Genomic DNA, 54,658 nt, shown 5'->3' with positions numbered 1-54,658 from the left:
GTCGACGCGCTCGCGCAGGCGTTGCCGCGCGCGGTGCCGGGCAATCCGCTGCTGCTCGGCAGCGACGCGCGCGCCGAGCATTTCGGCACGGCGCTAAAAATTCTCGCGGATCAACGCTCGACGGGCACGGCGTTCGTCGTGCATGCGTCGACGCACAGCGCGCCCGTCGAGGAAGTTGCGCAGGCGCTGATCGCGAATCAGCGCTACGCGTATCGCGGGCTGCTCGCGTGCTTTTTCGGCGGCGTGAAGCGCGAGACACGCGATGCGCTGCACGAGCACGGCATACCCGTACACACCACGCCTCAACGGCTCGCGCGCGCGTTCGAGCGTCTGGTCGAGTATCGGCTGGTGCGCGAACTGTTGATGCAGACACCTGAAGGTCAGCCCTTGCGCGTGCCGGAAGCAATCGACGCCGCGCAGGCGCAGGCGTGCGCGGCGCTGTCCTCGGGCGTGACGCAGCTCGACAGCGACGATGCGGCGCGCCTGCTCGCTCACTTCGGCCTGCGCACGGTGCCTGAGGACGCGCGCGAGGACGCCGTGGTCGATATCGGGGTCGAGCTGCGCGACGACGACAACTTCGGCCCGGTGTTCCGCTTCACTGCGCCGCCCGAACACGACGAAGCCCGGCCGATGTGCGTGTTCGGCCTGCCGCCGCTGAACCCGGTGCTGTCGCGCGACATTCTGTCGAACTCGGCGTATTCGCGCGAGGTCGCGCCCGAGCCGGTCATGAATACGTTGACGGCGATTTCGCAGGCGGTGTCGGAGATACGCGAGATCGTGTCGCTGAAGCTCGCGTTGCGCGTGATGCGAAACGGTGCGGCGATCGTCGCGCCGCGTTTGCGGCTGTCGGCGAACCGCACGCGATTCGCGATCATGCCGTATCCGCGCCGTTACGAAGAGACGCTCGACTGGCGCGGCCAGCGCATCACGGTGCGGCCCATCCGGCCGGAAGACGAAGCGGCGCACCGCGACTTCGTCGAATCGATGACGCCCGACGATCTGCGTTTGCGCTTTTTCGGCGCGATCGGCAGCTTCGACCATTCGCAGCTCGCGCGCATGACGCAGATCGACTACGACCGCGAGATGGCGCTGATCGCGACCATACCGAACCCCGACGGATCGACGCACACACTCGGCGTGGTGCGCGCCGTTGCGGACCCGGACAACGAAACGGCCGAGTTCGCGATGGCCGTGCGTTCTGATCAGAAGGGCAGGGGGCTGGGGCGTTTGCTGATGGAGCGCATCATCGCGTATGCGCGTGCGCGGGGCACGCACTGGATCGTCGGCGAGGCGCTGCGCGAGAACGCCGCGATGATCGGCCTTGCGACGGCCGTCGGCTTCACGACGACGCGCACTGAAGATCCCGGTGTCGTCGGTTTCAGAATGGCGCTCGATCAACCGGACGACGGCAAAGAAAAAGGCGGCGCGCCGGGGTTCGGTGCGTCGCCTGCGTGTTCCGCGAATCCGCGCTGAATGATCAGCGTGTGTGGCTTTGCCAGCTTGTTTAAGCTGCGAGCTTTGCGGCTGCCGCTTCCACCTGATCGCGCGAGACAGCGAGTTCTTCGAGCCATTCGGGCGCATACGTTGCGCCCGTTTCGCGTTCGAGACGCGCGATGGTTGCTGCGCAGCGCATGGCGTCCTTCGGCGTCGCGATAAACGACTTCACCGATTGACCTGCGGAGAATGCTTCGAAGAGCGGGACGCGGACTTCATCGGGGAGCGCGCGAGTCCATTGATACGGCTTCCCGTTGAAGGTGACCGTCGGCGGCAGCACGCGTTCTTTTTTCGCGGCGGGGATCAGGCCGAAGTTACGGGCTGCATCGCCGATCTGATCGGCCGAGAAGAGTTCATCGGGCGTGATGTCGAACTGCGCGATGAAGGTCTCGATCTGCTTCATCGCAGTGGCGCGGTCGTCGCGCTTTTGCTGCGCGCGGGAGACGATCTGGCGGAGCTCGTCGGCTTCTTCTTCGGTGATGGTGAAGCTTGCCTGCTTCTGCTGGAGTTCGGAAAAACGCTGGAATTCGAGGTCGGACAGAAGTTTGGCCATAAGGGTTTGGGTTTGCGCGTGGGCGCAACTAGCTTTGTTCGGGATTTGGGAGGGGCAGTAGTTTAGCGCATTCGCGGTTTTGGTTTGGTTTGGTTTTGGTTTGGTTTTGGTTTTGTCTTGCGACGCTGGGGTGGTTTGCTTGTGTTCGCCGCTGGCATCCGCGCTATGCCTTCGTGATTCATGCGTTGCCCCTGTGCGGGGCGGCACTTACTTTCTTTGCCGCGGCAAAGAAAGTAAGCAAAGAAAGCCGCTCACACCGCCAATCCTTGACGTTTTACCCACGGGCCCCCAACGGCCCCGTCCCATTCGCGGCATCGTTCTTCCCGATGCCCGCTGCCAACGCTTCGAATGCACGCCTCACCCGCTTCATGCTCCCGCGTCACCACACGCGCGATCAAACTGCCCACGTCCTATAGCGGCAAACTGTGTGTAGGCCATCGCGGCGTACACGCATCACTCCGGACTGAAAAGCACGATCGGTGTCGTAAGAGCGCGGACGTGTGAAGCACTACGACCTACACACAGTTTGCCACCTGGGCGGCCGTAGCCATTCGCTGCCGCTGGCAGTTGTACGGGTGATTGAAGTGGGTGAGGCGCGTAGCCGAAGCGCTGGCAACGTGCGGTGACTGAGAAGTTGCCGTGTGAAGCGTAAGAACTGTTGGGGGCCCTCAGGCGGAGGTCAAGAACGGGCGGTGTTAGCCCGCTTTCTTTGCTTACTTTCTTTGCGGCGGCAAAGAAAGTAAGTGCCGCCCCGCACAGGGGCGACGCATGAAACACGAAAGCGAATCGCGGATGCCAGCGCAGAGCCATAAAAACCAGACCAGCGTCGCGAGACAGCCCAACGCCGATGCCAGCGCAGGAGCCCCAAAAACCCAAAAAACCTCAACCACGCGCTGCGCGCATAAAAGAACCTTTAAGGCTCACCAAACATGGAAAGCCCCTGCACAGTCTCCCGCAACATCACAGTAACCTGATCAAGCGAAGGCGCAACATACTCATCAATCCGCTTGAGATAAGGACAAGTCATAGCAGCAATCGCCGACCCGCCAGCGGTCAGCAAAGGAAACGTCAAATCAGTGACACCAAAAATCTGCTGACTGTCTTTCTGCGAAAACCCCGCCTCGCGAATCGACTCGCAAACAGCCTCGAGCGCGCCATGATCGATCGTGACCTCGCCCTTCACCTTGGTATGCTCGGCCAGCATATGCGCCCGCTGCTCGGTCGTCTGAAACGCCAGCAAAGTGCGCCCTGAACTCGTATCGATCAACCCGACCCGCGAGCCCAGCCGCACCGAAATCCCCCAAGTCCCAGGTCCGTCGACCTGCGCGACCACCAGCAGATTGCCGCGATCATAAACAGCCAGATGACACGACTGCTCGGCATCTGCGGCAAACCGCTGCATCAACGGCAAGGCCTCGGAGATGAGCCGGTTCATCGGCGGATGCCGGTGCGCCAGCGCATACAGCTTCAGGCTCAGTGAATATCGGTCGCCGCCCGCCGATCGCACCACGTACTGACGCGCCACCAGCCGCTCCAGCATCCGGTACATCTCGCTCGCATTGCGCCCCAGCAGCTTCGTGATCTCCGCGCGCGTCAGCCCGCCCTTCTGCTCGGCAAGCAGCTCCAGTATGTCCAGCCCCTTATCCAGCGCAGGCGCGCGATATCGGTCGGCGTCGTCCTTGTCGTCTACATCCATCGTCGGCAATCGGTTCGTTTTTGACATTCGCATCGATTATCGGCTGTCAAAGGACAGTCACACAGGGCACCACGCTCCAGGGAAAACACCCACGCCCATCGCATTGACTTGTAAAAGTTCGTATATGAATAATACGTTCATTGGTGAATGAACACACCAATACCCATAAAAAGAAAGTGCAGGTCGATGTACCCGGTCCGCCGGTTCCTCTTCCCACAACGCAGACGGGCGTCAACGCCAAGCGCCAACTCCCGTCGACATGGAGACAAGCATGGGTTTCGCCAAAGAGCCGCGCACGGCTCGCCGCTTCATCGAACGTTCGTTGACGGCCGCCGTGGCCGCGGCGTGTGTCACGGGCATCGCGTTCAGCACGGCCGCACAGGCCGCCGACACAGCCAAGGTCGGCCTCGGCCTGCCGCTTCTCACGTCGCCGTTCTGGCAGTCGTACAACAACTATCTACCGAAGTACGCGAAGGAAATGGGCATCGACATCCTCGCGCCCGTCAACTCGAACAACGACCCCGCGCAGCAGATCACCGACATGAACAACATGGTGAATCTGGGCGCAAAAGGGATTGTGGTCGGCCCGATCGATTCGGCGGCAATCAGCCGCGCGCTCGATTCGGCCTCGGCGAAAAACGTCGCGGTCGTCGCCGTCGACGTCGCGCCGACGCAAGGCAAGGTCGCGATGGTCGTGCGCGCCGACAACCGCGCGTACGGCACCAACGCGTGCAAGTACATCGGCGAGCACGTGAAGTCGGGCAAGGTCGTGCAGATCATGGGTGATCTCGCTTCCGTCAATGGACGCGACCGCTCGGAAGCGTTCCGCGCGTGCATGAAGAATTACCCGGCGCTGTCGGTGCTCGAAATTCCCGCCGGCTGGAAGGGCGATGTCGCGGCAAGCTCGCTCGACAGCCTGCTGACCGCGAACCCGGATGTGAAGGGCATCTACATGCAGGCCGGCGGCGTCTATCTGTCGCCCACGTTGCAAACGCTGCGCCGCAAGCAGTTGCTGGTGCCGGCCGGGGACCCGAAGCACATCGTGATCGTCAGCAACGACGGCATTCCGCAAGAGTTCGACGCGATCCGCAAGGGCGAAATCGACGCGACCATTTCGCAGCCCGCCGATCTGTACGCGAAGTACGGCCTGTATTACATGAAGGCCGCGCTCGCAGGGCAAACCTTCAAGCCGGGTCCGACCGATCACGGCAGCAACATCGTTCAGTTGCAGCCGGGCGTGCTCGAAGACCAGTTGCCCGCGCCGCTCGTGACGAAGGCGAATGTCGACGACAAGAACCTCTGGGGCAACACGCTCAAATGAACGCTGAGACGACACACGACGCGAACGCGTCCACGCAGCCGGTCGTCGAGGCGTTTGCCGTCAGCAAGCGCTTCGGCAGTCACGCGGCGCTGAAGGAAGTCTGCATGCGCGTGATGCCCGGCGAGTCGCATGCGCTCGTCGGACGCAACGGCGCGGGGAAATCGACGCTGGTGTCGATTCTCACCGGCCTTCGCAAGCAGGACACGGGCGAGGTTCGCTTCAACGGCGAACTCGCGCCGCCTGTCGCGGACCGTGATGCGTGGCGCGAACGTGTCGCGTGCGTCTATCAGCATTCGACGATCATCCGTGAGCTGTCCGTCGCGGAGAATCTGTTTATCAACCGGCAGCAGACGCGCAACGGCGTGATCGACTGGCGCACGATGCGCCGCGATGCGCGCGCGCTGCTGGATCACTGGAAGATCGACGTGCGCGAAGACGCGCGTGCGGGCGATCTCACGGTCGAAGCGCGGCAGCTCGTCGAGATTGCGCGGGCGCTGTCGTATGGCGCGCGTTTCATCATTCTCGATGAGCCGACTGCGCAACTCGACGGCGATGAAATCAAGCGGCTTTTCAGGCGCATCGAAGAGCTTCAGCGCGAAGGCGTGACGTTCCTGTTCATCTCGCATCACTTGCAAGAGGTGTACGAGATTTGCCAGGCCGTGACCGTGCTGCGCGATGCGCGCCGTATCGTCAGCGCGCCGGTGTCGGCGTTGCCGCGCGAGCAGTTGATCGAAGCGATGACGGGCGAACGCGGCGGTCTCAACGTCACCGATGCCGCGACCCGCTCGCCATTGCCTGCCGATACGGCCGTCGCGTTGCAAGTCGAAGCGCTCACGGGCGCGGACTATGAAGACGTCTCGTTTGCCGTGAAGCGCGGCGAAGTCATCGGGCTCACGGGCGCGACGAGCAGCGGACGCACGAGTGTCGCCGAAGCGATCGCGGGCTTGCGCAAGCCGCGGCGCGGCGGCATTCGCGTCGATGGCGAAGCGTTGCCGCCCGGCGATGTGCCCGCTGCGTTGAAGCGCGGTATCGGCTGCGTGCCGAAGGATCGTCATCACGAAGGGCTCGTGCTCACGCAATCGGTCGCGGAAAACGCATCGATGACGATCGCGCGCATGCTCGGCAAGTTCGGCATCGCGCCGCCCGCAAAGAAGAACGCCTTTGGCAAGAAGATGATCGACGCGCTCGGCATCGCTGCGCGCGGGCCGGAGCAAGCCGTGTCGGGTCTGTCGGGCGGCAATCAGCAGAAGGTCGTAATGGCGCGTGCTTTGGCCACCGACCCGGACGTGCTCGTGCTGATCGATCCGACGGCAGGCGTCGATGTGAAATCGAAAGAAGCGCTGTTGTCCGTTGTCGATCGCGTGCGCGAAGAAGGCAAATCGGTGATCGTCGCGTCGGGCGAGCTGGACGATCTGCGCGTCTGCGACCGCGTACTGGTGATGTTCCGTGGCCGCATCGCGGCCGAGTTTCCGGCAGGTTGGGAAGACAACGACCTGATCGCATCCGTTGAAGGAGTCAGTCTCCATGAAGAATAGTGTGCCCGCGTTTGCATCGGCTCAATCGGCCCAGGGAATGGGCGCAGGCGCCGCGCGTCCGCGTATCGAATTCGCGCGTCTGCGCGATCTCGCTCTGGTGCCCGCGCTCGCGTTGCTGATCGTGATTGGCGCGTTCGTCAGCCCGAGTTTTCTGACGAAGGCGAATCTGATCAGCGTGCTGGGTGCGTCGGCGGCATTGGCGCTCGTCGTGCTCGCCGAATCGCTGATCGTGTTGACGGGCAAGTTCGATCTGTCGCTCGAATCGACGGTCGGTATTGCGCCTGCTGTCGGCGCGATGCTCGTGATGCCTGCGGCTTCGGCGGGTTTCGGTTTCGAATGGCCTGCGGCTGCGGGTTTGCTCGCGATCGTCGTGGTCGGTGCGGTGATCGGTTTTATCAACGGCTTTCTGGTGGTGCGCCTCAGGCTCAACGCGTTCATCGTCACACTCGCGATGCTGATCGTGCTGCGCGGGATGCTTGTCGGCGCGACCAAGGGCGGCACGCTGTTCGATATGCCGCCGTCGTTCTTCGCGCTCGCGACGACCATCGTGCTCGGCTTGCCGTTGTCCGTGTGGCTCGCGGCTGTGGCGTTCGGCATCGCCGCGTTCATGCTGCGTTATCACCGGCTGGGCCGCGCGCTGTACGCGATTGGCGGCAATCCGGAAGCGGCGCGCGCGGCAGGCATTCGCGTCGAGCGCATCACGTGGGGCGTGTTCGTGCTCGGCAGCGTGCTGGCTTCGATTGGCGGCATTGTCGTGACGGGTTATGTCGGCGCGATCAACGCGAATCAGGGCAACGGCATGATTTTCACCGTGTTCGCCGCGGCGGTGATCGGCGGCATTTCGCTCGATGGCGGCAAGGGCACGATGCTCGGCGCGCTCTCCGGCGTGCTGCTGCTCGGCGTCGTGCAGAACCTGCTGACGCTCGCCCAGGTGCCGTCGTTCTGGATTCAGGCGATCTACGGCGCGATCATTCTCGGCTCGCTGATGGTGGCGCGACTTGCTAGCGGCGAAGGACAAAACTGACATGACAGACCAACGCCTGATTCTGCTGAGTCCCGAAGACAATTGCCTGATCGCCGGCGCACGTCTCGAAGCGGGCACGCAGGTCGATATCGAAGGCGAGCGCGTGACGCTCGTGAAGACGATCGAACTCGGTCACAAGGTCGCGCGCCGTGCACTGCACGCCGATGAAAAAGTGCTGCGCTACGGCGCGGTGATCGGCCACGTGACGACGGACGTCGCGCGTGGCGAGCATCTGCACACGCACAACCTCGAAAGCGATTACCTGCCGACGTACACGCACGACGCAGGCCACGCATTCGTCCATCATTGACGCGGGCTCAACAGAACATGACCGACATTTCCGAAGCGAATACCGCGCAATCAGCACTTCAGGGCTATCTGCGCAGCGATGGACGCAAGGGCATCCGCAACGTGGTCGCGGTGGCGTATCTGGTGGAATGCGCGCATCACGTCGCGCGTGAGATCGTCGCGCAGTTTCGTCCTTCGTTCGATGCGTTCGACGATCCATCCGCAGAGCACGAAGCGCCTGTTCATCTGATCGGCTTTCCGGGCTGCTATCCGAACAGCTACGCCGAAAAGATGATGGAGCAACTGACCACGCATCCGAACGTCGGCGCTGTGCTGTTCGTGTCGCTCGGTTGCGAGAGCATGAACAAGCATTATCTCGTCGACGTGGTGCGCGCGAGCGGCCGCCCCGTGCATGTGCTGACGATTCAGGAAAAGGGCGGCACGCGCAGCACGATTCAATACGGCGTCGACTGGGTGCGCGAAGCGCGTGTTGAACTCGCAAAACAGAAGAAAGTGCCGATGGCGTTGTCCGAACTCGTGATCGGCACGATCTGCGGCGGCTCCGACGGCACGAGCGGCATCACGGCGAATCCCGCAGTGGGGCGTGCGTTCGATCACTTCATCGAGCACGACGCGACCTGCATCTTCGAAGAAACGGGCGAACTGGTCGGCTGCGAATTCCATATGAAAAGCCGTGCGGCGCGCGACGATCTCGGCGATGAAATCGTCGCATGCGTGGCCAAGGCCGCACGCTATTACTCGATACTCGGCCACGGCAGCTTCGCCGTCGGCAACGCGGACGGCGGGCTGACGACGCAGGAAGAGAAGTCACTGGGCGCGTATGCGAAGAGCGGTGCGTCGCCGATCGTCGGCATCGTGAAGCCCGGCGATGTGCCGCCCACGGGCGGTCTCTATCTGCTCGACGTGGTGCCCGATGGCGAGCCGCGTTTCGGTTTTCCCAACATCAGCGACAACGCGGAGATCGCGGAACTGATCGCGTGCGGCGCGCATGTCATTCTGTTCACGACGGGCCGCGGGTCCGTGGTCGGCTCGGCGATTTCGCCCGTCATCAAGGTGTGCGCGAACCCGAATACTTACCGCAACCTGTCGGGCGACATGGATGTCGATGCAGGGCGTATCCTTGAGGGCCGCGCGACGCTCGACGAAGTGGGCCGCGAGGTGTTCGATGTGACGCTTGCCGTCGCGCGCGGTGCAGCGTCGAAATCCGAGTCGCTCGGGCACCAGGAGTTTATCCTTACGTACAAGACGTTCGAGCCGGTCGGGCCCGCGTGCCTGCCATCGAGTGCGGCGTTGCCGCATCGGGTGGTCAGCGTGGCCGCGCAGTGAACACAACCAACAACATGGAGAGCGAGACGATGACGGACGCGGCAGGTTCCAACGTGCGCAAGCGGCGCAGCATCGGCAAGCGCGCGCTCGAAGTGACGGGCCTCGGTCTCGGCACGGCGCCGCTCGGCGGACTGTATCGCGATCTATCGGACGAAGAAGCGTTCGGCGCAGTGCAGGCCGCGTGGGACGCAGGCGTGCGTTTCTTCGATACCGCGCCACACTATGGACACACGAAAGCCGAACATCGTCTCGGCGATGCGCTGCGGCGCTATCCGCGCAGCGAGTTCGTGCTGTCGACCAAGGTCGGCCGTCATTTCGTGCCGCGCAAGAACCCGTACGACGGCAGCGAAGGCTGGCAAAACCCGCTGCCTTTCGAGGCGATTTACGACTACACGCGCGACGGCATTCTGCGTTCGTTCGAAGATAGTCAGCAGCGCATGGGTATCGTCGATATCGACATTCTGCTGGTGCACGATATCGGCGTCGTCACGCATGGCGAGCGCAACGCGCACTACTGGCAGCAGCTGACGCAAGGTGGCGGCTTTCGCGCGCTGGAGGAGCTGCGCTCGCAAGGCGTCGTGAAGGCCGTCGGTCTGGGCGTGAACGAAGGTGCGGTGATACTTGCTGCCATGCGCGAGTTCGATATGGATTGCGCGTTGCTGGCGGGCCGCTACACGCTGCTCGAACAGGCGACGCTCGATGACCTGCTGCCCGAATGCGAGAAGCGCAATGTCAGCATTCTGTTGGGCGGCGCGTTCAATTCGGGGATTCTCGCGCGCGGCGTTCAGGGCGATCTCAAGTTCAATTATGGCGAGGCGCCGAAGGAAGTGATCGAGCGCGTCGCGCGTCTGGAAGCAGTGTGCAAGTCACATGACGTCCCGCTCGCTGCTGCCGCGTTGCAGTTTCCGTATGCGCATCCCGCGGTCGCGACGGTGCTGACGGGCGCGCGCAACGCGGACGAACTGCGCGAGAATGTGGCTTCGTTCGACAAGCCGATTCCCGCTGAACTCTGGCAGGCGTTGCGCGACGAAGGCTTGCTCGACTCGCGCGCACCCGTGCCGAAGGACTAGTCTGTTCGTGACACACATCATGCAGATCGACGCACATCAGCATTACTGGAACCCCGAGCGCGGCGACTATGGCTGGCTCACGCCGGATCTGCTGCCGCTGTATCGCACGTTCGGCCCGCAAGATCTCGCGCCGTTGTGTGAACGCGCGGGCGTGTCGCGCACGGTCGTCGTGCAGGCTGCGCCGACTGTCGAAGAGACGCGCTATCTGCTCGGACTCGCGCGTGACGAAGATTCGATCGCGGGCGTAGTCGGCTGGGTGCCGATGCTCGATGCCGACACGCCCACGTTGATTGCCGAACTCGCACGCGAGCCGAAGTTCAAAGGCGTGCGGCCGATGCTGCAAGACCTGCCCGACGACGAGTGGATCGCCAATTCAGCACTGAAGCCCGTCGTCGATGCATTGATCGCGCACGACCTCGCATTCGATGCGCTGATCTTCACGCGTCACGTCGATGCGCTGGAAACATTCATCAGGCGCTTTCCGCAACTGCGCATTGTGATCGATCACGGCGCGAAGCCGCCGATCCGCGATGGCAGGGCAGGCTGGCACGCGTGGGCCGAAGGCATTACGCGGCTCGCGCAACTGCCGCATGTGCACTGCAAGCTGTCCGGTCTCGCAACGGAAGCCGCGCAAGGCTGGACGGAAACGACGCTGCGTCCTTACGTCGATCATCTGCTCGCAGCGTTCGGACCGAAGCGCCTGATGTGGGGCAGCGACTGGCCTGTGCTGAACCTGAATGGCGACTATCTGCTATGGCATTCGATTGCGACGCAGTTGCTCGCGTCGCTCTCCGATGCGGAGCGCGATGGCGTTTTCGGCGGCAACGCGGCGGCGTTCTATCGCTTGTAATACACACTGACATTTCCACGATCGCGCCGGTGAGCAGCCGTTGCAATACCCGGTATGACTGAAACGCCAATCCAATGGGAGCCTTAAATGGTACAAAGACTGGCCGGGAAGACGGCCTTGATCACGGCAGCCGGACAGGGCATCGGCCTCGCTACGGCCGAGCTTTTCGCGCGTGAAGGCGCACGCGTTATCGCGACCGACATCCGCATCGACGCGCTCAAGGACAAACCCGTCGAAGCACGCCAGCTCGATGTGCTCGACGGTGCAGCGATCAAGGCGCTTGCGCAGGAAATCGGCCCGATCGACGTGCTCTTCAATTGCGCCGGCTACGTGCACGCAGGCTCGATTCTCGAAGCCAGCGAGGAAGACTGGGACTTCGCCTTCGATCTGAACGCGAAGGCAATGTACCGGATGATCCGCGCGTTCCTGCCCGCGATGCTGGAGAAGGGCGGCGGGTCGATCATCAATATGTCGTCGGCGGCGTCGAGCGTGAAGGGCGTGCCGAACCGCTTCGTGTATGGCGCATCGAAAGCGGCCGTGATCGGTCTGACGAAGGCCATCGCCGCCGATTTCGTCACGCGCGGCGTGCGTTGCAACGCGATTTGTCCGGGGACGGTACACTCGCCTTCGCTCGAACAGCGTATTGCAGAACAGGCGAAGGCGCAGGGCGCAACGGTCGACGCGGTGCATGCCGCGTTCGTCGCGCGCCAGCCGATGGGCCGGGTCGGCAAGCCGGAGGAGATTGCGGCGCTGGCGTTGTATCTGGCGTCGGACGAATCGGGGTTCACGACGGGCCAGGCGCATGTGATCGACGGCGGCTGGTCGAACTGAGCCTGAGTCTGGGCAATGCGGTATCGACATTCATGAATCACGGAATCACTGAACAGAGGAAACTGCAGCGATGAAACTGCTTCGTTATGGACCGAAAGGCCAGGAAAAGCCGGGCTTGCTGGATGCGCAAGGCAAGATTCGCGATCTGTCGAAGGTGGTGGGCGACATCGACGGCAGCACGTTGACGGATGCGGCGCTCGCGAAGCTGCGTGCGGTCGATGTTGCGTCGTTGCCGGTGGTCGAAGGTAATCCGCGCATCGGGCCGTGTGTCGGCAAGATCGGCAAGTTCGTGTGTATCGGTCTGAACTATGCGGACCATGCCGCCGAATCGAATCTGCCGGTGCCGAGCGAGCCTGTTGTCTTCAACAAGTGGACGAGCGCGATTGTCGGTCCGAACGACGGCATTGAAATTCCGCGCGGTTCGAAGAAGACCGACTGGGAAGTGGAACTGGGCGTGGTGATCGGCAAGGAAGCGAAGTATGTCGACGAGGCGAATGCACTCGACTATGTTGCGGGTTATTGCGTGATCAACGATGTGTCCGAGCGTGAATGGCAGATCGAGCGCGCGGGTCAGTGGGACAAGGGCAAGGGCTTCGATACGTTTGGGCCGATCGGGCCGTGGGTTGTGACGCGTGATGAAGTGGCTGACCCGCAGAATCTGAAGCTGTGGCTCGAGGTGGATGGGCATCGGTATCAGAATGGCAGCACGAAGACGATGGTGTTTGGCGTTGCCAAGCTGGTTTCTTATCTGTCGCAGTGCATGAGCTTGCAGCCTGGAGATGTGATTTCTACCGGCACGCCGCCCGGGGTTGGGATGGGGGTTAAGCCTGAGGCTGTTTATCTGAAACCTGGGCAGGTTGTGAGGCTTGGGATTGAAGGGCTCGGGGAGCAGGAGCAGAAGACGTACGCGGCGGAATAAGGTTTGGTTTTGGTTTTGTCTTTGTCTTGCGACGCTGGGGTGGTTTGCTAGTGTTTTCGCTGGCATCCGCGTTTTGTCTTGCCTGCTTCAAGCGTTGCCCCTGTGCGGGGCGGCACCTACTTTTCTTTGCCGCGGCAAAGAAAAGTAGGCAAAAGAAAGCCGCTGAACACCGCTAGTTCTTTTCTCCGCCTGAGGGCCCCCAACGGGTCCTCTCCTTCACGCGGCGTCGCTCTTCTCGACGCCCGCTGCCAACGCCTTGAATCGGCGCCTCACCCGCTTCACACTCCCGCGTCTTCACACGCGCGACCGCATCTCCCACGTTCTATAGCGGAAAACTGTGTGTCGGCTATCGCGGCTTATGCGCTTCACTCCGGACTGAAAAACACGATCGGTGTCGTAAGAGCGCTGAGGTGTGAGGCACTACGACCTACACACAGTTTGCCACCTGGGCGGCCGTAGTCATTCGCTGCCGCTGGCTGCGCTACGGGTGATTGAAGCGGGTGAGGCGATTATTCAAGGCGTTGGCAACGCGCATTCAAACGGAGCCGGTTGCCGTGTGAAGCGGAAGACCCTTTGGGGGCCCTCAGGCGGAGGTCAAGGACGGGCGGTGTTAGCCCGCTTTCTTTGCTTACTTTCTTTGCGGCGGCAAAGAAAGTAAGTGCCGCCCCGCACAGGGGCAACGCTTGAGGCACCAATGGCAAAACGCGGATGCCAGCGAAACCACAAGCAAACCAAACCCCCGTCGCACGACAGAAAAAAATGTCATTCACGCATATGCCTCTCACCCTCATGCAACGGCGAAGCCCCCAAATCACCTCCATCTCCGATCCGGTTAATCGTCCCCTGCGCGACAGCGACAAGCCTCTCCTTATCCCCATCGGTGACAAACACATTGCACTGACAGGTAGCCTGCTGCCGCCCCACATAAACAACTTCGGCGCGAGCCATCAAAACCCCGCTAACAGCAGGCCGCAAATAATTGATCTTGTACTCACCGGTAACAACCCGGGGCCCAAGCGCCAGCGCGCCAGCAAACGTCAAAGCGTTATCAGCCAGATAACTGATCACGCCCCCATGCACGAAGCCATGCTGCTGCCGCAACTCATCGCGAATCGGCAGACACAGCGTCAGTTCATTCGCACCGACATACATCAGCTCGGTGCCGAGCAGCACGCTGAACGGCTGGGCATGCAGCGCGCCGCGCGCCCGGTCGAGTAGATCTGTCATCGTCGTTCCTTCGGGTGTCACCCGCCTGGTGATGTCCCAACTCTAGGAAGCATAAATGCGTCGCGTCAAGGGAATTCGGAGGATCGTGCGGCAATTATTGTGAAAATCGACGCAAACACGCCGCGTAAGCACCTGAAATGCTCAAACGCGAGGAATTTGCCGGCAAACGCTCAAGGCATCACCTGACATTGCCGTAAACCCGGATGCATTCCCCGTCCTTCTCAGCAATTCAGGTGTTTAGATGTTCAGCAAGATCAAGGTTGCATCCGGCTTGTTATGCGTTCTGGCCGCGTTCTGTATTTTCCAGCTGGTGACGGAGGGGCTCGGTTTCTGGTCCATGACGCGCACACACGATGACGTCAGCGACCTTGCAAACGTCGCATTGCATCAGGTGAACGCCGTCAACGAGACGACCCAGCATCTGATGGACGCCCGTATCAACCTGTCGCGCGCCGGCACGCGCATGGTTCGCGGCGGCGCGGAACCGACCGATATCGTCCAGCACGCGCGCGAGCAGCTCGCCGCCGCCGATCACTCGTTCACGGTTTTCATGAACGCCCCGAAGCTCAACGACGAAAACAACGCGCGCGCGGCCGCGCTCAACGAGAAGTATCAAAAGATTCACACCGCGCTCGGCGAACTGGCGCAATACCTCGACGCCGGCAACATCCAGGCATTCCTCGATCAACCGACGCAAGGCATGCAGGACGCGTATTTGACCGAACTGCACAACTTCACGCAATTCGGCGACGCGTTTGGCCGTGCATCGATGGATTCGATCGACGAGCGGCAGACGGTATTCCGTTCCGTCGGTCTCGTGATTCTCGCGCTGCTGCTGGCGGGTACGGCAGGCGTGTACGTGGCGTTGCGACGCGGCGTCGTGGGTCCGCTGGAAGAAGCGGGCCGCCATTTCGAGCGTATTGCGCAAGGCCGCCTGAACCAGCCGATCGAAGCACGCGGCACGAATGAGATTGGTCGCCTGTTCTCGGGGCTGTCGGTGATGCAGGCGAGCGTCGCGCGCACCGTGAAGACCGTGCGCGAAGCCGCCGATTCGATCTATATCGGCGCGGACGAAATCGCGACGGGCAACGCCGATCTGTCGGCGCGCACGGAGAATCAGGCGGCATCGCTTGAGGAGACGGCGTCGAGCATGGAAGAGTTGACGGCGACGGTGCGTCAGAACGCCGACCACGCACGCGAAGCGAACGCGTTGGCGGAGACCGCACTCGATGCGACTTCACACGGCAGCAACGTCGTCAATCAGGTTGTCGCGAAGATGCAGGGCATTGCACAGAGTTCGGACCGCATCGCGGAGATCATTACGGTGATCGACGGGATCGCGTTCCAGACCAACATTCTCGCGTTGAACGCGGCCGTCGAGGCAGCGCGCGCGGGCGAGCAGGGCCGCGGTTTTGCCGTTGTCGCGGGCGAGGTGCGTGGTCTTGCGCAACGCAGCGCGCAGTCGGCGAAGGAAATCAAGGAACTGATCAGCGAGTCGGTTGCGGAGATTCAGGGTGGCTCGGTGCTCGTCGAGCGTGCAGGTGAAGCGATGCGCAACGTGTCGGATTCGATCTCACGTGTCACGCAGATGATGGCTGAGATTAGCGCTTCGTCGCTGGAGCAGAGCACGGGGATCGAGCAGGTGAATCAGGCCGTCGTGCAGATGGATGAGATGACGCAGCAGAATGCTGCACTGGTTGAAGAGGCAGCGGCGGCTGCGTCGTCGTTGCATCAGCAGACTCGGCAGTTGAAGGATGCTGTTTCCTCGTTTGAGATTTCTGATTCAGTGTTGGGGTCGCGGCGTGGGCGCGAATTGGTTTCTCCTGGGTTTGGGGAAAGTGCTTTTGTTGTTTAAGCGCGGTGCTTGGGTGGTTTGGTTTTGTTGTCGCTTTTGCTGGCATCCGCGTTTTGTCTTCGTGCTTTGGTTTTCGCTGGCATCCGCGATATGACTTGCCCGCTTCACGCGTCGCCCCCGTGCGGGGCGGCACCTACTTTTCTTTGCCGCGGCAAAGAAAAGTAGGCAAAAGAAAGCCGCTGAACACCGCAAGCTCTTGTTCCTGCCTGAGGGCCCCCAACGGGTCCTCTCCTTCATGCGGCAACCTCTCAGTCACCGCCCGTTGCCTGCGCCTTGAATCGGCGCCTCACCCGCTCCACACTCCAGCGTCGCCACATACGCGATCAAATCTCCCACGTTCTATAGCGGCAAACTGTGTGTAGGCTTTCGCGCCGTACACGCATTCACTCCGGACTGAAAAACACGATCGGTGTCGTAAGGGCGCTGAGGTGTGGAGTACTACGACCTACACACAGTTTGCCACCTGGGCGGCCGTAGTCATTCGCTGCCGCTGGCTGCGCTACGGATGATTGAAGCGGGTGAGGCGATTATTCAAGGCGTTGGCAACGCGCATTCAAACGGAGCGGTTGCCGTGTGAAGGATAAGACCCGTTGGGGGCCCTCAGGCGGAGGTCAAGAACGGGCGGTGTTAGCCCGCTTTCTTTGCTTACTTTCTTTGCGGCGGCAAAGAAAGTAAGTGCCGCCCCGCACAGGGGCAACGCCTGAAGCACCGATAACAAACCGCGGATGCCAGCGAACGCCCATAAAAACCAAACAAAGCGTCGCAAGACAGCCAAAAAACCTCACACCGAAGGCAAAGCCCCATAAGCCGTAGCCAAATGATAAGGCGTAGTAGAAGGCATATCCGCCCGCGAAACCTCGCCTTCCAGCGTCATACACTCAACCCAGCCTTGAGCATTCAGGAACCTCGGCTGAAACCTGGCAATCTGCTGCGGCAGAACGGCACGAACATCAGCATCCTGATGCACAGCAAGCGCCCGCAGATATTCAGTCTGAGCCCAGATCCGCTGCGTCGAATCCTTGACGCCACCGGCCTCATCGAGCGCAGCATGCACACCACCCGTTGCGGAATCGACCCCGCGCCGATGCGCAAACACAAACGCACGTCCAAGCGCTTCGCGCAAACCTGAACCATCAAGCACATCACCAGCTTGCTGCACGAGCCAATACCACTCGAACTGATGCCCAGGCTCGAGCCGGTTATCCGCACTGCCGACAGGCAACTCAGCAATACATCCCGTCGGCTGATGCACGAAAGCGCGTGCAATCGCCGCACCGAGCTTCGCAAGCGCACTATCAAACGCGGCATCCTTCGTCGCCGAACGCGCCGCGAGCCACGCTTCCGTCAAATGCATCAACGGGTTCTGCAACGGCATGTCGCCGCTCGCCGAGAAGTCCGCGCGCAGCGCCGCATGCAGCAAACCGTCATCCGCAGCAAAACGGTCTTCGATCAGCGATGAAGCCCGATGCACGATGTCCAGTGCATCGCGATTGCCCGAACGCGCGCCATATTCGGCGCAGGCGAACACGACGAACGCGTGCGTATACAGATCCTTTGTCGTATCGAGCGGCGCGCCCTCTGCGTCCACGCTATAGAACCATCCGCCATGCCTGCTGTCCTGAAAGATATGGATCAGCGATTCAAACAGGCGCTGCGCATGCTCCATCTCCCCCGCGAGCGCAAAAACGAACAGCTGACGCGCGCACGCCATCGCGCGGTAGCGGGTGACGGGCAACGGTGTGCGGCCATCGGCGGCAACGGCCTCGTATGGCAGACCAAGCGTCGTGTTGAAACCCGGACCCCGCCAGATCGGCAGGATGACACGCGCGAAATGGTCGCGCAGCGCGGCTGCGAGCTCAGGCGTGGATGCGGTTGCGTTCATGGTGCGAAAAGTCGAAAGAGGGATTACAGGCGAGCGCGCTGACCTTCCAGCATAAGGCATACGGCGTGCGTCGGGCATCGGGACGCGGACGCTGTAAGGCAACGGCAACCCGCGACATCACAAGGAGAACAATATGCTCAACAACTTCGAACTCATTTCCCGGCTCGTACTCGCGGCGGCGCTCGGCAGCGTGATCGGCTTCGAACGCGAGCGGCTTTCGTGGGCAGCGGGGCTGCGCACGCATATGCTCGTGTGCGTCGGTTCGACGCTCATCATGATCGTGTCGGCGTTCGGCTTCGCCGACGTGCTGGGCAACGAACATGTCGTGCTCGATCCGTCGCGGATCGCCGCCCAGGTCGTGTCCGGCATCGGCTTTCTCGGCGCCGGCTCGATCCTGCTGCGCGGCGAGATCATCCGCGGCCTGACGACGGCGGCGAGCCTGTGGTCCGTCGCCGCGATCGGGCTGGCCGTCGGCGGCGGATTGTACACCGCGTCGATTGCCGCGACGATCATCATTCTGATCATCCTGGCCGGGATCAAACCGATCGAAAAACGCTTCATCACCGTCAAGCAGCGACGCCAGCTGTCGATGCTGGTCGAACGCGGCTCGATGACGTTCCACACGCTGCACGAGGCGCTCGGTCCGGCAAGCCCGCGCGTCAAGCAGTTCATCATGCAGCAGAGCGACGACGACCCGCAGATGGACGAAGTGACGATCACGCTGCATCGCGTGTCGTCGACGGAGTACACGGCCATTTGTGGGCAATTGCGCGCGATTCAGGGCGTTAAAGAGTTTCGGGACAATGGCGAGCCGGCGTGAATGCATTCGAGCCCGACGTCTTCCGGCAATGTGCGCTGTTCGCGGTCGCGAGTCTGGCATCCTCGGGCGAAGCGCCGTCGCAAAAAGCCCGCGATCCGTTTCTGTGTCCCTCTTTGCATGAGACAATGCCGGCTCTAGAAAAACACCGACGGCAGCGGTGACGGCGCCTTGAAGGGCGACGAACGCTGCGTTCCCGCTTCTCCTACATGGCAGATTCCGCAGAATCCACGATGTCCCGCCCGGTGCGCGCCCGATCGCAGAAGCGGCGCGCGTCGGCTGTGTCTCCCGAAACCGAAAACAAGCTCGCGCGCGCCGCGCGATCTGCGCAGCGTCTCGCGCAACTGAGCGATGCCGCACGCGACGGCGGCACGCTCGACCTGTTCCCCGACGACACGGCACGCGCCGAGCAGCAGGCGATGAATATCGACGTGCGTCAAGGCACGCTGCAAGGCTTCGAATTGCCGAATGTCGTGCTGGCGGCTGTCGGCGCGCCGGATGGCGTGGGCTTTGCGGCGGCGGCTGGCGTTGACGGAAAGGCCGGCGTGCGAGGGACGCGTAGCGCGGCGGCGTCGAAAGAGATGACTGTCGCGAAGGACCCGCATCACGGGCAGATGGTGATCGATACGGGCGCGGAGGAGTCGCGCCCGGCAGTGCAGGCGAGTCTTGCAGAAGCGTCGGCGCACGCTGCATGCGTCGACGGTGAGGCTGACGTCAAACCGGCGTCGGATGGGCCGATGCAACAAATGTCGCTGGCGGCGGCGAGCGTCGTGCGCAGCGTGGCTTCGCTGCGGCAGGTGCCACCGCCGACGGATACCGGCATTTCCGCTGATAAAGCCGAAGCCCAAAGCGCTTCGTCAGCTGACAGCACGAAGCCGGTTCTGGCGACGGCTTCAGCCCAACCTGCAACCCCGGTTCCGTCCGATTCGCTCACGGACTGCGCGCCCGCTTCGATTGCCCAGCCCGCGCAGCCAGCCGCGTACTTCCCGCCGCCGCCGCAGATATCGCGCGCCACGCCGGAACTGGACCACGCGCGCGCCACCGCGTTCGCCGACACCGTCGATGCGCTTTACGGCGTGATCTCCGACCAGCGCCGCGCTGCCGACGACCACACGCGGCGCATGAAATGGATGCTGACGATAGTCGTCTGCGCGCTGCTGATGACGATCGCGATCGGTATCGCGCAAACGCTGCTGCTGTTTCGCCTGTCGCATCAGTCGACGGCACACGAGCAGCGTATCGAACAGATGATGCTGAACCAGCAGGCCACGCTGGCCACACTTCTCGACACCGATTCGTCGACGACGAGCCTGCCCGTCGGAATGCAGACCGTGGCTGCGCCCGCGACACCCGCGATCGCGCCCGCCGTGCCGGCGGCCGCAAAACCTGCCGAAACGCACGCGGCGCACGCCCAGCACACCCACAAGCGCAAGTCAGCGCACACTCACTAAGCTCTTCCATGCGCCGCGCCTCCACGAGGGGCGGCTGTCTCTTTTGCGCTCGTCGCTGTGCATATTGCGCAACTAACCGTCTGCCAGAACCGGCTCCGCGATGCTGCGCGCGAGCCGTTGTATTCGCGCACTTGCTAGACAAAAAAAGGGGCGGAGCTGGAGCCCACGTCTGATGGTCATGCTGCATCGCAATGGCGACCGAAACCCCATGCGGCGAATCACCACATCGAAAAATTGCTGCATTGCACTAGCTTTTAACTAGGGAAAACCCTATACTTCTTCTTAAGGGAAAACCCTGAATCACCAACCAACCCGGGAGTCGCCATGAACTATCTTTTCGCGCTGTTCCAAAAGGTTAGCGACCTCTTCGCGTCGCCTCACTTGCCTCTGGATTCGGATTACTCGTACGAAGCACGTCACCGCGAAGCGGAGCGTGTTCGCAAGTCGCAATCAACCTTGTTTGGCATCCGTCTGACCGACTAATCGGCAAGACGTCGAACAAAAAGACGTTGTACTGCGCATCTCGCCGCCATCCAGAAGCGGCGAAACTGAAAAGCCCGGCTTGCCGGGCTTTTGTTTTTCTGCGCCTGAATTCGTGGGGTAATCGTAAGAAAAGGCGCGTTTTGTCGTTGCGCGCAGCGTCGGAATCCCTTCTCGATTATTTCGACGGCGAAATGAATGTAACAACGGCTTTACCAGCGAATACTCACCGCGCATAGCCGGAGCGCGTCCATCCCTGTGAAATCGCTGCGAATCCCTGTACGGACGGCTGTTGGATCCCTTCGTCTTATGAAATGTGCGCTTACAAGTCGTCACTTCTGCGAAAAGTCTGCGAGGCTAAAGTGGGTCTCAAGCGAACGGCGCAAATCTTAAGACCGTCCTGGTCGATCCAGCCGGCGCTCGCAACGAAACTCGAAAGGGAGAATAGCCATGAATGCCATCAAGAAGACTTCGCGTACGATTGTCGCCGCGCTGATCGCTGGCGGCGCACTGCTCGGCGCAAGCAGCGCCTTCGCGCAATATGCGCCCGTCTACGGGCAACCGCACATGATGCCGGTGGGCGTGCAGGTCAACATCGGCTGGCACGGCGACCGTTACTACGACGGCCACCGCTACTGGGCCCATGACGACTGGATGCGCCATCATCCGCACGATCGCGATCCGTACCACGACCGTGACCACCGTCCGCCGCCCCCGCGTTACTAAGACGGTCTGACGGCACACTTCGCGGCGCCTCGTGCGCGCGAAGATTGAACAGGGCCGGCCCGCTCGCAAGAGCGCGCTGGCCTTGTCGCATCTGGCGTCGCAAAAATACGCGCTGCGCTATGCTTGTGGGCTTCGATGGACAACACAAGCAGGAACAGGGGAAATGGTTTTGAGCAAGCCAGTCGTAGGCGTGGTGGGAACGGGATTGATGGGCGTCGGCATTGCGACGCAGAGCGCGCTGCACGGACACCGGACGATCGTCAACGACGTGGATCCGGCCCGTCTCGACAGCGTTGCGCCGAAGGCGCAAGCGGTGCTCGACGAGCTGATCGACGCCGGTCGCATCGACCAGCACGCGAAAGCGGCGGCGCTGGCGCGCATCGAAACCAGCGCGACGCTCGATTCAATGGCGGACGCGCATATCGTGATCGAAGCGATTCCCGAAGTGCTCGATCTGAAGCACAAGCTCTACGTCAAATTGAACGACGTGCTGCGCGACGACGCCATCCTCGCGAGCAACACGAGCGGCTTCCCGCCCGACCAGTTGACGCCGCGGCTGCGCGCGCCGGAACGCTTTCTGATCGCGCACTTCTGGAACCCGCCGCACATGATTCCGCTTGTCGAAGTCGTGCCGGGGCGCGACACGGCGCAACATGCAATCGATACCACCGTCGAACTGATGCACGCGATCGGCATGGAGCCGGTCGTGCTGTCGAAGGCGATTCCCGGCTTCGTCGGCAACCGGCTGCAGTTTGCGGTGTTGCGCGAGGCGCTGAACATCGTGCGCTCGGGCGCGGCCACGCCGGATGTCGTCGATCGCGTGATGAAGGCGTCGCTCGGCAAGCGCTGGGGCATCGTCGGGCCGTTCGAGGGCGCGGATATGGGCGGCCTCGATACCTTCGTCGATATCAGCACGCACCTGATGCCGTCGCTCGCCAAGGATGAAGACGTGCTCGACCTGTTGCGCGAGCATGTGCAGGCAGGGCGCGTCGGCGTGCGCAGCGGCGCGGGCTTCTACGATTGGGACGACGCGCAGACCGCGAAGGTCAAGGCGGGACGCAAGCGTGTGATCGAGTCGAACGGAAAGAACCGGGCGTAACACCATGTCGGACGTCTATTTTTACGATCCCGCCGCGGGCCACGGCCTGCCTCACGACCCGTTCAAGGCGATCGTCGCGCCGCGTCTGATCGGCTGGGTATCGACGCGCTCGGCGAGCGGGCAGCTCAATCTCGCGCCGTACAGCTTCTTCGGCGCGTTCGCGAGCTTTCCGTCGATCATCGGTTTCTGCAGCGAAGGCCGCAAGGACAGCATCCGCAATATCGAAGAGACGCGCGAGTTCGTGTGGAATCTGTCGACGCGGCCGCTTGCCGAGCAGATGAACCGCACGTCGGCGCCCGTCGGGCCCGATGTCGATGAATTTCAGCTGTCAGGGCTCACGCCTGTGGCTGGCCGCAACGTGTCGGTGCCGCATGTCGGCGAGTCGCCGGCTGCGCTCGAATGCAAGCTGCTGCAGATCGTGCGGATGCACGACCTGAACGGCCAGCCGATGGACAACTGGCTCGCGCTCGGACAGGTGGTCGGCGTGCACATCCAGAAGGCGTATCTGAAGGACGGCCTGTTCGACACGCATGCCGCGCAGCCGATCATGCGCGCGGGTTATCGCGCCGACTACGCGCAGATCGGCGAGATCTTCCAGATGTTTCGTCCGACGTCCTGAACTGCGGCGAGGGCCGCGCGGTTCATTCGGTCGCGGCTTCGTCGGATGACAGATCGACGTCGACGGCTTCCGTGGCGGCCGGTGTCGTGCCCGCCGGCGACGCCGCGGTCGATGCTGCCGCTGGCGCGAGTGTCAGCGACGACTGCGCGCCACGTGTGCTCACGGGCACTGCACGCGGCTCGTTGTCGTGAATCACGGCGCGGATGCGCGGATAAATCTGCCGCTCCCAGCGCTGCCCGTTGAACACGCCGTAATGCCCGACACCCGTCTGCACGTGATGCGTCTTCAGATACGGACGCAGCTTGTCGCACAGATCCTGCGCGGCGAGCGTCTGCCCGACGGCGCAAATGTCGTCGCGCTCGCCTTCCACGGTGAAGAGCGCAGTGCGTTTGATCTTCGACGGCTCGACGCGCCGTCCTTTCACTTCCAGTTCGTGCAGCGGCAGCGCATGCCGTTGAAACACGGTATCGACGGTTTCGAGGTAGAAGTCCGCCGTCAGGTCCATCGTCGCGAAGTATTCCTCGTAGAAAACGCGGATTGCTTCGGCCTTCTGCGGATCGCCTTTCGAGCGCTCGCGATACATCGTTTCGAACGATTCCAGATGCCGTTCGAGATTCATCGACATGAACGCGTTCAGCTGCACGAAGCCCGGATAGACGCGCCGGAACGCACCCTGAAAACCGAACGGCACGGCGCTGATCAGATTCTGCTCGAACCACTCGATCGGCTTGCTCTTCGCCAGTTCGTTGACGCGCGTCGGGTTCACGCGCGTATCGATCGGTCCTGCCATCAGCGTCATGCTGGCGGGCTGCGCGGGATGATCGTCGGCGGCCATCAGCGCGACGGCGGCGAGCGCGGCGACTGTCGGCTGGCAGACGGCGAGCAGATGCGTGCCCTGGCCGATCGTTTCGGTGAAATCGATCACGTGCTGCACGAACTCGTCGAAGCCGAAGCGGCCTGCCATCAGCGGCACGTCGCGCGGGTTGTGCCAGTCGGTGATGTAGACGTCGTGTTCGGCGAGCATCGTGCGCACGGTGCCGCGCAACAGCGTGGCGAAGTGGCCCGACATCGGCGCGATGACGAGCACGCGCGGCTGCGGCACATCGAACGACGCGTGCTTGCGGAAGTGCAGCAGCGAGCAGAAGGGCGTCGACTGCGCGACTTCTTCGAACACGTCGACGGGCTGTCCTTCGACTTCGACGCTATCGATGCCGAAAGGCGGGCGCACATGCGTGAGGCCCGACAGCGTCAACAATTCGGCCGATGCGCGCAAGGTGCGGCCGGACGGCGTGTCGGCATATTCCGGCCACGTGTCGAGCGCGACATTGACGAGCGACGCGCCGTGGCGCAGCGGCATCATGAAGTTGGCGAACGCCTGGTACGCCGGATAAGCGAGCGGATTCATGGCTTTCGCGTGAGATGGGAAACCTGATGCATTGAGAGGCAAGTCATATGCCAATTGCGCGTGACGCAGCGTCCGCTGAATGACTCCCGGTGTAGCCGCGTTGGCATAGCCTTTGCGCGTTACATCGCAAGGTGCCTGTTATGCAGCTAATTGGTGCGTGTATGCACGACATCGTGCATCGAGAGCGGTCCAGCGCGCCGCAATGAATCCTCAGAGGAGCGAGACATGCCTAACCCGACAACCAGCACGCTGACCATCAGTAGCCGGAACTACTCGTCGTGGTCGCTGCGCGGCTGGCTGCTGGCGAAGTTCAGCGGCTTGCCGTTTGAAGAGATCGTGATGCCTGTCGATGATCCTGCTGCGCGGGCTGAATTGTTGTTGCTGTCGCCGTCGATTCTCGTGCCTTGTCTTGTGCATGACGGGATCAAGGTGTGGGACACGTTGGCCATCGCCGAATATCTGAATGAGGTGCGTCCCGACGCGGGGTTGCTGCCGGACGATCGCAAGGCTCGGGCGCATTGCCGCGCTATCTGCGGGGAGATGCATTCGGGGTTTGCTTCTTTGCGTTCTGCTTTGCCGATGAATCTCAAGGCGCACTTTCCTGGGTTCAAGGTTTGGGCGCGGGCGCAGTCGGATATTGATCGGATTGTGACTATCTGGCGGGAGTGTCTAGACGAGTATGGCGGGCCTTTTTTGTTTGGCGAGCGCAGCGCAGCTGATGCCATGTATGCGCCTGTTGTGACGCGCTTTGTCACTTATGATGTGCAACTTGATGCTGATATCGTTGCTTATGGGCAGAGGATTCTTGCTTTGCCTGAGATGCAGGAGTGGATTGCTGGTGCGCAGTTGGAGGTTGATGAGATTGATGAGCTTGATGTTGAGTTTTGAGGTTTCTGTTTTGCGCGTAGCGCGTGGTTGGGTTTTTGGTTTTTGGTTTTTTGGGCTTTTGCGCTGGCATCCGCGTTTTGTCTTGCCTGCTTCACGCGTCGCCCCTGTGCGGGGCGGCACTTACTTTCTTTGCCGCCGCAAAGAAAGTAAGCAAAGAAAGCGGGCTAACACCGCCAGCCCTTGTTCTTGCCTGAGGGCCCCCAACGGTTCCTCTCCTTCACATGGCAACTTCTCAGTCACCGCCCGTTGCCAACGCTCTAATCGAGCGCCTCACCCACTTCAATCACCCGTAGCGCAGCAACCGGCAGCGACTGGTTACGGCCGCCCAGGTGGCAAACTCTGTGTAGGTCGTAGTGCTTCACACCTCAGCGCCCCTACGACACCGATCGTGTTTTTCAGTCCGGAGTGAAGCGCGTACGGCGCGAAAGCCGACACACAGTTTGCCGCTATAGAACGGGAGCGATTTGATCGAGTATGTGCTGACGCGGGAGTGTGAAGCGGGTGAGGCGGGTGAGGCGCTCAATAAGAGCGTTGGCAACGGGCAGTGAAGGGCAGGTTGTCGTTTGAAGCGGAGGACCCGTTGGGGGCCCTCAGGCGGGCACAAGAACTGGCGGTGTTCAGCGGCTTTCTTTTGCCTACTTTTCTTTGCCGCGGCAAAGAAAAGTAGGTGCCGCCCCGCACAGGGGCAACGCGTGAACAAGGCAAAACATCACGCGGATGCCAGCGAAAACAAAAGCAACAAGCCAAAACGCGGATGCCAGCGCAAAAGCCCAAAACCACCCAAGCGTCGCAGACAACCCCCCCCCCTCTAACTCCGTCCTCCAAGCTTAAACACCGCAACAACCTCAGCCAGCTTATCAGCCTGAGCGCTCAGATCCGCGGTAGCCTGCTCGGCATCACTGACGAGCGCCGCATTCTGTTGAGTCACTTCCCCAATCTGCGTCACGGCAGTGTTAACCTGCTCGATCCCACTCGACTGCTCCTTCGACGCCACGCTGATCTCGCCAATAATCGTCTGCACCTGTCCCACCCGGTCGACAATCGATTGCATCGTCGTACTGGCCTCCTCCGCAATGCGGAACCCGCTAGACACCGTCGCCGTCGACTCGGCAATCACCGCTTCAATCTCCTTCGCCGCCGCCGCGCTGCGCTGTGCAAGCGCCCGCACTTCCGATGCGACCACCGCAAAGCCCTTGCCATGCTCGCCCGCGCGCGCCGCCTCGACGGCCGCGTTCAGCGCGAGGATGTTGGTCTGGAATGCAATGCCTTCGATCACGGTCGTGATGTCGGCAATCTTCTTCGACGACTGGCTGATCTCGCCCATCGTCGACACGACGCGCTCGACCGCGCGGCCGCCGTCGAGCGCCGCTTCCGATGCGCTCGACACCAGCGTGTTCGCCTGCGCCGCGTGGCCCGCGTTCTGCTGCACCGTCGACGTGATCTCCTGCATGCTCGCCGCCGTTTCTTCGAGGCTCGCGGCCTGCGTGCCGATCCGCGATGCGATCTCGCCGCTGCTCGCCGCGATCTGCGCCGTGCCCTCGGTCATGTCCGCCGACGCGCTGCGCACCTGCGTGACGATGCGCGCGAGACCTTCGCCGATGCCGTCGATGGCCTGCATCAGACGGCCGATTTCATCGGCGCGCCGTTCGTGATTCGCCGATACGCGCACGCTCAGATCGCCCGCTGCAAAGCGCTCCGACGCCTTCGCCGCTTCGTCGAGCGGACGCGACACGAGGCGGCGCACCGCGATCAGGAACACCACGGCGAACACGCCGACCAGCACGAAGCCGATCAGGATGAAGCGGTTGCGCGTCGAGATGACGTCGGCCATCACTTCGTCGCGCTTCGCGACGCCGCCGACCAGCCAGCTCCACTCCGGCACCGTGACGAACGATACGAACTTGTCCTGCGCGCCCGTTTCACCAAGCGCCGTTTCCGCGCTCGAATATTCGATCTGGCCGTCCTTCTGGTCGAGCATGGCCTTGTACGGCGCAGCGTTCTCTTCGCCCATCTGGCCGGCCGCGGCCGGGTGCACCAGCAGCTTGCCGCGCTCCGCGCCGTTCGACGCGTTCAGCACGAAGTAATAGCCCGTATCGCCGATCTTCAGCTGACGGATGCCGTCTTCAACCGACTTGATCTGCGCATCCACGTCGACACCGACGAAGAGCGCGCCGATCACCTTGCCGCTCGCATCGGTGATCGGCCGGTATTGGGTGATGTAGCGCTTGCCGAACAGCGTCGCGAGCCCGGTGAAGGTCTTGTTGGCGGCGACGGGGCCGTAGGCCGGGCCCTTGCGATCGAGCATCGTGCCGATCGCGCGCGCGCCGTCCTGCTTTTTCAGCGAAGTCGTGACGCGCACGAAGTCGTCGCCGGTACGCGCGAAGATCGTCGCGATCGCGCCGCTTTGCGCGAGGAACTGGTCGGGGATCGAGAAATCGTTGTTCAGCACCTTGTCGCCGGCCTTGATGACGGGCGTCGGTGTGCCGTTGACGTCGATCTTCTGCGTCTCGTCGAGCGCATAGCCGGCGGGCAGGAAGCTCGCGAAGAGCGTCATCGAGCGGCCGACTTCGGCCGTGAGCGCCTTGTCGAACAGCGAGATCATCGCGGCAATCGAACGGTCTTTCTCGGTGATGCGCGCCAGCACCTGATCGCTGATCTGCGCGCCGGCCGTGCGGGTCACCGCGAACGTGAACGCGGCAAAAATGGCGGCCACCAGCGCGCACGAAAGCATGGCGAGCCTGGCGCCGACGCTGGCGCGGCGCAATGAAAGGATATCCATGGTGTTTTGCAGGTAACGGAGGTGAAGCTGCAACGATGCGTCACGCGCCAGGACGGCGCGCGACGCGGAGAGGCAGCTATGAAACCCGTTAACGGCACACCAAACGTTTTCCTTTAATTTTGAAAGGTAGAAGGGTGATTCAGATCAATGCGAAGAACGCCAGGTTCGTAGTAGGAGCGCGTTCGTCACGACGCTCACACTCGAGAACGCCATCGCCGCGCCAGCGATCATCGGATTCAGCAGCCCGAACGCGGCGAGCGGAATTCCGATCAGGTTGTAGACGAACGCCCAGAACAGGTTCTGCTGGATCTTGCGCCACGTGCGGCGCGAGATATCGATCGCATCGGCGACCAGCGCCGGGTCGCCGCGCATCAGCGTGATGCCGGCCGCGTGCATCGCGACATCGGTGCCCGTCGCCATCGCGATGCCGATGTCGGCGGCGGCGAGCGCGGGCGCGTCGTTGATGCCGTCGCCTGCCATCGCGACCACGCTCGACGTGCGAATCTTCAGCTCGTGCACGACGCGCGCCTTGTCGGACGGCAGAACCTGCGCGTACACCTCGTCAATGCCGAGCGCGGCGGCGACGCTCTTTGCGCTGCCTTCGTTGTCGCCCGTTACGAGCGCGCTTTTCACGCCCATCCGCGACAACCGCTCGACCGCCGCGCGCGCGCCGGGCTTCAGCGTGTCGCCGAACGCGATCAGCGCGAGCGTTTGCGGTTGAGCTTGCGCGCCTGTCTTGCCGCGCGAGATCAGCCACGACACGGTGTTGCCTTGCGCTTCGAGTTCCTGCGCGAGACGGGCGAGGGCGGACGTCGGCGCAGCGCCCAGTTCGCCCAGCCAGCGGCTGCTGCCGATCGCAAACGTCTTGCCGTCGATATCTGCTTCGACGCCGCGCCCCGCAACCGCCCGCGCGTCGCCGCTGGCGGGCAGCGGCGTGCCGCCGCCGTCCGCGTCGAATGCCTTGACGACGGCCTTCGCGAGCGGATGCTCGCTATGCCGCTGCACAGCCGCCGCGAGCGCCAGCGCGTGCTCGCGGCCAACGCCTTCCGCCGTCTCGAACGCCGTCACCGAAGGCTGGCCGACCGTCAGCGTGCCCGTCTTGTCGAATGCAACCACGCGGACCTGATGCGCGATCTCGAGCGCCTGCGCGTCCTTGATCAGCACGCCGTGACGCGCGGCCACGCCCGTGCCTGCCATGATCGCGGTCGGCGTCGCAAGGCCGAGCGCACACGGGCAGGCGATCACCAGCACCGCGACCGCGTTGAGAATGGCGGTTTCGGCGCCGTGTCCGGCGATCAGCCAGCCGATCAGCGTGACGAGCGCGATCGCCAGAATCGCCGGGACGAAGATTTCGCTGACACGATCGACCAGCCGCTGGATCGGCGCTTTTTCCGCCTGCGCCGTTTCGACCAGCCGGATAATGCGCGCGAGCGTCGTTTCCGCGCCGATGGCCGTCGTCGTCACCGTGATTGCGCCTTCGCCGTTGATCGAACCGGCCGTCACGCGGTCGTCCGTCTGCTTCGGCACGGGCAGGCTTTCGCCCGTGATCAGCGATTCGTCGATATGCGTGCGCCCTTGCAGCACCGTGCCGTCGACAGGCACGCGCTCGCCCGGCCGCACCGCGACGATCATGCCGGTGCGCACCTGCGCGAGCGGCACGTCGACTTCTTCCTGGCCGACGACGATGCGCGCGCGGTCGGGACGCAAGGCATTGAGGGCGCGGATTGCGTCGGTGGTCTGGCGCTTTGCGCGTGCTTCGAGCCACTTGCCGAAGCGCACCAGCGTAATCACCACAGCCGACGCCTCGAAATACAGATGCATCGTTTCGCCAGGATGCAGCGCCATCTGATAGACGCTCACGCCATATGCCGCCGACGTACCGAGCGCGACCAGCAGATCCATATTGCCCGATCCCGCGCGCACGGCTTTCCACGCAGCGCGGTAGAAACGGGCGCCGAACACGAACTGGACGACGGTCGCGAGCGCGAGTTGCAGCGTAGCGGGCAGCATCGCGTGGTAGCCGAGCGGCTCGGCGATCATCGGCACGATGAGCGGCAGCGTCAGCAGCGCGCAGACGACGACCGCGCCGAGTTCGCGGCGCACGGCGGCGCGCGCGGCGGCATCCTTGTCTTCGGTGGCGGCGGGTGCGGTGTCTTCGGCGGAGAGCGGCGTTGCCTGATAGCCGGCTTTGGTGACGGCCGCGATCAGTTGATCGATGCCGACGGCGCCGTTGGTCGTAACGGTCGCCTTTTCGGTGGCGAGATTGACGGACGCGGACGTGACGCCGGGAATGCGCGCGAGTGCTTTCTCGACGCGACCGGAACACGCCGCGCAGGTCATGCCGCCGATTGCCAGCTCGGCTGTCGATGGCGCGTCGCTTGCGGTCGACGGGACTTCATTTACCGGCTGCGCGTCATAGCCTGCCTTGCGGACGGCGGCGACGAGCGCATCGACATCGACGGACGTGTCGGCGTCGACGGTTGCTTTTTCCGTTGCCAGATTGACGGTCGCCCGCGCGACACCCGGCACTTTCGCAAGCGCCTTCTCGACGCGCAGGGCGCACGACGCGCACGTCATGCCCTGAATGTCGAGTTCCGGGGAGGCCGCCGGGCGGGTCGTATCGGCGGCGCGGGGTGTGGCGAGTTCGGTCATGACTGCGAGGCTCCAGTTTGCGCGTTAGCGCATCGTTGGAACCAGTATCGACCTTCCCATGATGGGAAGGTCAAGGGGCTTTTTCGGATTTGCCCGATGACGTGCTGAAGCGGGCGTAGAAAGGTGGCTAGTCGAGCGCGGGCGGCGCGGCGAGCATGGCGTCCGACACTGCGCGTTGTGCGTCGCTGCCGCGTTCGGCGAGTGCGCTGGCGGCGCCGCGCCGGTCCACCGATGCCTTGTTCTGGCCGAGTTTCCATTTACCCGTCAGCTTCGTCAGTTCGATTTCGATGCCGACGATAGCGCCCAGCATCTGGGAGATGAAGTCGGCGGGCGCGTCGCCCATTTTCCACGGCACGGGTTCGCCGGCTTCCATCTTGCGGGTGAGGCGCGCGACGAGTCCGCGGACGAAGGTTTCGTCGTCGTGGACGGCGATGCGGCCGTGCGCGTGCACGACCATATAGTTGTAGGTCGGGACCTGGCGATGCGCGTCGTGCTTGCTGGGATACCAGTTGGGGGAGATGTAGGCGGTCGGGCCCTGGAAGATCACGAGGGTATCGGGGTTTTGCGCGGCTTCCTGCCAGACCGGGTTGGCGCGGGCTACGTGGGCACGGAGTGTGCCGTGCGGGCCTTTGGTTGCATCGAATTCGAAGGGGATGTGGTTGGCGTCCAGCCCGGTCGGGCTGAGCGTCACCATTGCTCCTAGCGGGTGATCTGCGATCAGCTTTCGCAACGGGTCGGGGTTGGTTTCTTCGAAATGAGTTGGGATGTACATTGCCTGGTCCTTTTGCTTTGTGTTTCTGTCTGCGAAGCTGGGGTGGTTTGCTTGTGTTTTTGATGGCATCCGCGGTTTGTCTTGCCCGCTTCAGGCGTTGCCCCTGTGCGGGGCGGCACCTACTTTTCTTTGCCGCGGCAAAGAAAAGTAGGCAAAAGAAAGCCGCTGAACACCGCTAACTCTTGACCTTTGCCCACGGGCCCCCAACGGTCCCGTCCTGTTCGCGGCATCGCTCTTTCTCGACGCCCGCTGCCAACGCTTCGAATTGGCTCATCACCCGCCTCATACACCCGCGTCGCCGCATGCGCGGTCAAATCGCCCGCGTTCCATAGCGGCAAACTGTGTGTAGGATTTCGCACCATACACGTATCACTCCGGACTGGAAAGCAAGGTCGGTGTCGTAAGAGCGATGACGTGTGAACCACTACGACCTACACACAGTTTGCCACCTGGGCGGCACATACCGTTCGCTGCCGCTGGCTGCGCTATGGGTGATTGAAGTGGGTGAGGCGATTATTCGAAGCGCTGGCAACGGGCGTGCACTGAGAAGTTGCTGTGTGAACGATAAGAACCGTTGGGGGCCCTCAGGCAAGAACAAGGGCTGGCGGTGTTAGCCCGCTTTCTTTGCTTACTTTCTTTGCGGCGGCAAAGAAAGTAAGTGCCGCCCCGGCACAGGGGCAACGCGTGAAGCACCGATACCAAAACGCGGATGCCAGCAACAAGCCAAACCAAAACCAAAACCAGAACCAAAACCGAACCTAAAACCCCAAAAACAAAAACCCAAAAAAACCAGAAAAAACGAACAAACAACACCAAACCTGCCGAAGGCAATCAAAACCACCACCAACACTCACAATCGCTTGCCGCCGCGCCGCGGATAAGTTAAAACCCGATGTCAGAAAAGGAATGTCAGGACACGTCGGCAAGTCCGTTGCGAGCGGGGGCTCGGCGGATCGGGCCAGTCCTGGCTCAAAGTCAAAAGTGACATCCAGGACCGCGGTTCATCGAATGATAAAAAATCGCCGACAACAGTTTCCGTTTCAATTGGCCTGCGCCGCGCTCGCAGGCATCGCATTTCTCTCCGGGTGCGCTTCGACTCCCATCGTCACGCCCAAGCCAACCGGCTGGATCAAGGACGAAGTCGCCGAGTCCTACGTATTCGCGTATCCGCTCGTGCTGATGGGCGCATCGCGTGACGCCGCCGTCGGCACCGGCCCCGGCCAGGCGCCCGTCAACACGCTGCGTCACGCGTCCGCGCTGCCGCCCGTCGGTGCGCACAATCCGCCGACGCCCGGCATCGACACGCTCGATTCGACCGCGTGGCTCGATGTCGGCGACGAACCCGTGATCGTGTCGCTGCCCGCATCGGCCGGCCGCTATATGGATGCCCGCGCGCTCGACATGTGGACCAACGTGCTGTGGTCGACCGGCTCGCAAGCCACGGCGCGTGCGTCGGGCATCAAGGCACAAGCGGTGGCGTTCGCGAAGCCCGACTGGAAGGGCGATCTGCCCAGGAACGTCAAGCGTATCGACGCGCCCACACGCAACATCCGGCTCGATGTGCGCATCCAGTCGAATGGCGGTCGCGATCTGACGGCCGTGCGCAAGTTGCAGCGCGGCATTCGCGTCGTGCCGCTGTCCGTCTACACAGGCGATGCATCGGCTGCAGCGGTTGCGCCGCGCAACATGCCCGCTGACGCAAGCGCCTCAGGCACGCCCGCCGAGCAGGTCGCCGCGCTCGACGCGAAGGGCTTCTTCGACCGCGTCGCGCAACTGCTGCCCGACAACCCGCCGTCGCCCGCCGATCCGCACGCGCTCAAGTTTCTCGCCGACCTCGGCGTGAAACCGGACGAACCCGTCGTATTGCCCAAGTCGGCCGGCGACGCGGTCGCCACCGGTCTCGCCGATGGCCGCACACGCGTCGCGACGCCGCCCAGCAACATGCTGACGGCCAACGGCTGGAGCTGGTTCGGCGACGGCGTCGGCAACTACGGTCCCGACTACGCGCTGCGCGCCTATGCGGCATACGCCCAGCCGGGCATCGGCACGAAGGACGACGAAGTGCGCGGCAGCGTCGCGCTCGACAGCGACGGCCACGCGCTGAACGGCGCGAACCGCTACGTGATGCACTTCGAGCCGAACCAGGTGCCGCCCGTGCGCGGCTTCTGGTCGGTCACGGCCTACACGAAGGACGGCGCGCTCGGCGACAGCACGCCGGCGCGGGCATCCGTCGGGGACAAGTCGGGCGTGCGGCGCAACCGCGACGGTTCGATCGACGTGACGGTGTCGGCGGCCAAACCGCGCAAGGCGACCAACTGGCTGCCCGCGCCGCGCGGCGATTTCCAGCTCGTTCTGCGCCTCTACGCGCCGAAGCCCGAAGCCAGCGACGGCACCTGGCAACCGCCCGCCGTCGTGCGTCAATAGTTGCAGGAGGTGTCCGCCGCATGACGGCGGACACAACTTTGCAACTGAAATCGGGCCGCTTACACTTTCTCACCTTTATTTGCCTGCAACGTTCGTCATTCTCATGACATTTGATGGTTTGCGTGAAGTACACGACGTATACTTCGGGCAAGCTGGATCTTCGTCATCGCGGCGAGCTTTGCGCCGCCGCCCTACCCGCGACCGAGCATGGCAAGCCCGACCAAAGCATCACTCGCTTCATCCTTTCAGACCGTCCGCGAAGTCGCGCAAGGACGGCGCGCAAGACGCATCGTTCTCATCCTGTTTGTCGTGGTGGTCCTGTTCGGACTGCTCGGCTTCTTCGCTGCGCCGCCGCTGATCCGCCATATCGCTGAACAGCAGTTGAGTCAGCAACTGGATCGACCGGCCAGCATCGGCCGCATCGCGCTCAATCCCTACACGCTCAATTTCGAAGCCGATCGCGTGCATATCGGCGAGCGCGGCGGCCAGGGCGATTTCGTCGATATCGAGCGGCTGATCGTCCGTACTTCGTGGAGTTCGATTTTCCGGCTCGCGCCGATCGTCGATGAAGTACATCTCGATTCGCCGCGCTTCACGATCGTTCGCTACGACGCGCAGCGTTTCAACTTCAGCGATCTGATCGAGAAATTCTCAAAGCAGCCGGCCAAACCCGACAGCAAGCCCGCGCAGTTCTCGGTCTCGAACATCCGCATCGAGAACGGCAAGATCACGTTCGACGACCGTCTGCTCGGCGTCACGCATATCGTCGATCAATGGCGGCTCGGCATTCCGTTTATCGCAACGCTGCCGTCGAAGACCGATATCTTCGTCGAACCGCTGCTGCGCGCGCGTATCGACGGCAGCCCGCTTGCCATCGACGGGCGCACCAAGCCTTTTGCTGCATCGCGCGAATCCGAAGTGTCGCTGCGTTTCGACGGGCTCGACGTGCCGAAGCTGCTGTCGTATTCGCCGACCAAACTGCCCGTCACGGTACAGGCAGGCAAGCTGTCGAGCGATCTGAAAGTGAGTTTCGTCGTGACGAACGACGCGCCGACGCTGCGCATCACGGGCACGACGGATCTCGCCGATATCGACGTGCTCGATGAAAACAAGGCGCCGTTCTTCGCCGCCCGTTCGCTGCATGTGGCCGCGCAGACGCTGGAGCCGCTCAAGAGCATCTACCGTTTCGACGACATCAGCCTCGATGCGCCGACCGTGCATCTCGCGCGCGAAAAGAACGGCGTGCTGAGCGTGCAGCGCACGTTCGCGCCCGCGCCCGCTGCGGCTGCAAGCGCACCGGCGGTGGCGTCGGGCGCGAGCGGCGCGACGGCCGAAGCAGGCAAGACGGAAGCGGACAAGGCCGCGCCGCCGCTCGATCTGCAGATCAGGCACTTCGCGCTAACGGGCGGCACGGTCGAAGTCCAGGACGAAGCGGCATCGCGGCCCGTATCGGCGGGTCTGAACAACCTTGCCGTGACGCTCGACGATTTCTCGACGCTCGGCAAGACGCCCGCGCGCTACTCGCTCAACACCAACGTCAAGAACCAGCCGCAAGGCGCGCTCGGCGTGACGGGCAATCTGTCGCTCGCCGCGAAAACGGCCGACGCGAAGATCGACCTGAAGTCGGTGCAACTGCCCGTGTTGCAGCCGTATCTCGACACGTTGACGGCCGCGAAGGTGATCGACGGCACGCTGAGCGTGCAATCCAGCCTGACGGCGAACTGGTCGAAGGACCCCGTCGATCTGCAGGTCGGCCAGAGCCAGCTTGATCTGCAATCGCTGAAGGTAGCGGCGGCGGGCGCGAAGCAGCCGGCTGTCGCGATTGCGGACGGCAAGGTGGCCGTCAAGCGCGTCGATCTGACGGCGCGCAAGGCGGAACTCGACTCGGTCGACGTCACGGGCCTTTCGTTGGACGCACAGCGCCTGAAAGACGGCACCATCGATCTCGCCGCGCTCGCCGGGCCGCCGCACGCGGAAGTCCACGAGCGCACCGTCATTCACGCGGCCAAGAAGGCGACCGAGGAAGGGCCAGCGTGGCATTACAGCATTGGCGCACTGAACCTGAAGGACGGCGCGGCAACCTTCACCGACAACACGACCCCGCACCCCGTCAAGCTCGCGATCAAGCCGCTGCAACTGAACGTGCAGAACGTCAGCGACGACCTGAGCCGCGCGCTGCCCGTCGCGTTGCAGGCAACCGTCAACGGCAAAGGCACGCTCGGCGTGAAGGGCGATGTGACGGCGACGCCGCTCAAGCTCGCAATGAAAATCGACGCGAACCGGCTGGATGCCGCGGCGCTCGAGCCGTACTTCGGCAGCAAGCTCAATGCGACGATCGCGAGCGCGCTGCTGAACGCGAACGGCGACGTGACCTTCGTGCAGGGCGACAAATCGAAAGGCATGCACGCGACGTATCGCGGCGACGCGGCGATCGTCGATGTGCGGATGATCGACAAGGCGACCTCGGACCCGTTCGCCGGCTGGCGCTCGCTTGCGCTGACGGGTATCAAGGCGAACTACGACGAGCGCGGCGGCACCGATGTGGACGCGGCCAAGGTCACGTTCGCGAACTTCTACGGCCGCGTGCTGCTCGACGCGCAAGGCAAGCTGAACCTGAAAGACGTGGTCGCGCATGAAACGGGCGCACCGCAGTCGCTCACGCGCGACCAGAGCAGCAAGGGCAAGGAGCCGATTCCGCTCGGCGCGCCCGCTGCGTCTGAAGCGCAAGCGGCGGCACCCGCTCCCGCTGCGTCGGGTGCGAACGCGACCGTGACGGCGGCCACGCCGCCGCAAAGCCCGGTGCGTCTGCACTTCGGGCAACTGGTGCTGCAGAACGGCCGCGTCACGTACACCGACAACTTCATCAAGCCGAATTACACGGCGAACCTGATCGCGATTCAGGGGACGATCGGCGCGTTCGGCACGGAGTCGAAGCAGTCGGCGCCCGTCGATGTCTCCGCGAAGCTCGCGGCCAACGGGCCGATCACGATCCGCGGCTCGGTCAATCCGCTGATCGCCAAGCCTGCGCTCGATCTGACGGCGACGGCGCACGGCATCGAATTGACCAATCTGACGCCGTATTCGGCGAAGTACGCAGGCTATCCGATCACGAAGGGCAAGCTGAACGTCGATCTGCACTATCAACTGGCGAACGACCAGCTGACGGCGAACAACCATATCTTCATCGACCAGCTCACGTTCGGCGATCACGTCGACAACGACACGGCGACGAAGCTGCCGGTGAAGCTCGCCATTTCGCTGCTGAAGAACTCGCGCGGCGAGATCGACGTGGATATTCCGGTGTCGGGTTCGTTGTCCAACCCGGAGTTCAGCGTTGGCGGGCTGATCTGGCACGCGGTGCTGAATCTGCTGCAAAAGGCGGTGACGGCGCCATTCTCGCTGATCGCGCACGCGTTCGGCGGCAGCGGCGAGGAACTCGGCTACGTCGAGTTCGATGCGGGTTCGTCCACGCTGTCCGATGCGTCGCAGAAGAAGCTCGATACGATCGTGAAGGTGCTTAACGACAAGCCGTCGATCCGTCTCGACATCATCGGCCGCGTCGATCCAGCTGTCGATCAGCCGGCGTTGCGCACGGTGTATGTCGACCGGCTGGTGCGCCAGCAGAAGCTGAAGGACGTGGTGGGCAACGGCGAGAGCGTCGACCCGATGACGATCAAGGTCGACGACAAGGAATACGACAAGTATCTGACCAGGGCCTACAAGGACTCGGACTTCAAGAAGCCACGCAACTTCGTCGGCCTGACGAAGACGCTGCCCGACGACGAGATGAAGGCCGCGCTCGCCGAGCATGCACCCGTCAGCGACGCGAGCCTGCGCGATCTCGCGCAACAGCGCGCGCAGGCGGTGCAGCAGTACCTGGAAGGCAAGGTGGACAGCAGCCGCGTGTTTATCGTGGCGCCCAAGCTCGATGCGTCGGGTATCGACGACAAGGGTGCGACCACGCGGGTCGATTTCGGGCTGAAATAGCGCTGACGATTCTTCAACTCTTTGCTGGTTTTCCACGCGCAGGCGTCATCATTCGTCAAGGATGGCTGAGCGACTGCGTGTGGGGTCAACGTATCGCGGGAGCGTTCGTTTAGGATGCCAACGCTTGCGTCGCCGGGCTGCCATCTGCAGCCGCGCGGCGCATCCAACGCAACCCTTCCGACTGTATCCCGATGAGTCTCCAGAACTTCTGCCATTGGCTGGCGCAACGTCTGCTGATCGCGAGCGTCGCCTTCATGCTGGCCGCTTGTGCGAGCGCGCCGTGGCGTGGGCAGTTCTCCGATCCGCCCTCAACGACTGCGCTCACGGCGCCGCTGTCTGTGATGGCAGGCTTCTATCGCGTGAATCCGGGCGACACGCTGGCTAGCGTCGCGATCGGGTTTGGGCGGGATGCCGAGCAGATCGCACGCTGGAACGGGCTGCCGGGCAATTACCCGGTGAGCGTCGGCGAGTTGCTGCGTGTGGCGCCTGATCCCGTTGCAGCCTCCGTTCCAGTGCCGGCGAGCGCGCCTGAACCCGCCAATATCACTACTGCCGACGCCGCTGTATCGCGAAACGCACGCTTTGTCTGGCCCGCTTCGGGGCCGGTGATCTCGGGTTTCGAACCGGGGCAGTCGCGCGCCATTCGCATCGGCGGCGCGACGGGCGAAACGATCAAGGCCGCCGGCAGCGGTCGCGTGATCTACGCAGGCACGCAGATCAAGGCGTACGGCCTGCTCGTCATCATCAAGCACGACCAAAACCTCGTCAGTGCGTACGGCAACAACGCGAAAGTGCTCGTGAAGGAAGGCGATGCGGTGAAGCAAGGGCAGCCGATCGCCGAAATCGGCGCGGCCGGCGATCCCGCTCCGTATCTGATCTTCGAACTGCGCGATGGCACGAAGGCCGTCGATCCTCAAGGCTATCTGCCGAAACGGGCCAGCTAGGCCGACGACGAGTCATCGCTTGAAAAAGAAACCTCTGTTACGGCGTTTCGGCGCGTCCGTCTCGTTCGTCCTGCTTGCGAGCACGCTGCCAGCAATGGCAGCGGCAGCCGGCGCGAAGGCAAAGAACGCTGTGCCGAAGCCACGCCCCAAGGCGAAGAACACGCAGCATGGCGCACGGCTCGATCCGCATCATGATCCACGTCGCGGTCTCCAACGTGACGGACACACGAGCGCGCACGCCGACGCAAAAAGTCGCGCCAGTCGCGCCGCGCATCTCGCGCATGCGACGAGCGCGAAAGGGCACACATCGCGCTTCCGGCAACTGGGGCTGGCGTCATGGTACGGCCTCGGCTTTCACGGCCGCCGCACAGCGAATGGCGAGCATTTCGACATGTACGCGATGACGGCCGCGCATCGCACGCTGCCGCTTGGTTCGTATGTGCGCGTGACGTCGCTGGCGAACTCGAAATCGATCGTGGTGCGCATCAACGATCGCGGTCCGTATGCGCGCGGGCGTGTGATCGATCTGTCGTATCTCGCCGCGACGGAACTCGGCATGCATCGCGCGGGCGTGGCGAAAGTCGCGATCGAGTGCGTGGAGAAGCCCGAAGCCGAGCGTATCGCGCGTCGGCCGATTCATCTGACGACGAACGGCTAGCCGCGCGTCAGGCTGCCCGCGTAGGCGCGGCCTTTACGTTCAGCGCAGTCCGTTCGATCACGTCCGCGAGCGTATCGAATGCCGGCCCGATGCGATCGTTCGGCACGCACGCATAGCCAAGAAGCAGACCGCGCCGCGCGGGCGTCTCGCTGTTGTAGTACGCGGCGAGCGGCCGCACGATCACGCCCGCGTCGTACGAAGCGGCTGTCACTTCGCGGTCGTTTGCATGGTCGGGCAGGCCGAGCACCAGATGCAGGCCCGCTTCGTCGCCCATCACGGGCAGCGCGTCGCCGAAACGCGACGTGATCGCATCGATCAGAATCTGACGGCGTTCGCCGTACAGCGCCCGCATCCGCCGCACGTGGGAGGTCAGATAGCCGTCCATGATGAACTCGGTCAGCACGGCCTGCTGCATCAGTTGTCCTTCGCGATACAGCTCGGCCACGCCCGTGCGGAACGTATCGACGAGATGTTCCGGCGCGATCATGTAGCCGATCCGCAAGCCCGGAAACAGCATCTTCCCCAGACTGCCGACATAGATCACCTGGCCCGCGTCGTCGAGCCCTTGCAGCGACGCGAGCGGCCGGCTGCCGTAGCGGAACTCGCTGTCGTAGTCGTCTTCGATGATCCACACGCCGTGCTGGCGCGCATATTCGAGCAGCATGCGGCGGCGCGCAAGGCTCATCACCATGCCGAGCGGATACTGATGCGAAGGCGTGACGAGCGCGATGCGCGGCGGCGTCTGTAGATCGGATTCCTGCGGATTCAGCCCTTCGTCATCCACAGGCACGGGCGCGAGCGTCAACCCCGACGATTGCAGCACGCTGCGCGCGCCCCAATAGCAAGGCTCTTCGACCCACGCGCGATCGCCGACATCCGTGAGCAGACGCACGGCGAGATCGATCGACTGGTGAATGCCCGTCGTGATGATGATCTGGTCGGGCGTGCACTTCACCGAGCGCGCGACACGCAGATAGTCCGACAGGGCGCGCCGCAGCGGCCGGTAGCCGCCGCCCGGCGCGTAGGTCAGCAGATCGGGATTGGCTTCTTTCCACAGCTTGGCCTGCAGGCGGCTCCACGTGCGCGCCGGAAACTCGGCGACGTCCGGCACGCCGGGCATGAACGCGCCCCACTGTCTGGCCGACACACCCGCCTGGCGAATCAGTCGCGCGCCGCGCGTGGACAGGCTGCCGCGCGCGGGTGTGGCGGGCTGCGCAGCGTGCGCATTTGGCACCACACTGCCGACGACACCGATAGAGCCACTCGCCGGCGATGGCGCTTTGCGCGCGTTCACGGCGGCCGTATCGGGACGCGTGTCGGCGACATACGTACCGCTGCCCGTTGTCGAGATCACATAGCCTTCGGCCGTGAGCTGGTCGTACACGTGCAGCACCGTGTTGCGCGCGATGCCGAGGTCGGTGGCGAGCGTGCGCGAGCTGGGCAGCTTGGCGCCGGGCAGCAACTGGCCCGTGAGAATGGCCTGTTGCATCAGCCCGAGCACTTGCCGGTAGACGGGTTCGACAGCAGTCCGGTCGAGCCGTGCGGCGAGCCAGTCCGACAGGATGACGGTGTCCAAGTGGTTCTATCCGGAATTATGAAATGGTTCCCTATTGTAGAACCGTAAGCAGCTATAGTGGATCACGCAATCGATGCAAATCGTTAAAACGGGTGGAGCCAAATGTGCGTAGAAACCCGTAGATGAAGCACCTTGTAGCGCTTAAAGCATGGAGACGGACACATGAAATCCGAAGACGTAATCGTCAGCTTTCGGGGTGTGCGCAAGACCTATGACGGCGAAACGCTCGTCGTCAAACAACTTGATCTGGACATCTATCAAGGCGAATTCCTGACGCTGCTCGGGCCGTCCGGCTCGGGCAAGACGACTTGCCTGATGATGCTCGCGGGCTTCGAGTTTCCGACGGGCGGTGAGATCTGGCTCGACGGGCAACTGCTCAACAACGTGCCGCCGCACAAGCGCAACATCGGCATGGTGTTTCAGAATTACGCGCTGTTTCCGCATCTGACCGTCGAACAGAATGTTGCGTATCCGTTGACCGTGCGCAAACTTCCCGCCGACGAACGCGCGCACAAGGTCAACAACGCGCTGAAGATGGTGCGCATGGAAGGCTTTGCGAAGCGTTATCCGGCGCAACTGTCGGGCGGCCAGCAGCAGCGCATTGCACTCGCACGGGCGCTCGTGTTCGAACCGAAGCTGGTGCTGATGGACGAGCCGCTCGGCGCGCTCGACAAGCAGCTGCGCGAGCACATGCAATACGAACTCAAATCGCTGCACGAAAAGCTCGGTGTGACCTTCGTCTACGTGACGCACGACCAGGGCGAAGCACTGACCATGTCCGACCGCGTCGCCGTGTTCGACAAAGGCATCGTGCAGCAGCTCGATACCGTCAACAGCCTGTATGAGGCACCTTGCAACGAGTTCGTCGCGAACTTTATCGGCGATAGCAACCGGCTGCGCGGCACCGTCGCGAATGTCGACGGCGACTACTGCGAGTTTCACCTGGTCGACGGCACGCGTCTGGTCGGGCGCAATATCGGTGGCGCGAAGGCGGGTGCACAAGGTGTCGCGTGTATCCGTCCGGAGCGCATGAAGCTCGCAGCGGGCGCGTCGCGTCCCGGTGCAAATGCAGTCGCGGGCGAAGCGCGCGGTCTGATCTATTTCGGCGATCACGTGCGCATGCGCTGCGGTCTGCCGCAGCAGGACGAGTGCTTCGTGAAAGTGCCGCTTGGCACGGAAGCGCTCGAAGGCTTCGCGCCGGGTGTGCCCGTCGCGCTCGAATTCGCGCCCGAGCATCTGCGCGTTTTCGCGTGAGCAGAAACACAAGAACGTCCACGTCGTAAGCAGTCAATCACACCATAGAGGAACCACCATGAAGAAGATCGTGCAATCGCGCTGTGCCGTGGCTGTCGGCGCTTTCGTCCTCGCGCTCGGCGCCGTTGCCCACGCGAACGCGGCGGAGCTGACGGTCGTGAACTTCGGCGGCGCGAATGGCGACGCGCAGAAGGCCGCATTCAACCAGCCGTTCGAAGCGCAGAACGGTACGAAAGTGACGGCAGTCGAATACAACGGCGAGCAGGCCAAAGTGAAGGCGATGGTCGAAGCCAAGCACGTGAACTGGGATGTCGTCGAAGTCGAATCGGGCGATCTCGGCCGCGGCTGCGATGAAGGCCTGTACGAAAAGCTCGACTGGTCGAAGCTCGGCAAGAAGTCGGATCTGATTCCGGAAGCGCCGCAAACGTGCGGTGTCGGCATTTTCGTGTGGTCGACGGCTATGGCGTACAACGCCGACAAACTGAAGACGGGTCCCGCGAGCTGGGCCGACTTCTGGGACACGAAGAAATTCCCGGGCAAGCGCGGCATGCGCAAGGGCGCGCGCTACAACCTCGAGTTCGCGCTGATGGCCGACGGCGTTGCGCCGAAGGACGTCTACAAGGTGCTGGCAACGAAGGAAGGCCAGGACCGTGCGTTCAAGAAGCTCGACGAACTGAAGCCGAATATTCAATGGTGGGAAGCGGGCGCACAGCCGCCGCAATTCCTCGTGGCAGGCGACGTGGTGATGTCGACGGCGTATAACGGCCGTATCGATGCCGCGCAGAAGGAAGGCAAGAACCTGAAGGTCGTGTGGAACGGCAGCATTTACGACCTCGACTACTGGGCCATGCCGAAGGGCACGCCGAACAAGGCGCTGGCTGAGAAGTACATTGCGTACACGATCTCGTCGAAGCCGCAGCAGGAATACGCGAAGCACATCGCGTACGGCCCGGTGAATGAATCGGCGATCAAGTCGCTGGATGCGAAGACGCTCTCCAACCTGCCGAACTCGCCTGCCAACGGCAAGAACGCGGTGCTGCAGAACCTGACGTTCTGGACCGATCACGGCGACGAACTGGAGCAACGCTTCGCGTCGTGGGCGTCGAAGTAAGCATGCAGTGAGGACGCGATGCGGCTTTGCATCACGCGAGCCGCATCGCAGCAGTACGACGTGTCTGGAGAAACGTGTGACGACGATCACGATCGCCGCCGACTCGACCCCTGAGTCGACGAGCAAACTCAAGCGCGAGCTAAAGGCCGCCGAAGCGAAGAAGCGCGCGATGGCGCTGCTGCTGATCGCACCGCTCGCGATTTTTCTGCTGATGATTTTCGTCGTGCCGATCGGCGCGCTGTTGACGCGCGCGGTGCAGAACCCGGAAATCGCGACGGCGTTGCCGCATACGGTCACCATATTGCGCGACTGGGACCGCAAGTCGCCGCCGTCGGACGCTGCCTACGCCGCGCTCGCCACCGATCTCACGGCAATCGCCGATGGCGAAGCAATGGGCGCGCTCGCGCGCCGTCTGAACACGGAGATTCCCGGTTATCGCTCGCTCGTCGCGAAGACGGCGCGCGCGATGCCGCTGAACGACGACGCAGGCCACGCGCTGCCGCCCGCGCAGGTGAAGGCGAAGATTCTCGAAGTCGACGAACGCTGGGGCGACGCGAAATTCTGGCAGGCAATCGCGAAGAACGGCAGTACCGTGTCGCCGTTCTATCTGCTCGCTTCACTCGATCACAAGCAGGATGCGTTCGGCCATATCATTCCGACCGATCCCGATCAACAGATTTATCTCGCCGTCTTCAGCCGCACGTTCGTGATCGGCTTCGCGGTGACGGTGTTTGCGCTGCTGCTTGGTTATCCGCTCGCGTACTGGATTTCGACGCTCAACGAACGGCGCGCGAATCTCGTGATGATCCTCGTTTTGATTCCGTTCTGGACGTCGATTCTCGTGCGTGTTGCCGCATGGATCGTGATTCTGCAGAGCGAAGGGCTCGTCAACAAGGCGCTGATCGGTACGGGCCTGATACATGATCCGCTGGCGTTGCTGTTCAATCGCGTCGGCGTGTATATCTCGATGACGCACATTCTGTTGCCGTTCATGATCCTGCCGCTCTACAGCGTGATGAAATCGATTCCGCCGAGCTATCAGCGCGCGGCGATTTCGCTCGGCTCGCATCCGTTCGCGGCGTTCTGGCGTGTCTATGTGCCGCAGACATATCCGGGCATCGGCGCGGGCGCGCTGCTCGTGTTCATTCTCGCGATCGGTTACTACATCACGCCGGCGCTGCTCGGCGGACCGAACGACCAGATGGTCAGCTACTACGTGGCGTACTTCACGAACGTAACGATCAACTGGGGCATGGCGTGTGCGCTCGGCGGCCTGCTGCTCGCCGCGACGCTCGTGCTGTATGTGATCTACGGACGCTTCACGCGTTCGAACGTGAGCCTGGGTTGAGGAGCGACGCGATGAAATTTGCCAAACCGATGTTCGCGCCGCATACGTCGATGGTCGAGCGCGTGTGGTACTTCACGTTGCGCGGGCTGGCGGTGCTGACGCTGCTGTATCTGATTCTGCCCGTGCTCGCGATCGTGCCGCTGTCGTTTTCGTCGAGCACGTTTCTTGTCTATCCGATTCCGGGCTGGTCGCTGCGCTGGTATCAGAACCTGATTGCATCCGACGAATGGCGGATGGCGGCGAAGAACAGTTTTATCGTCGCGCCGTCGGCGACCGTGCTGGCGACGGTGCTCGGCACGCTCGCGGCGATCGGGCTGACGAAGGCGAACTTCAAGGGCAAGGCGCTGCTGATGGCGATCCTGATTTCGCCGATGATCGTGCCGGTCGTCGTGGTTGGTGTCGGCATGTATCTGTTCTTTGCGCCGCTTGGGTTGGCCAATACGTATATCGGGCTGATCATGGCGCATGCATCGCTGGGTGTGCCGTTCGTTGTGACGACGGTGGCGGCGACCTTGCAGGGCTTCAATTACAACCTCGTGCGGGCGAGTCTGTCGCTTGGGGCGAATCCGGTGAAGACGTTTTTCAACATCACGTTGCCGGTGATCGCGCCGGGCGTGATTTCGGGTGCACTGTTTGCGTTCGCGACGTCGTTCGATGAAGTGGTCGTTACGCTGTTCCTTGCAGGCGCGGATCAGACGACGCTGCCGCGTCAGATGTTCACCGGCATCCGCGAGAACATCAGTCCGACGATTGCCGCGCTCGCGACTATTCTTATCGTGTTCTCGACTTGTCTGTTGTTGGCGCTTGAATGGCTGCGAGGCAGGAATGCGGCGCGGGCGGTGGCGGCGTAGGTTGGTTTGTTTGCGGTGTGTCAAAGCGGTCACGCGTCGTTTGGCGTCGTGACCGTTTTGCATCAGCGCGCTGATTACGCGCATATGTCATAAATCGTCAGAGCTTCGTTTGTTAGCCTGAAAGTTCATGTATAGCTCGCTATTGGGAAACTTTCTGGAAGCATGAAGCGATGCTTTGTGAAGCTTTGACACTTCGCCCTCTGAACGCTGACGACGCGGCTGCTTTTGCCGCGTTGCGTCGCAAGGCCATCGACGATTCTCCGTCGGCAATCTGGCCAACTCTCGAAGAAGAAGCCGCGCGATCGCCAGACTCGGTTGCTGCGCAAATACGGCACACGCCCGAACAGATCGTGTTCGGTGTATTCGATCTGCACATGCTGGTCGGGATAACCGGTCTTAAACGCGAGCCGTATGCGCAACTACGGCACAAAGGCGTGCTCTGGGGCGTGTTCGTCAATCCGCTCTATAGAAATGTAGGCGTCGCGCGCGAGTTGCTCAACGCAGCGCTGACACACGCGCGCATCATGCGCCTTCAGCAGATTCACCTTCGCGTCAACACCGACAACCATCGCGCGCGACGGCTCTACACGACGAGCGGCTTCACAGGCTACGGCATCGAGCCGCGAGCCATGTGTGTGGACGGCCGATATTTCGACGAAGAAAACATGGTGCTATTTCTGGATCGTGCGCATGACAAAGGTTGACATTGTCGATTGAGCAATGCGTTAAAAATAGCGTTCCTATCAATCACAGTGGAAACCTGAGAAAACTATGGAACACGGAATCATTGCATGGCTGATTATCGGCTGTGTCGCGGGCTGGCTCGCGAGCGTGCTGGTGGCGGGAAGCGGTTTTGGCGTGCTGCTCGATATCGTGGTTGGCATTGCGGGCGCGTTCATCGGCGGTTGGTTGTCGGGCGCGTTGCACATCTCGCTGGGTAGCGGATGGATTGGCTCGACGATCACGGCCTTCATCGGCGCGGTGATCCTCCTGTTCGTCATCCGGTTGTTCCGGCGTCGATAACACTGACGAAAAACAAACCCGGCCGAAGCCGGGTTTGTCGTTTCTGACACTAGCGCGTCGCAGTCTGATCGGACGATACAGCCGGTGTCATCCCACCCAACGCCTGAAACAACGCTGCCGTATCCACAAGCCGATCGGCCTGCGCACGCGTCCGGTCGAGCGCCGTCTGCAACGCCTGACGTTGCGTATCGATCAACCCAAACTGACTGACGCCGCCCGCCGCATACTGCGCCTGCGCGGTCGCGACGCTCGCTTGTGCTTCTGTCGCCGCTTCGTCGCGCGCCTTCAGTTCGCTCGCGTCGTCGTTCAATGCGTGCAGCGTGTCGGCCACTTGTTGAAGCGCCTGCAAAACCGTCTGTCGATACGCCGCGAAAGCTGCATCATAAGCAGCCTGCGCGGCACGCTTCTTCGCGCGCAGTTCGCCACCGTGAAAGATCGGCTGAGTCAGATTGAGACCGAGGTTCCAGATGTTCATGCCATTGACGACATCTTCGATCCGCGTGCGTTCCGACCCAATTCCCGCCGACACGACGAACTGCGGATACAGATTCGCCGTCGCCACGCCGACATTCGCGCTTGCCTGATGCAGCAATGCTTCCGAAGCACGAATGTCGGGCCGTTCACGCGCGAGTGTCGACGGCAATGTGACGGGGACGGTATCGGGCAGATGCAGTGCATCGAGCGTGATGTCGTTGAAATCCGCTTGCGACGGCGCAACGCCGAGCAGAATTGCCAGTTGATGATCGGCTTGCGCGAGTTGCGTCGTGAGCGGCGGAATCTGCGCGCGTGTCTGCGCGAGCAGCGTGCGCTGCGTGCGCACATCGAGTTGCGCGACGCCGCCCGCCGCGTAGCGGCCTTCGACTATCGTCAACTGCTTCGCCTGCGCGTCGGCGAGTTGCTGCGTCAGCGCGAGTTGCTGTTGCAGCGACGCGCGCCGGATCGCCGTCGACACGACATTGCCCGCCAACGAAAGCCGCGCCGCATCGAGTTCATAAGTCTGGTAATCGACTTGTGCGAGCAGCGCTTCGAGCGCGCGCCGGTTGCCGCCGAAAACATCGAGTGCATACGACACTGTCACCGACGCATTGAACAGCGTGAACGGCCCCGTATTCGGCACGTTGGGAATGCCGAACGCAGCGGGATTGACCTTCTGGCGCGTGCCGGACAGTTTCGCATCGATTGCAGGAAACTCTGTCGCGCCTGCCTGCGCGACGTAGTTCTCGCGCGCTTCGACGAGCTTTGCGCGCGCTTCATCGAGTGTCGGGCTGTGTTGCAGCGCCGTGTCGACCAGATGGTTCAACGCGTCCGAACGAAACTGCGTCCACCACTCTGGCAGCGCACTATTTGCTGCGACGAGCGTTTGCGTGGTCCCTGCGGCTTGTGTGGCAGTGGGCTGCGCGTCACGCGTGTATGACGTTACATCGGGTGCAGCAGGTGCATGAAAGTCGGGGCCGACGGCACAGCCGCACAGCGCAAGTGCGGACAGCAGCACATAGTGTTTCATCGTCGAATCTCCTAATCCAGCGTGCGCCGATAGAAGCGCACCGCAATGGCCAACACGACGACGGTGAAGATCGCGACGGGCCACACCGACGGCCACAGCTCCACCCAGCCATTGCCTTTGAGCAGAATCCCGCGCACCAGCCGGTTGAAGTACGTCAGCGGCAGCAGGTTGCCGATCCATTGCGCCCACACGGGCATGCCCGCGAACGGGAACATGAAGCCTGACAGCAGCAGGCTCGGCAGAAAGTAGAAGATGGTGAGTTGCATCGCCTGCAACTGGTTTTGCGCAATTGACGACAGCGTGATGCCCACCGTCAGGTTCGCCGCAATAAACAGCAGCGCGGCGACATACAGCGCCACCAGGCTGCCGACGAACGGCACATTGAATACATAGCGCGCCGCGGCCAGAATGATCGACGCCTGCACGAGCCCGATCGCGATATACGGCACGAGCTTGCCGGCGATCACTTCGATCGGCAGCACGGGCGTCGCGAGCAGGTTTTCCATCGTGCCGCGCTCGCGTTCGCGCGTCATCGCGAGGCCCGTCATCATAACCATCGTCAGCGTGAGGATCGTGCCCATCAGGCCGGGGACGACGTTGTATTGCGTGATGCCTTCGGGGTTGTACAGCTTGTGGATCTGCACGTCGAACGCCGCGGGCGCGCCGTTCAGATGCGCGAGCGGGCCGGTGATGTCCTTGTCCGCAACCGATTGCACGAGACCGGGCAGCGCGGCAAGCGGTGCCTGTGTTGCGGTCGGATCGGTGGCGTCGGCTTCGACGAGTAGCGCGGGCCGTTCGCCGCGCAACAGTCGCCGCGAGAAGTCGACGGGAATCGACACGACGAAGGTCACGTCGCCGCGTGCCAGTGCTTCGCGTGCTGCAGCGTCATCGGGCAGCGTATCGACGATATGAAAGTAGTCCGAGTTCTTCATCGCCGCGACGAAGCTGCGCGAGAACTGGCTTTGCTCGCTGATGACAACGGCTGTGCGCAGATGCTTCGGGTCGGTGTTGATCGCGAAGCCGAACAGTGCGAGCTGCAGAATCGGCAAGCCGACGATCATGCCAAACGTAATGCGGTCGCGCCGCAGCTGGATGAACTCCTTCAGAACGATGCCCCACCAGCGCGTCACGGAAAACAGGCGGTTCACGATACTTTTCCGTAGTTATCGGCCGAGCGGCCCATCATGTAGATGAAGACGTCTTCAAGGCCCGTGGCGATCGGCTCGATCCGCACAGGCAAGCCGGAAGTGACCTGCCGGATAGCCTTTTCGAGCGCATCGTGATCGTGGCCGCTCGCGTGCAGCGCGGAGCCGAAGACGACGGTCTGATCCACACCGGGCGTCTTGCGCAGGCGCTCGGACAGATCGCTCAGATGCTCGCCGTGAATGGACCACGTGGCGAGCGCCTGCGATTCGATTACCTGCTGCGCGGTGCCTTGCGCGAGCAGCTTGCCGTACGCGATATACGCGAGCTTGTGGCAGCGCTCCGCTTCGTCCATGTAGTGCGTGCTGACCAGCACCGAAATGCCTTGCGCCGCCAACCGATGCAGTTCTTCCCAGAAGTCGCGCCGTGCTGTTGGATCGACGCCTGCCGTCGGTTCGTCGAGCAGCAGCAATTTCGGCTCGTGCAGCATGCATGCGGCGAGCGCAAGCCGCTGTTTCCAGCCGCCCGACAGCGCGCCTGTCATCTGGTCTGCCCGCGTCTGCAAGCCGAGCGTTTCGAGCGCGCGATCCACCTTCTCCTTGCGGTCGCGCATCTGATAGATGCGCGCGACGAAATCGAGGTTCTCGCGGATCGTCATGTCTTCCCAGTACGAGAAGCGCTGCGTCATGTAGCCGACGTTGCGTTTGATCTGCGCGCTCTCGCGCACGATGTCGTAGCCGAGGCAGGTGCCGCTGCCGGAATCCGGCGTAAGCAGGCCGCACATCAGGCGGATCGAGGTTGTCTTGCCGCTGCCGTTCGGACCGAGAAAGCCAAAGATCTCGCCATGCGCGACCTGCAGCGATACGTCGTTGACGACGTGCTTGTCGCCGAAGTGCTTGTTGAGGTTGTGCACGTCGATCGCGAGCGTGCGGTCGGTCGGGCCTCGCTGCGTACTCATCGCAAGGTCACCGATACCGGCTGGCCCGGATGCAGCCGCGGCGCGTCGTCGACGGACGGATGCGCTTCGATCATGAAGACCAGCTTCGCGCGGCTCTCGTTGCTGTAGATCACGGGCGGCGTGTATTCCGCCGAACTCGACACGTAAGTGATCTTCGCGTCGATGTCCGACGCGCAGCCGTCGCAATGAACCGTGAGCGCGCGGCCCGGCGTGAGCGAACCGACCACGGTTTCGGGCACGAAAAAACGCACCTTCACGTTTTGCGGCGGCAGCAGTTGCACGACGGGACTGCCAGCCTGCACCCATTCGCCGACTCGATACAGCGTGTCGTACACGCGGCCTTTGGCTGGCGCGCTCACACGCTTCTGGTCGAGCTTCCATTGCGCCTTCGCGACGGCCGCCTGCGCCGCTTCGACTTGCGCGGACTGCGCGAGCAGTTGTTGCGAGCGTCCGGGCAAGCGCGCCACCTCGACTTCGCGCGTCAGCTCGCGCACCTGTGCGTTGGCGGCGTCGGCGGCCGCGCGCGTATCGTCGAGCTGGCCTTTCGGAATGCCACCCACGCGATACTGCGCTTCGTCGCGCGTCAATTGCAGCGTTGCCTTGCGTGCGTTGGCCACGGCCTGCGCAAGCTGGGCCTTCGTGACGTCGACTTCGGGCGGCCGCTTGCCTGTCTGGATGTCCGCGAGCTGCGCACGGGCGGCGGCGAGCTGTTGCTGTGCCTGTTGCAGCGCCGCCGTTTCATCGACGGATTCGAGCGCGAAAACGGGTGCGCTCGCGCCGATCTGGTCGCCGCGCGCGACGTCGAGCTGCGTCAGCTTGCCCGATTGCGACGAGCCCAGATACACGAATTCGCCTTCGACATAGCCTTGCCACGTGTTGTCGGTGCGATGCGAGCACGCGGCAAGCGCGCCGCATGCGATGAACGCGGCGACAAGCCGTACGGCGGCCCTGAATGGACGGAAGTGCTTCATGAGCTCGACCTGGTGGATGGACGGCGCGGCGCGCCAGAGGTCTTCTTGGCGGCCGGCTTGCGTGCCGCCGGCGGATTCATGCCACCGAGCAGCAAGGCGGTAACGTGCCGCTGCAGCGTGTCGCGCTCGATGGCTGGAAAGCCGCGAATGCTTTGCCACATCTTTGCGGCCGCTTGCGGCAGCATCACGAGCGCGAACAGCGAGTTGAACATCAGCAACGCGTCGAGTTCGGAGTTCACCGCGCCTGCAAGCTGTGCCGTCTTGATGCGCGCGCCGAAGCGTTTGATGTTGTCGAATGGAATGCGTGTAACCATCCGGTCGCGCAGCATGCCGCCTTCGTTCACGACCTCGCGCAGCCACAGCGGCGGCAGCCAGGGCATGCGGCCCGTCACGTCGAACAGCCGCGAGACGAACTCGCCGACCATCACGAACGGGTCGTCGTCCGACGCATCTCCCGCAGCGCTCCACACAAACGCGACCGACGGCGCAAGCCGCTCTTCGACGATCGCATCGAGCAGCGTCTCGCGGTTCGTGAAGTAATAGTGCACGAGCGCGGACGTGACCTCGGCCGCCGCGGCGATCTGCGCGACCGTGGTGGCCGCGATGCCGCGTTCGGAAAAGAGGCGGGTGGCAGTGTCGAGCAGATGCTCGCGCACGTCGAAATTCTCGACGGCGGGGCGGCGCCCGCGCGGTTTGGCCGTTTGACGTCTGGTGTTCATAGGCGCCAAGCTTAATTGACGAGTTAGTTAAATTCAAGCGGGTTTACCTGAGGTGCGGCAACCTGCCTCGACGCCGCCACGGTGCGGATCGACGCCATCGACTGGCCGCGCGTTCTCATGCGAGAGAAAGTTTTAGCCTACCGGATTTACTCTTTCATGCCGCGAGCATTATCCGGAGTGGAATAACGAATTAGCGAAGGAAATTAAGTGAAGAAAATACGGAATGCAGAATATTCCGCATAATGAGTGAAGCAATATTGAATTAGAATTATCGCTGTAAATAGGCGCGTAGTCGGCAAACATGCCGTGTTTCAGCGGCAACAGCATGCGAATCAGAAAAGAAAATCTGGAGAACAGCAGTTGGCTTCTATTCTAATCGTGGACGATCATCCCGCATTTCGTCTCGTTATCAAAACGCATTTGTTGCAATTGCTCGGCACCCAGGAAGTGTTTGAAGCAGACAATGGTCAGTCGGCATTGGAAATGGCCCGTCAATTTGCGCCTGATCTCATCATTCTCGATCTGGATATTCCGCGTATAAATGGCCTCGATGTACTCGCGCGACTGAAAGCCGCGCATCCCGCCATGCGCGTGCTGATCCTGTCGAGTCACGACGCGTCCACTTTCGTTTCGCGGGTGATGCGTGCAGGCGCGCAAGGTTTCATCAGCAAGTCGCAGGACGTGAAGGAAATCATGCGCAGCGTCGAGGCGGTGATGTCGGGCTACAGCGTGTTCCCGATCGCAATGAAGTTCTTGCAGGAAGGCCTGCTATGAAGCACGCGCGTCTGGTTCATCGCGGCGAGCCCATTGATGTTTGTGTCGAAGTGACTAACAGAGCGATCGAAAGAATGCGCGGATTGCTGGGGCGTTGCGATCTCGCCGCCAATCGCGCGTTGTGGCTCGAACCGTGCAACGCGGTGCATACGTTCGGCATGCGTTTCCCGCTCGACGTGATCTTTATCGATCGACGCGGGCGTGTGCTGTCGATTCATCGCGATGTGGGGCGAGCGCGCATGCTCGTTTGCTGGCGTGCGCGGGCCGTGCTGGAAATGAGTGCGCATGCGGTAAGGGCGTTGCGTATCGATGTCGGCGACACGCTTGAGTGGAGGGCATCGGCATGAAGCGCCGGATGATGGGGCAGGGAATGACGGAGTTTCTCGTCGTCGCACCGTTGCTGTTGTTCTTCGGTTTTGCGATCGTGCAGTTCGTGCTGCTGTATCAGGCGAAGTCGACGCTGGATGTTGCGGTACTCGAAGCGGCGCGCGAAGGGGCTGTCAATCATGGATCGATGGACACGATGCGCACAGGGCTCGCACGCGGGCTCGCGCCGCTGTATGCGCGGCATGCCGACGCCACGGGTGTGCAGGCTGCGATGCTTGCGGCACGCGAGGCGGCGAACGAGATGGCGTCGATCGAAGTAGTCAACCCGACGGCTGCGATGATGCGCGATTTCGCGCGACCGCGCTTTTATCCTGCTGAAAGTGCCACGTACGATGAGATCCCCAACGACATGCTGATGTATCGCGACATAGCGCACGGCGTGGAATCGGATGTGAACGTGCAGGACGCGAATCTGCTGAAGGTGCGTGTGCACTATTGCTTCGATCTGATCGTGCCTGTCGTGAACAAGGTGCTGTACTACGCGACGAACGTGATTGGCAATATCGCGGCGAACGGGGTGTTTTCGCGCGAGCCTGCGGACGCTGATGTCGATAGTTATGGCTCGCCGAAGCGACCCGACAGTGTGTGCAGGACGACGCTTGCGGACGGTTGGAAGAGCCAGCGGTGGCCCATTGCGCTGGAATCGGAGGCGATCGTGCGGATGCAGTCGCCGTTTCGCGTGGATGGTGCGAGTGTGGCTGATTTGGCAGTTGAGCGTTGATGTGTCGCGCGGTGTGGGCCATGGCGCTCGTGTGTGTTGTGAACGGCGGCGCCGCGCATGCAGTCGAGATGGTGATCGGAGGGGGGAAGGATCTTGATGCTGCAGGCGGGCCGCTGATCGTCGAATTCGGTGTGCCGGTTGAGGCGCGTGGCGGCGCTTTGTCGAAGGTACTTGCGTGGGCGGCGGTTGTCGATGCCGTAGCGGCGCGCATGGGCGTCGATCGCGCGCTGCTGATGGCGGTCATCGATGTGGAGTCGGGCGGCAATCCGTTTGCCGTGTCGCCGAAGGGCGCTAGAGGGTTGATGCAGCTGATGCCGAAAACGGGTCTTGCGCAAGGCGCGGATGATCTCTTTGATCCTTATCAGAATGTGGTGGCTGGGTCGAAATTGCTTGATACGCTGCTTGTTATGTATGGGGATGTGGCGCTGGCGCTCGCGGCATATAACGCCGGTGAAGCGGCTGTTCGGAAGTATGGTGGAATGGTGCCGCCTTATGTTGAGACGCAGCGGTATGTGCGGCGGGTGATGGAAAGAGTTGAGTATTACCGGCGGTAGGCGCTTGGTTTGGTTTTGGTTTGGTTTGGTTTGTTTTTGTTTGTGCTGGCATCCGCGATATGCCTTCGTGCTTCAAGCGTTGCCCCTGTGCGGGGCGGCACTTACTTTCTTTGCCGCCGCAAAGAAAGTAAGCAAAGAAAGCGGGCTAACACCGCCCGTTCTTGACCTCCG

General features: G+C 62.5%; 45 protein-coding genes and 2 pseudogenes. 32 read left to right on the top strand and 15 right to left on the bottom strand.

The annotated features are described in order from the left end of the window. Positions 1 to 1,473, top strand: a 1,473-nt coding sequence (locus tag G3O01_RS41240) for a GNAT family N-acetyltransferase (protein WP_205813230.1), incomplete at its 5' end; no start/stop codon positions are given. Positions 1,474 to 1,504: 31 nt separating this feature from the next. On the opposite strand, the gene G3O01_RS41235 is transcribed toward G3O01_RS41240, so the two are convergent. Together G3O01_RS41235 and G3O01_RS41230 are read right to left on the bottom strand one after the other, a co-directional pair. Continuing rightward, a complete protein-coding gene (locus G3O01_RS41235) occupies positions 1,505 to 2,047 on the bottom strand; it encodes a hypothetical protein (protein WP_205813236.1) in 543 nt (180 codons plus the stop codon). A 913-nt stretch (positions 2,048 to 2,960) separates the two neighbouring features. Beyond that, positions 2,961 to 3,743, bottom strand: a complete 783-nt coding sequence (locus G3O01_RS41230; protein WP_205813229.1) for an IclR family transcriptional regulator — start codon at positions 3,741 to 3,743, stop codon at positions 2,961 to 2,963. A gap of 271 nt (positions 3,744 to 4,014) precedes the next feature. Between G3O01_RS41230 and G3O01_RS41225 the strand changes: the two genes are divergently transcribed. The 9 genes from G3O01_RS41225 to G3O01_RS41185 all read left to right on the top strand — a co-directional run bounded on the left by G3O01_RS41225 (position 4,015) and on the right by G3O01_RS41185 (position 12,928). Next, a complete protein-coding gene (locus G3O01_RS41225) occupies positions 4,015 to 5,064 on the top strand; it encodes a sugar ABC transporter substrate-binding protein (RefSeq protein WP_205813228.1) in 1,050 nt (349 codons plus the stop codon). Continuing rightward, a complete protein-coding gene (locus G3O01_RS41220) occupies positions 5,061 to 6,599 on the top strand; it encodes a sugar ABC transporter ATP-binding protein (RefSeq protein WP_205813227.1) in 1,539 nt (512 codons plus the stop codon). The genes G3O01_RS41225 and G3O01_RS41220 overlap by 4 nt, the downstream gene beginning before the upstream one ends. 37 nt (positions 6,600 to 6,636) lie before the next feature. Beyond that, positions 6,637 to 7,623 carry an ABC transporter permease gene (locus tag G3O01_RS41215; RefSeq protein ID WP_241024695.1) on the top strand — a complete coding sequence of 329 codons (987 nt, stop codon included), beginning with the start codon at positions 6,637 to 6,639 and terminating at the stop codon, positions 7,621 to 7,623. A 1-nt stretch (position 7,624) separates the two neighbouring features. Then, positions 7,625 to 7,933, top strand: a complete 309-nt coding sequence (locus G3O01_RS41210) for a UxaA family hydrolase (protein ID WP_205813225.1) — start codon at positions 7,625 to 7,627, stop codon at positions 7,931 to 7,933. A gap of 17 nt (positions 7,934 to 7,950) precedes the next feature. Further along, the gene (locus G3O01_RS41205) at positions 7,951 to 9,258 is read left to right on the top strand and encodes a UxaA family hydrolase (protein ID WP_205813224.1); all 1,308 of its coding nucleotides are present in this window, start codon (positions 7,951 to 7,953) and stop codon (positions 9,256 to 9,258) included. Positions 9,259 to 9,287: 29 nt separating this feature from the next. Beyond that, entirely contained in the window at positions 9,288 to 10,328 is a 1,041-nt protein-coding gene (locus G3O01_RS41200; protein WP_205813234.1) for an aldo/keto reductase, read from the top strand. A 19-nt stretch (positions 10,329 to 10,347) separates the two neighbouring features. Then, the gene (locus G3O01_RS41195) at positions 10,348 to 11,178 is read left to right on the top strand and encodes an amidohydrolase family protein (RefSeq protein WP_205813235.1); all 831 of its coding nucleotides are present in this window, start codon (positions 10,348 to 10,350) and stop codon (positions 11,176 to 11,178) included. Positions 11,179 to 11,265: 87 nt separating this feature from the next. Next, the gene (locus G3O01_RS41190) at positions 11,266 to 12,009 is read left to right on the top strand and encodes an SDR family oxidoreductase (RefSeq protein ID WP_205813223.1); all 744 of its coding nucleotides are present in this window, start codon (positions 11,266 to 11,268) and stop codon (positions 12,007 to 12,009) included. Positions 12,010 to 12,079: 70 nt separating this feature from the next. Continuing rightward, positions 12,080 to 12,928: an ureidoglycolate lyase gene (locus G3O01_RS41185; RefSeq protein ID WP_205813222.1), complete on the top strand. Its 849-nt coding sequence runs from the start codon at positions 12,080 to 12,082 to the stop codon at positions 12,926 to 12,928. Between the two features lie 762 nt (positions 12,929 to 13,690). Here G3O01_RS41185 and G3O01_RS41180 read toward each other — a convergent pair. Next, positions 13,691 to 14,155, bottom strand: a complete 465-nt coding sequence (locus G3O01_RS41180; protein WP_205813221.1) for a PaaI family thioesterase — start codon at positions 14,153 to 14,155, stop codon at positions 13,691 to 13,693. Positions 14,156 to 14,396: 241 nt separating this feature from the next. Between G3O01_RS41180 and G3O01_RS41175 the strand changes: the two genes are divergently transcribed. Then, positions 14,397 to 16,010 carry a methyl-accepting chemotaxis protein gene (locus G3O01_RS41175; RefSeq protein WP_205813220.1) on the top strand — a complete coding sequence of 538 codons (1,614 nt, stop codon included), beginning with the start codon at positions 14,397 to 14,399 and terminating at the stop codon, positions 16,008 to 16,010. Positions 16,011 to 16,791: 781 nt separating this feature from the next. Here G3O01_RS41175 and G3O01_RS41170 read toward each other — a convergent pair. After that, entirely contained in the window at positions 16,792 to 17,892 is a 1,101-nt protein-coding gene (locus G3O01_RS41170; protein WP_205813219.1) for an AGE family epimerase/isomerase, read from the bottom strand. Between the two features lie 133 nt (positions 17,893 to 18,025). Here G3O01_RS41170 and G3O01_RS41165 point away from each other — a divergent pair, with 133 nt between their 5' ends. The 5 genes from G3O01_RS41165 (at position 18,026) to G3O01_RS41145 (ending at position 23,084) form a co-directional block, all read left to right on the top strand. Next, entirely contained in the window at positions 18,026 to 18,712 is a 687-nt protein-coding gene (locus tag G3O01_RS41165) for an MgtC/SapB family protein (RefSeq protein ID WP_205813218.1), read from the top strand. Between the two features lie 230 nt (positions 18,713 to 18,942). Beyond that, positions 18,943 to 20,160, top strand: a complete 1,218-nt coding sequence (locus G3O01_RS41160; protein WP_241024692.1) for a hypothetical protein — start codon at positions 18,943 to 18,945, stop codon at positions 20,158 to 20,160. Between the two features lie 930 nt (positions 20,161 to 21,090). Then, a complete protein-coding gene (locus G3O01_RS41155; RefSeq protein ID WP_205813216.1) occupies positions 21,091 to 21,366 on the top strand; it encodes a hypothetical protein in 276 nt (91 codons plus the stop codon). A 163-nt stretch (positions 21,367 to 21,529) separates the two neighbouring features. Further along, on the top strand, positions 21,530 to 22,465 hold the full coding sequence (locus G3O01_RS41150) for a 3-hydroxyacyl-CoA dehydrogenase family protein (protein ID WP_205813215.1): 936 nt from the start codon (positions 21,530 to 21,532) through the stop codon (positions 22,463 to 22,465). A 4-nt stretch (positions 22,466 to 22,469) separates the two neighbouring features. Continuing rightward, the gene (locus tag G3O01_RS41145) at positions 22,470 to 23,084 is read left to right on the top strand and encodes a flavin reductase family protein (RefSeq protein WP_205813214.1); all 615 of its coding nucleotides are present in this window, start codon (positions 22,470 to 22,472) and stop codon (positions 23,082 to 23,084) included. 22 nt (positions 23,085 to 23,106) lie between these two features. Here G3O01_RS41145 and phaZ read toward each other — a convergent pair whose 3' ends face one another. Further along, on the bottom strand, positions 23,107 to 24,489 hold the full coding sequence (phaZ, locus tag G3O01_RS41140; protein WP_205813213.1) for a polyhydroxyalkanoate depolymerase: 1,383 nt from the start codon (positions 24,487 to 24,489) through the stop codon (positions 23,107 to 23,109). A gap of 225 nt (positions 24,490 to 24,714) precedes the next feature. Between phaZ and G3O01_RS41135 the strand changes: the two genes are divergently transcribed. After that, complete coding sequence (locus G3O01_RS41135) at positions 24,715 to 25,377, top strand: glutathione S-transferase family protein (RefSeq protein ID WP_205813212.1); 663 nt, start codon at positions 24,715 to 24,717, stop codon at positions 25,375 to 25,377. Between the two features lie 808 nt (positions 25,378 to 26,185). On the opposite strand, the gene G3O01_RS41130 is transcribed toward G3O01_RS41135, so the two are convergent. The 4 genes from G3O01_RS41130 to G3O01_RS41115 form a co-directional block, all read right to left on the bottom strand. Next, positions 26,186 to 28,156: a methyl-accepting chemotaxis protein gene (locus tag G3O01_RS41130; RefSeq protein WP_205813211.1), complete on the bottom strand. Its 1,971-nt coding sequence runs from the start codon at positions 28,154 to 28,156 to the stop codon at positions 26,186 to 26,188. A 144-nt stretch (positions 28,157 to 28,300) separates the two neighbouring features. Continuing rightward, positions 28,301 to 30,808: a heavy metal translocating P-type ATPase gene (locus tag G3O01_RS41125; protein ID WP_205813210.1), complete on the bottom strand. Its 2,508-nt coding sequence runs from the start codon at positions 30,806 to 30,808 to the stop codon at positions 28,301 to 28,303. A 127-nt stretch (positions 30,809 to 30,935) separates the two neighbouring features. Continuing rightward, positions 30,936 to 31,580, bottom strand: a complete 645-nt coding sequence (locus G3O01_RS41120; protein ID WP_205813209.1) for an FMN-binding negative transcriptional regulator — start codon at positions 31,578 to 31,580, stop codon at positions 30,936 to 30,938. A 628-nt stretch (positions 31,581 to 32,208) separates the two neighbouring features. Next, positions 32,209 to 32,430, bottom strand: coding sequence for a hypothetical protein (locus G3O01_RS41115; protein WP_205813208.1), 222 nt, complete (start codon positions 32,428 to 32,430; stop codon positions 32,209 to 32,211). Between the two features lie 158 nt (positions 32,431 to 32,588). Here G3O01_RS41115 and G3O01_RS41110 point away from each other — a divergent pair, with 158 nt between their 5' ends. From G3O01_RS41110 to G3O01_RS41095, 4 genes are all read left to right on the top strand, one after another. Further along, a complete protein-coding gene (locus tag G3O01_RS41110; protein ID WP_205813207.1) occupies positions 32,589 to 34,004 on the top strand; it encodes a DUF1254 domain-containing protein in 1,416 nt (471 codons plus the stop codon). A gap of 207 nt (positions 34,005 to 34,211) precedes the next feature. After that, a complete protein-coding gene (locus tag G3O01_RS41105) occupies positions 34,212 to 37,991 on the top strand; it encodes a DUF748 domain-containing protein (RefSeq protein ID WP_205813206.1) in 3,780 nt (1,259 codons plus the stop codon). 191 nt (positions 37,992 to 38,182) lie between these two features. After that, positions 38,183 to 38,935, top strand: coding sequence for a peptidoglycan DD-metalloendopeptidase family protein (locus tag G3O01_RS41100; RefSeq protein ID WP_205813205.1), 753 nt, complete (start codon positions 38,183 to 38,185; stop codon positions 38,933 to 38,935). A gap of 19 nt (positions 38,936 to 38,954) precedes the next feature. Then, positions 38,955 to 39,593: a septal ring lytic transglycosylase RlpA family protein gene (locus G3O01_RS41095; protein WP_241024691.1), complete on the top strand. Its 639-nt coding sequence runs from the start codon at positions 38,955 to 38,957 to the stop codon at positions 39,591 to 39,593. 7 nt (positions 39,594 to 39,600) lie between these two features. Here the strand turns inward: G3O01_RS41095 and G3O01_RS41090 are convergent, their stop codons facing one another. Further along, entirely contained in the window at positions 39,601 to 41,169 is a 1,569-nt protein-coding gene (locus G3O01_RS41090; protein ID WP_205813204.1) for a PLP-dependent aminotransferase family protein, read from the bottom strand. Between the two features lie 162 nt (positions 41,170 to 41,331). Here G3O01_RS41090 and G3O01_RS41085 point away from each other — a divergent pair, with 162 nt between their 5' ends. The 6 genes from G3O01_RS41085 (at position 41,332) to G3O01_RS41060 (ending at position 46,756) form a co-directional block, all read left to right on the top strand. Continuing rightward, a complete protein-coding gene (locus G3O01_RS41085) occupies positions 41,332 to 42,423 on the top strand; it encodes an ABC transporter ATP-binding protein (RefSeq protein ID WP_205813203.1) in 1,092 nt (363 codons plus the stop codon). A 58-nt stretch (positions 42,424 to 42,481) separates the two neighbouring features. Next, positions 42,482 to 43,534, top strand: a complete 1,053-nt coding sequence (locus tag G3O01_RS41080) for an ABC transporter substrate-binding protein (RefSeq protein WP_205813202.1) — start codon at positions 42,482 to 42,484, stop codon at positions 43,532 to 43,534. A gap of 76 nt (positions 43,535 to 43,610) precedes the next feature. Continuing rightward, positions 43,611 to 44,882 carry an ABC transporter permease gene (locus G3O01_RS41075; protein ID WP_205813201.1) on the top strand — a complete coding sequence of 424 codons (1,272 nt, stop codon included), beginning with the start codon at positions 43,611 to 43,613 and terminating at the stop codon, positions 44,880 to 44,882. 11 nt (positions 44,883 to 44,893) lie between these two features. Further along, positions 44,894 to 45,733, top strand: a complete 840-nt coding sequence (locus G3O01_RS41070) for an ABC transporter permease (protein WP_109483061.1) — start codon at positions 44,894 to 44,896, stop codon at positions 45,731 to 45,733. A 170-nt stretch (positions 45,734 to 45,903) separates the two neighbouring features. Further along, on the top strand, positions 45,904 to 46,437 hold the full coding sequence (locus G3O01_RS41065) for a GNAT family protein (RefSeq protein WP_205813200.1): 534 nt from the start codon (positions 45,904 to 45,906) through the stop codon (positions 46,435 to 46,437). Between the two features lie 67 nt (positions 46,438 to 46,504). Continuing rightward, positions 46,505 to 46,756, top strand: coding sequence for a GlsB/YeaQ/YmgE family stress response membrane protein (locus tag G3O01_RS41060; protein WP_205813199.1), 252 nt, complete (start codon positions 46,505 to 46,507; stop codon positions 46,754 to 46,756). A gap of 49 nt (positions 46,757 to 46,805) precedes the next feature. Here the strand turns inward: G3O01_RS41060 and G3O01_RS41055 are convergent, their stop codons facing one another. From G3O01_RS41055 to G3O01_RS41035, 5 genes are read right to left on the bottom strand one after another with little or no spacing between them, the layout of a single operon-like run. Next, positions 46,806 to 48,260 carry an efflux transporter outer membrane subunit gene (locus G3O01_RS41055; RefSeq protein WP_205813198.1) on the bottom strand — a complete coding sequence of 485 codons (1,455 nt, stop codon included), beginning with the start codon at positions 48,258 to 48,260 and terminating at the stop codon, positions 46,806 to 46,808. Positions 48,261 to 48,271: 11 nt separating this feature from the next. After that, on the bottom strand, positions 48,272 to 49,408 hold the full coding sequence (locus G3O01_RS41050; RefSeq protein WP_205813197.1) for an ABC transporter permease: 1,137 nt from the start codon (positions 49,406 to 49,408) through the stop codon (positions 48,272 to 48,274). After that, on the bottom strand, positions 49,405 to 50,361 hold the full coding sequence (locus G3O01_RS41045; RefSeq protein WP_205813196.1) for an ABC transporter ATP-binding protein: 957 nt from the start codon (positions 50,359 to 50,361) through the stop codon (positions 49,405 to 49,407). Before G3O01_RS41045 ends, G3O01_RS41050 begins: the two co-directional genes overlap by 4 nt. Then, positions 50,358 to 51,332, bottom strand: a complete 975-nt coding sequence (locus tag G3O01_RS41040) for an HlyD family efflux transporter periplasmic adaptor subunit (RefSeq protein WP_205813195.1) — start codon at positions 51,330 to 51,332, stop codon at positions 50,358 to 50,360. The genes G3O01_RS41045 and G3O01_RS41040 overlap by 4 nt, the downstream gene beginning before the upstream one ends. Next, positions 51,329 to 52,051, bottom strand: coding sequence for a TetR/AcrR family transcriptional regulator (locus tag G3O01_RS41035; RefSeq protein WP_205813194.1), 723 nt, complete (start codon positions 52,049 to 52,051; stop codon positions 51,329 to 51,331). Before G3O01_RS41035 ends, G3O01_RS41040 begins: the two co-directional genes overlap by 4 nt. Positions 52,052 to 52,411: 360 nt before the next feature. On the opposite strand from G3O01_RS41035, the pseudogene G3O01_RS41030 reads away from it, so the two are divergent. The 5 genes and pseudogenes from G3O01_RS41030 to G3O01_RS41010 form a co-directional block, all read left to right on the top strand. Next, positions 52,412 to 52,795 (top strand): annotated as a pseudogene (locus G3O01_RS41030) (response regulator transcription factor); the annotation flags it as partial. A gap of 26 nt (positions 52,796 to 52,821) precedes the next feature. Beyond that, on the top strand, positions 52,822 to 53,172 hold the full coding sequence (locus tag G3O01_RS41025) for a DUF192 domain-containing protein (RefSeq protein WP_205813193.1): 351 nt from the start codon (positions 52,822 to 52,824) through the stop codon (positions 53,170 to 53,172). Further along, positions 53,169 to 53,933 carry a TadE family protein gene (locus tag G3O01_RS41020; RefSeq protein WP_241024690.1) on the top strand — a complete coding sequence of 255 codons (765 nt, stop codon included), beginning with the start codon at positions 53,169 to 53,171 and terminating at the stop codon, positions 53,931 to 53,933. Before G3O01_RS41025 ends, G3O01_RS41020 begins: the two co-directional genes overlap by 4 nt. A 20-nt stretch (positions 53,934 to 53,953) precedes the next feature. Continuing rightward, a complete protein-coding gene (locus G3O01_RS41015) occupies positions 53,954 to 54,487 on the top strand; it encodes a lytic transglycosylase domain-containing protein (protein ID WP_241024687.1) in 534 nt (177 codons plus the stop codon). Then, positions 54,468 to 54,658, top strand: a pseudogene (locus G3O01_RS41010) (hypothetical protein); the annotation flags it as partial. The gene G3O01_RS41015 and the pseudogene G3O01_RS41010, both read left to right, overlap by 20 nt.

This window comes from Burkholderia sp. Ac-20365 (assembly GCF_017104715.1).
Classification (GTDB): Bacteria; Pseudomonadota; Gammaproteobacteria; order Burkholderiales; family Burkholderiaceae; genus Paraburkholderia.
Note: the sequence above shows the minus strand (reverse complement) of the source record. Positions and strands in the feature narration are given on the sequence as shown.

Coding starts and splice junctions, on each gene's coding strand:
- G3O01_RS41175 (WP_205813220.1), top strand. CDS start 14,397: ATGTTCAGCAAGATCAAGGTTGCATCCGGCTTGTTATGCGTTCTGGCC.
- phaZ (WP_205813213.1), bottom strand. CDS start 24,489: ATGAATCCGCTCGCTTATCCGGCGTACCAGGCGTTCGCCAACTTCATG.
- G3O01_RS41125 (WP_205813210.1), bottom strand. CDS start 30,808: ATGACCGAACTCGCCACACCCCGCGCCGCCGATACGACCCGCCCGGCG.
- G3O01_RS41210 (WP_205813225.1), top strand. CDS start 7,625: ATGACAGACCAACGCCTGATTCTGCTGAGTCCCGAAGACAATTGCCTG.
- G3O01_RS41105 (WP_205813206.1), top strand. CDS start 34,212: ATGGCAAGCCCGACCAAAGCATCACTCGCTTCATCCTTTCAGACCGTC.
- G3O01_RS41170 (WP_205813219.1), bottom strand. CDS start 17,892: ATGAACGCAACCGCATCCACGCCTGAGCTCGCAGCCGCGCTGCGCGAC.
- G3O01_RS41235 (WP_205813236.1), bottom strand. CDS start 2,047: ATGGCCAAACTTCTGTCCGACCTCGAATTCCAGCGTTTTTCCGAACTC.
- G3O01_RS41040 (WP_205813195.1), bottom strand. CDS start 51,332: ATGAAGCACTTCCGTCCATTCAGGGCCGCCGTACGGCTTGTCGCCGCG.
- G3O01_RS41110 (WP_205813207.1), top strand. CDS start 32,589: ATGATAAAAAATCGCCGACAACAGTTTCCGTTTCAATTGGCCTGCGCC.
- G3O01_RS41055 (WP_205813198.1), bottom strand. CDS start 48,260: ATGAAACACTATGTGCTGCTGTCCGCACTTGCGCTGTGCGGCTGTGCC.
- G3O01_RS41215 (WP_241024695.1), top strand. CDS start 6,637: ATGGGCGCAGGCGCCGCGCGTCCGCGTATCGAATTCGCGCGTCTGCGC.
- G3O01_RS41025 (WP_205813193.1), top strand. CDS start 52,822: ATGAAGCACGCGCGTCTGGTTCATCGCGGCGAGCCCATTGATGTTTGT.
- G3O01_RS41165 (WP_205813218.1), top strand. CDS start 18,026: ATGCTCAACAACTTCGAACTCATTTCCCGGCTCGTACTCGCGGCGGCG.
- G3O01_RS41150 (WP_205813215.1), top strand. CDS start 21,530: ATGGTTTTGAGCAAGCCAGTCGTAGGCGTGGTGGGAACGGGATTGATG.
- G3O01_RS41145 (WP_205813214.1), top strand. CDS start 22,470: ATGTCGGACGTCTATTTTTACGATCCCGCCGCGGGCCACGGCCTGCCT.
- G3O01_RS41225 (WP_205813228.1), top strand. CDS start 4,015: ATGGGTTTCGCCAAAGAGCCGCGCACGGCTCGCCGCTTCATCGAACGT.
- G3O01_RS41015 (WP_241024687.1), top strand. CDS start 53,954: ATGGCGCTCGTGTGTGTTGTGAACGGCGGCGCCGCGCATGCAGTCGAG.
- G3O01_RS41120 (WP_205813209.1), bottom strand. CDS start 31,580: ATGTACATCCCAACTCATTTCGAAGAAACCAACCCCGACCCGTTGCGA.
- G3O01_RS41190 (WP_205813223.1), top strand. CDS start 11,266: ATGGTACAAAGACTGGCCGGGAAGACGGCCTTGATCACGGCAGCCGGA.
- G3O01_RS41080 (WP_205813202.1), top strand. CDS start 42,482: ATGAAGAAGATCGTGCAATCGCGCTGTGCCGTGGCTGTCGGCGCTTTC.
- G3O01_RS41220 (WP_205813227.1), top strand. CDS start 5,061: ATGAACGCTGAGACGACACACGACGCGAACGCGTCCACGCAGCCGGTC.
- G3O01_RS41130 (WP_205813211.1), bottom strand. CDS start 28,156: ATGGATATCCTTTCATTGCGCCGCGCCAGCGTCGGCGCCAGGCTCGCC.
- G3O01_RS41195 (WP_205813235.1), top strand. CDS start 10,348: ATGCAGATCGACGCACATCAGCATTACTGGAACCCCGAGCGCGGCGAC.
- G3O01_RS41205 (WP_205813224.1), top strand. CDS start 7,951: ATGACCGACATTTCCGAAGCGAATACCGCGCAATCAGCACTTCAGGGC.
- G3O01_RS41100 (WP_205813205.1), top strand. CDS start 38,183: ATGAGTCTCCAGAACTTCTGCCATTGGCTGGCGCAACGTCTGCTGATC.
- G3O01_RS41065 (WP_205813200.1), top strand. CDS start 45,904: ATGCTTTGTGAAGCTTTGACACTTCGCCCTCTGAACGCTGACGACGCG.
- G3O01_RS41035 (WP_205813194.1), bottom strand. CDS start 52,051: ATGAACACCAGACGTCAAACGGCCAAACCGCGCGGGCGCCGCCCCGCC.
- G3O01_RS41135 (WP_205813212.1), top strand. CDS start 24,715: ATGCCTAACCCGACAACCAGCACGCTGACCATCAGTAGCCGGAACTAC.
- G3O01_RS41045 (WP_205813196.1), bottom strand. CDS start 50,361: ATGAGTACGCAGCGAGGCCCGACCGACCGCACGCTCGCGATCGACGTG.
- G3O01_RS41020 (WP_241024690.1), top strand. CDS start 53,169: ATGAAGCGCCGGATGATGGGGCAGGGAATGACGGAGTTTCTCGTCGTC.
- G3O01_RS41060 (WP_205813199.1), top strand. CDS start 46,505: ATGGAACACGGAATCATTGCATGGCTGATTATCGGCTGTGTCGCGGGC.
- G3O01_RS41160 (WP_241024692.1), top strand. CDS start 18,943: ATGTCCCGCCCGGTGCGCGCCCGATCGCAGAAGCGGCGCGCGTCGGCT.
- G3O01_RS41180 (WP_205813221.1), bottom strand. CDS start 14,155: ATGACAGATCTACTCGACCGGGCGCGCGGCGCGCTGCATGCCCAGCCG.
- G3O01_RS41085 (WP_205813203.1), top strand. CDS start 41,332: ATGAAATCCGAAGACGTAATCGTCAGCTTTCGGGGTGTGCGCAAGACC.
- G3O01_RS41155 (WP_205813216.1), top strand. CDS start 21,091: ATGAATGCCATCAAGAAGACTTCGCGTACGATTGTCGCCGCGCTGATC.
- G3O01_RS41070 (WP_109483061.1), top strand. CDS start 44,894: ATGAAATTTGCCAAACCGATGTTCGCGCCGCATACGTCGATGGTCGAG.
- G3O01_RS41230 (WP_205813229.1), bottom strand. CDS start 3,743: ATGGATGTAGACGACAAGGACGACGCCGACCGATATCGCGCGCCTGCG.
- G3O01_RS41185 (WP_205813222.1), top strand. CDS start 12,080: ATGAAACTGCTTCGTTATGGACCGAAAGGCCAGGAAAAGCCGGGCTTG.
- G3O01_RS41200 (WP_205813234.1), top strand. CDS start 9,288: ATGACGGACGCGGCAGGTTCCAACGTGCGCAAGCGGCGCAGCATCGGC.